Raw genomic sequence first — 56,709 nt, 5'->3', positions numbered from 1 at the left:
ACGCGGTCGCCCGCCATTCCAGTGTCTCCAAGATGACGATCTACAAGTGGTGGCCGTCCCGCGAGGCGCTCTTGATCGACGCCTTTCTTCACCACGCCGCCCAGATGCTGCCGCTGCCGCCGGCGAGCTCCGGCAGCCCCGCGGCCCGTGCGCGCCGCCATGCCGCGGCCTACGCCGAAGCGCTTCAGGGCGAGTTCGGCAAGGTCCAGCTCGCCGTCGTCTCCGAATGCATCTCCAAGACCGGCTCGGCGGGGCTGTTCTACGCGCGTTATCTGCAGTTCCGTCGCGACGCGCTCGTCGAGATGATCGCCGAGGGCCAGAAGGATGGCAGCATTCTGGCGGGGGGGCTTCCTGAGGATCTCTACGACGCGATCTACGGCGGCCTGTTCTATCGCTATATCTTCGGCATTGCGCCGGTTACCGCGGCTTACGCGCGCAACCTCGTCGATCTCGTGTTGCGGCCTAAGGATTAGCTGCGCGCGGGCCGGACCGGCGCCGAGATCTTGTCCGTACGGTCGCGCTCGGTCATGTCGACGACCGTCTCCATCGGCGCGGTCAATTCGTAGACGTAGGAGACGTCGGTGAAGAAGCGCTTGGCGGTGCCCCCCAGCGCCTCGGGCGCGACGCGGTCGAGCAGGATCAGGCCGAAATCGGAATCCGGCCGGCGCGTCGCCTCGCTGGTGTTGAACTCCTCCCAGCGGAAATGGAAGACCTCCTTGCCCTCCTCTCCGGTCACCGTCCAGTTGGCGGTGATGTGCGGATGCTTCCCGACCAGCGACAGGCCCTCGTCGGAATGCGAGGCAAGCTCGAAGAACAGCAGCGAGAGGCTCTGCGCCGCGCGTGCGCTGACCGCGATATCGGGACCGTTGACGGCAATCCGGTCGGCATGCGGGATGGCGCGTGCCTCGAACAGGCCCTTCAGCTTGACGCCCTGCCACTGGCTCTCGCTGAGCAAAGAGACCACGTTGGACATGGCGTGGATGCGCCCGATCAGCAGCTCGCGCGCGATGTCGATGTCCGAGCCGTGACGCAAAGTGCGCGTCACGATCGACTGGATCACCGCCAGGATGTTCTTGACGCGGTGGTTGAGCTCGTCGATGACCGCGGTCAGCCGGCGCTCGAAGCCGATTCTGACCTGGATCTCCCGGCTGAGTCGCAGATTGTTGTATGCCACATAGCCAAAGAGGCCGCACACCATTGCCGTGATGGCAAAGCCGATGGCCGCCACGATGATCGCGGTCTGCTCGGCGCGGCGCACCGAATTCACGTTCGCATAATAGGAGAGCTGCCAGTCACGGCCGCCGAAGCTGACGGTGCGCGTCGCCGACGGCGCGCGCCCGTCCGCTGCCGCCATGCGTGTGGAGACCACGCCCTGATCATTGGCGACGAGCTCGCCACCTTCCTTGCGCGGATCCCTGAGCGCGACCGAGAACAACGACATGTCGTCATTGGTCAGCATCAGCGTGGCAAGCTCGTAGGAGAACGTGACGAATCCTGCCGGCTCGGTTGCTCCCTCGGGAACGACAGGCGCCGCCACGATGATTCCGATCGGCCCGTTGCCACGAAGCAGCGGAATGGGGTCTGAGGCGATCGACCGCTTCTCGACCCGGGCACGCGTCAGCATGGCGCCTCGAACCGGATCCTGATCGTAGCTGCGGCCCGGCAGCGCCTTGGTCTCGTCGCTGCGCGGCTCGAGATCCAACAACACGTCGATCGGCCGGGTGACGTCGGCAGGATTGATCGGCTTGTCGTCATATCCGCGAATCTCGGGATTCGGGAAACCGGCGCCGGCAATGGCGGCTTGCGCCGCCGTCAATTCGTCCGGCTTCAGCCGGGCGATCCACCCCGCCACCACGAAATCAGTCTTGAAGGCGTAGATGGCCGAGCGCAGCGGCTCCAGCATGTTCGACTTGATCACGGATGGCGCGCGGAACAGGCCTGAGGCGACACGCGCGAGCAGCTCCCGCTCGGTCAGCCGGTCCTGGACGAGGCTCGCGTGAACGTCGATCGCACGCGCGAGCGCGATCCGATCCAGCGCCAGCTCCTGGTCGTGGACGCGATAGGCCGCAAGCCCGGAGAGCAAGACCCCGAGCAGAGCGATGAAGCCGATGATGAAACCCAGCCTGACCACGCGACTACTCAGGCGAAAGCAGGAGGTCGGCAGTAAACACGGAGCATATGAACGCCGCTCGAACGGCCATGTGCCGAAACGGGGTAAACCCAAGCGGCGGAGATAATGGAGGAGGAGGCATCAGTACGCAACTTGGGTCGCCTGAAAAGCTTAATCCGCCCGGCCGATGGGTCTCGCCGGGATGAACTTGCCCAGGAGCCGGAGGTAGTTAATTGCCATGTCCGAACTTTGTTCCGCGGGTGGCGGCGCGGCCCAGGCGTCGACGGCGAGAAACGCCTGCGCCAAGTGGTCGCGTCCGGTCAGCCCGGCCGCTGCAGGCCGCCTTTGGCCTCGATGAAGGCGACGATGCGGTCGAGCCCCACGCTCTTCTTCAGGTTGGTCATGACGAAGGGACGCTCGCCGCGCATGCGCCTGGCGTCCGTCTCCATCTTCTCCAGAGAGGCGCCAACATGGGGCGCGAGGTCGGTCTTATTGATGACCAGCAGGTCGGACCGGGTGATGCCGGGGCCGCCCTTGGACGGGATCTTGTCGCCGGCGGCGACGTCGATGACGTAAATGGTGATATCGGCCAGTTCGGGGGAAAAAGTAGCAGCGAGATTGTCGCCGCCGGATTCGATCAGCACGAGATCAAGTCCGGGAAACTTGGCGCGCATGTCGGCAACCGCGGCGAGGTTCATCGAGGCATCCTCGCGGATCGCGGTGTGTGGACAGCCGCCGGTCTCGACGCCGGCGATGCGATCCGGCGTCAGAGAGCCCGAACGCACCAGGAACTCCGCGTCCCATTTGGTGTAGATGTCATTGGTGATCGCCGCAATGTCGTAGCGCTCGCGCATGGTCTTGCAGAGCAGGTCCATCAGCGCGGTCTTGCCCGATCCGACCGGGCCACCGACGCCGACACGCAGCGGGCCGTGAGATTTCGACATGTCGCTCGTTCTCTCTCGATTGGTTAGGGCTGCATCGATCACGACCGAAACAGCCGCGTATATTGCGTCTCGTGCCGCAGGCTGGCGAGATCGGCGCGGAAAGTCGCGCTGCCGATATCGTCCAATGCCGCGTTCAGCGCACGATTGGCCGTCGCGGCGACGGCGGCTTCCAGCTTGACCAGCACGCGCTGGCTGTCGGTCTGGCCGAGCGGAATGAGCCGGCTGGCCGCAGAAATCCAATTCGAGACCAGCGCATGGAGGAAAGCGTGCAGCGTCGACCCCAGCGGCACGCCGTGCATTGCGGCGACCACACCGACCGCGACGGGGTAGACCAGTGGCGTGCTGCATGCTGCAATCATGGCGTCCAGTCCGTCGGCATCCCATGCGGCGCGGGCGATGTCGATGAAGGCACGGCCCTGCGAGGTCGTCTCCAGCTGCCGCTCGCGCGACGGCACGAAGGCGGCGGCGAGCTCGGCGATCTCGTTCAAAGCGGTCGTGTTGCCTGCTTCCGCGGCCCGATAAGCCCGGACCAGAAACGTCGCGTCGCAGAAGCCCGAGCCGTCGCCAAGCATCACGTCTAGCCAATCCGCCAGTGCCGCTGTGTCGGTGATATCGCCCGCCTCGACCGCCCATTCGAGGCCGCTGGAATAGGAGAAACCACCGACCGGAAACGCCGGCGATAGCCATGTCATCAGCCGGTAGAGCGCCGCCGCCTCCTCCTCAGCGAGGCCGCCGGCGCCAACCGGCTCATTTGTGGTCATGAGCATGCGTGTGGCCGTGGTGATGGTCGGGATGGTCGCAATGCTCATCGTGGTGATGGTGGTGCTCGTGGCCATGGCCATGCGCGGCATGATCATGGTGACGGTGGCCATGGCCGTGATGATCGTGACCATGGTCATGATGGTCGTGACCGTGATGCGCATGGTCGTCGTGCCCGTGCGCGTGGCCAGCATCCGCATACGCCCCGCCTTCTGGATCGAACGGCGCCTCGATCTCGATCACGCGCGCGCCGAGCCCCTTCACCATCTCCTCGATCACGTGATCGCGGCGGATGCGCAGGGCCTTCGCCATGATCTGGGTCGGCAGATGGCGGTTGCCGAGATGCCAGCCGACGCGAATGAGGTGGTGCGGATCGCGGCCGCGGATCTCGAGCAGCGGCTCGGGCGCCGCGACCACCTCGACCAGGCGGCCGTCCTCCAGCACCAGCGCATCCCCGCCGCGTAGCGCGACGGCATGCTCCAGATCGAGCAGGAATTCGAGCCCTCGCGTGCCCGTCATCGCCATGCGGCGGCGATGCCGGTCGTCGAAATCGAGCACCACCGTATCCACGGGAGCTTCCGTGAAGCGGTGCTGCCCCTTGACCTGCGTGGCCCGGATCATGCGGGTTACCTCTTTACCTTGTCTCGACCTTCTCGGGCGTGATCACCTCGATTTTCGGCGGCGCCGTGAAGCATTTCACCGCGACGCGGCCGAACGTCTTCATGTGCTCCATGGCCCGATGCGGCACCAGCGCTTCGGCGTTCTCCCACTGCTCCACGAAGACCATCTTGCTGGGGTCTGTGACGCTCTCATGCATGTCATAGGCGATATTGCCGGGCTCCTTCCGGGTCTCCTTGATGCAGGCAGTGGCGGCTGCGATGAATTCGGCGCGCGTCTCGGGCTTGATGGTCAAGGTGGCAACGACGTAGATCACGAGAAATCCTCCCGGCTTTTCTTCTAGGGTTACGATACCGGTTCGGACATTAGACCAGGCGGGACCGAACGCAAAACCGCAAAAGCCGTCCCCGGGTACATCCCGCGGACATGCGTTGAGGCGCTATTTCAGTACATGAAATATCGCTGCGACATCGGCAGCACCTCGGCGGGGGCGCAGGTGAGCAGTTCGCCATCGGCGCGGACCTCATAGGTCTCGGGATCGACCTCGATATTGGGCGTGGCATCGTTGTGGATCATGCTCTTTTTCGAGATCCTGCCGCGGACATTCTGGACGGCGTAGAGCTTCTTCTCGATGCCGAGCTTGCGCGCAAGGCCGCCGGTGACCGCAGCCTTGGAAGTGAACACCACGGACGACGCCGTACGCGCCCTGCCGAAGGCCCCGAACATCGGCTGATAGTGCACCGGCTGCGGCGTCGGGATCGAGGCGTTGGGATCGCCCATGGGCGCTGCAACGATGCTGCCGCCCTTGACGATGCAGTCCGGCTTGACGCCGAAGAAGGCCGGCGACCATAGCACGAGGTCGGCGAGCTTGCCCTTCTCCACCGACCCGATCAGCTTCGACACGCCGTGCGCGATCGCGGGGTTGATCGTGTATTTGGCGATGTAGCGCTTGACGCGGAAATTGTCGTTGTCCTTGCCCTTGTCCTGCGGCAAGGATCCCCGCTGCTTCTTCATCTTGTCCGCGGTCTGCCACGTCCGGATAATGACCTCGCCGAGGCGGCCCATGGCCTGCGAGTCCGAGGACATCATCGAGAGCGCGCCGAGATCGTGCAGAATGTCCTCGGCCGCGATGGTCTCCTTACGGATACGGCTTTCGGCAAATGCCAGGTCTTCCGCGATCGAGGGATCGAGATGGTGGCACACCATCAGCATGTCCAGATGCTCGTCGATGGTGTTGCGGGTAAACGGGCGCGTGGGATTGGTCGAGGACGGCAGCACGTTCTTCAGGCCCGCGACCTTGATGATGTCAGGGGCATGGCCGCCGCCGGCACCTTCCGTGTGGAAGGCATGAATGGTGCGGCCCTTGAAGGCCTTGATCGTATCCTCGACGAAGCCGGACTCGTTCAGCGTGTCGGTGTGGATCATCACCTGGATGTCGTGATCGTCCGCGACCGAGAGGCAATTGTCGATGGCCGCCGGCGTCGTGCCCCAGTCCTCGTGCAGCTTCAGCGCGCAGGCACCGGCCTTGATCATCTCGACCAGCGCGGCGGGCCGCGAGGCGTTGCCCTTGCCGGAAATGCCGAGGTTGACCGGAAAGGCGTCGAACGACTGGATCATCCGCGCGATGTGCCACGGGCCCGGCGTGCAGGTGGTGGCGAAGGTGCCGTGCGAGGGGCCGGTGCCGCCGCCCAGCATCGAAGTGACGCCTGACATCAGCGCGTGCTCGATCTGCTGCGGGCAGATGAAATGGATGTGGCTGTCGAAGCCACCGGCGGTGAGGATTTTTCCCTCGCCGGCGATCACGTCGGTGCCGGGACCGATGATGATGGTGACGCCGGGCTGGATGTCCGGATTGCCAGCCTTGCCGATCGCAGAGATCATGCCGTCCTTGATGGCGACATCGGCCTTCACGATGCCCCAGTGATCGACGATCAGCGCATTGGTGATGACGGTGTCGGCCGCACCCTGCCTGTTGGTGACCTGCGACTGCCCCATGCCGTCACGGATCACCTTGCCGCCGCCGAACTTCACCTCCTCACCGTAAGTCGTGAAATCCTTCTCGACCTCGATGATGAGATCGGTGTCGGCCAACCGCACCTTGTCCCCTGTGGTGGGGCCGAACATGTCGGCATAGACGGAACGTTTTATTCTGACGGACATCACAAGCCCCGTTTGCGATTGAATGTTTGAACGCTCAAAGCACGGCCTTCGCTGCTTTCACGGCATCATCGAATTTCTCGTCGAGCCATGCATTGGAGCCGCGGCAGCCTGCAACGACCTGCGTCGCCCAGTCGATGTAATCGGCGAGATCGTCGCGCTCCTCGGAAGTCGGGTCGGTTTGAATGCGCGCCCCTGTATTGCTGATCTTGTCGGCGATCTTGATCAGCTTGGCGCCCGGCGATTTGTGGGGCGCGTCCTCAATCTGCTTCTGCCTTCGCATCGCCTTCGGCAGACTCATGTCATCGGTGCATTCGGCGACGAGTGAGGCGACACGCTCGGAAAATCTTCGCGCAAGCTCTTCGCGCGTGGTGTCGGTGTCCTCGATGGTGTCATGCAGCCAGCCGGCAGCGACCAGCTCGGCGTCGGCGCCATCGGTCGCGGTCGCGAGCAGGTTCGCGACCTCGGCGAGATGATTGATGTAGGGCTCATTACCGCGCCCCTTGCGCGCCATGCCGTTATGGCGGCGCGCAGCGAGTTCAGCGGCTTCGGAGATGAGGCGGATTGGCGAGAGCATGGAAAACACCTCCGTTTCCGCCTCAACCGTGCCGCGCCGCGCTCGTTCCTGTGGAGCTCACAGCTTCCCCATCACATCGCCGCGGAAGCCGTAGATCGTCTTCTTCCCCGCCACCGCGACGAGCTGCACGTCGCGGGTCTGGCCGGGCTCGAAGCGGACGGCGGTGCCGGCGGCGATGTCGAGGCGCATGCCGCGGGCCTTCTTGCGATCGAACTTCAGCGCCGGGTTGGTCTCGAAGAAATGGTAGTGCGAGCCGACCTGAATGGGGCGGTCACCTGTGTTGGCGACCGTCAGCGTCACGGTCTTGCGGCCGGCATTGAGCTCGATCTCGCCGTCCTGGATGAAGAGTTCGCCGGGAATCATTCTATCCTCCTCGTCATTCCGGGGCTCGCGAAGCGAGAACCCGGAATCTCGAAAACAAAACCTCTGGATTCCGGGTTCGCCCTGCGGGCGCCCCGGAATGACGAATTCGATACTACCTGATCGGCTCGTGCACGGTGACGAGCTTGGTGCCATCAGGAAAGGTCGCCTCGACCTGGATGTCGTGGATCATCTCGGGAATGCCCGGCATGACCTGATCGCGGGTCAAAACCTGCGCGCCGGACTGCATCAGCTCAGCGACGGTGCGGCCGTCGCGCGCGCCTTCCAGGATGAAGTCGGAGATGATGGCAATCGCCTCGGGATGGTTGAGCTTGACGCCGCGATCCAGCCGGCGGCGCGCCACGATCGCGACCATCGAGATCAGAAGCTTGTCCTTTTCGCGGGGAGACAGGTTCATGCGAAATCTCTTCCGTTCAACACATCAGTTCAACCGGTCAGTTCAACCACAGCCGCGGCAGGACCGCGCCGGTTCGCGCCAGCACCGCCATCATGTCGGCGCGTAAGCGCGCCGCATCTTGGGCACAGAACCGCGCCATTGCAAAGCCATTCCAGGCCGAGATCCCGACTTCCCCGCCGAACGATTCCGAGGCCTCGCGAATGCGCTCGACCAGGGTCTCGTCACCGGGCACGATCAGAGCGGTGCCGATCGCCGTGCCGCTATTGGCGACCGCGGACCGCGCGAGCTTGGCGCCGATGTCGCCGTCAAGCCTGACCGTCTCGGCGAACACCAGCCTGCCGCCGCGGCGCAGCCGCCAGCGGTCGACGAACTCGCCCTGCTGCATCCGCTCGCCCATGGCGGTGCGGCCGAACACGACGATCTCGCAGAGCAGGAGCGAGGCCGCCTCGTCGAGCGCAATGTCGAAGCGGCGATGCACCCGCGCGCGGTCGAACAGGATCGTCTCCTGCGGCAACCAGGCCAGATGCGCGCCCGCGGCGGCTCGCAAGGCGATATTGAGCTGCGCCGCCTCCCCGGGGGCTCGATAGATCTTTTCGGCAGCTGCGGTCGTCAGAGTGAGCCGCGTACCTCCGCCCGCCGCGATGTCGATATCGAAACAGTCCCCACCGGCAACCCCGCCGGCCGTGTTGACGAACACGCCCGACAGCCCCTCGTCTTCCGGCGAGGGAAAGCGCACGCGTAAAGAGCCGGATTCGTGCAAGGTGCCGCGCCGGGTCACGCGGTCACGTGCGTGCACGTCGAGCCGAACCGCGCCACGGGCGCGGTTCGCCTCGAAAAGTCCTGGCATAACCGAAACGTCGCTCCGCATTCGCCTCCCCAGCCGATCGCGGCAGAATGAGCCTACAGCGCCATCTGGCGGCTGATCTCGCTCGCGTCGAGGTTGGCGCGGTCGCAGGTGAACTTCACAGCGCCGCGATCCATCACCGCAAAGCTGTCGCCGAGCTCGCAGGCAAAGTCGAGATATTGTTCGACCAGCACGATGGCGATGTTGCCGAGATTGCGCAAGTAGGAGATGGCGCGGCCGATGTCCTTGATGATCGAGGGCTGAATGCCCTCGGTCGGTTCGTCGAGCAACAGCAGCTTCGGCCGCATCACCAGCGCGCGGCCGATCGCGAGCTGCTGCTGCTGGCCGCCGGAGAGATCGCCGCCGCGCCGGCCGAGCATGGATTGCAGCACCGGAAACAGCGAGAACACGTCGTCCGGGATGTGCTTGTCCTCGCGCTTGAGCGGACCGAAGCCGGTCTTGAGGTTCTCCTCGACCGTCAGCAGCGGAAATATCTCGCGGCCCTGCGGCACGAATCCGATGCCCCTGCGCGCACGTTCATAGGGCTTCAGGCCGGTGATGTCGCTGCCATCGAGCACGATCGCGCCCGAGGAGATCGGATATTGCCCGACCATGGCGCGCAGAAGCGAGGTCTTGCCGACGCCGTTGCGGCCGAGGACGCAGGTCACCTTGCCGGGCTCCGCCGAGATCGACACGCCGCGCAGCGCCTGGGCAGCACCGTAGAACAGATTGATGTCTTTCACTTCAAGCATCGGAAACACCTTTGCGGGCGAATAGCGAATGGGAGAAGCGGCCGATCCATTCGCTACCTTCCCAGATAGACTTCGATGACCCGCTCGTTGGACGATACCTGGTCGATGGTGCCTTCCGCCAGCACGGTGCCTTCGTGCAGGCAGGTGACCTTGACGCCGAGCTCGCGCACGAAGGTCATGTCGTGCTCGACCACCATCACGGTGTGGGTCTTGTTGATCTCCTTCAGCAGCTCGGCGGTGAGATGCGTCTCGATGTCGGTCATCCCTGCAACGGGCTCGTCGACCAGCAGCAGCTTCGGATCCTGTGCCAGCAGCATGCCGATCTCGAGCCATTGCTTCTGGCCATGGCTGAGGCTGCCAGCGAGGCGGTTGCGCGCTTCGGTGAGACGGATCGTCTCCAGCACCTTGTCGATGCGCTCGGTCTCGGCCTTGCTGCCGCGCCAGAACAGCGTGCCGCGGACGGAGTGATCGACATTGAGCGCGAGCAGGAGGTTGTCGTGCACGGTCTGGCTCTCGAACACCGTCGGCTTCTGGAATTTGCGGCCGATGCCGAGCTCGGCGATGCGCGTCTCGTCGAGCCGCGTGAGATCCGTGACGCCGTCGAACAGCACGGTGCCTTCGTCGGGCTTGGTCTTGCCGGTGATGATGTCCATCATCGTGGTCTTGCCGGCGCCGTTCGGCCCGATGATGGCCCGCATCTCGCCCGGCTCGAGCGTCAGCGACAGGTTGTTGATGGCGTGGAAGCCGTCGAACGAGACGTGCACGCCATCCAGATAGAGCATTGCGGACGTCGTGCGGGTATCCATGACGTTCATGACCGCTTACTCCGCCATCTTCGGTTGGACCATGCCGTCTTCAGCCGCGGCGCTCGCGGCAGCTGCTGCGGTGCGCTTTTCCCGCGCCGAGTCCCGCCACGCATTGAAGGTGCCGACGATGCCCCTGGGCAGCAGCAGCGTCACCAGGATGAACAGCGCGCCCAGCATGAACAGCCAGTACGGCGCCAGTACGCCAGAGGTGAAGAACGTCTTGGCATAGTTGACGACCACGGCACCGAGCGCCGCACCGACCAGCGTGCCGCGACCGCCGACGGCCACCCAGATCACCGCCTCGATCGAATTGCCCGGCGCGAACTCGGATGGATTGATGATGCCGACCTGCGGCACGTAGAGCGCGCCGGCAACGCCCGCCATGCAGGCCGACACCGTGAACACGAACAGCTTGTAGGATTCGACGCGGTAGCCAAGGAAGCGCGTGCGCGATTCCGCATCACGCACCGCGATCAGCACCTTGCCCAGCTTGGATGAGACGATGGCGCGGCAGATCAGGAAGCCTATGATCAGCGCCAGGCAGCTCAGCGCGAACAGCGCGGCACGGGTGCCCTCCGCCTGCACGTTGAAGCCGAGGATATCCTTGAAGTCGGTCAGGCCGTTGTTGCCGCCGAAGCCGAAGTCGTTGCGGAAGAAAGCGAGCAGCAGCGCATAGGTCATCGCCTGCGTGATGATCGACAGATACACGCCGGTAACCCGGGAACGGAACGCGAGCCAGCCGAAGCAGAAGGCAAGCAGGCCCGGCACGACCAGCACCATCAGCGCGGCGAACCAGAACATGTCGAAGCCGTACCAGTACCAGGGCAGCTCCTGCCAATTCAGGAACACCATGAAGTCGGGCAGGATCGGATTGCCATAGACCCCGCGGGTGCCGATCTGCCGCATCAGGTACATGCCCATGGCGTAACCGCCCAGCGCGAAGAAAGCGCCGTGGCCGAGCGAGAGGATTCCGCAATAGCCCCAGATCAGGTCGATCGAGAGCGCCAGGATCGCGTAGCAGACATACTTGCCCCAGAGCGCGACGAGATAGGTCGGCACCTGCAGGAACGAGCCCGCGGGCAGCAGCAGGTTGGAGAGCGGGATGAGGATGCCGCAGGCTGCGACGATCGCAAGGAAGATCGTCGCGCCGCGGTCCAGCGATCGCGTCAGCATGTGAGGGGTCATGCTTCCACCGCACGGCCCTTGAGCGCGAAGAGTCCGCGCGGGCGCTTTTGAATGAACAGGATGATGAGAACCAGGATCGCGATCTTGCCGAGCACCGCACCGGCGACCGGCTCCAGGAACTTGTTGGCGATGCCGAGCGTGAAGGCGCCGACCAGAGTCCCCCAGAGATTGCCGACCCCGCCGAACACCACGACCATGAAGCTGTCGATGATGTAGCTCTGGCCGAGATTGGGGCTGACATTGTCGATCTGCGACAGCGCCACCCCGGCGATACCGGCAATGCCCGAGCCGAGCCCGAAGGTCAAGGCGTCGACGCGCGATGTGGCGATGCCCATCGAGGCGGCCATGCGCCGGTTCTGCGTCACCGCGCGCATTTCGAGGCCGAGAGCCGTGTAGCGCAGCATCGCGAGCAGGATCGCGAACACCGCGAGCGTGAAGAGAAGGATCCAGAGCCGGTTATAGGTGATGGTAATCTGTCCGAGCTCGAAAGCGCCGCTCATCCAGGAGGGATTCCCCACCTCGCGGTTGGTCGGGCCGAACATCGTGCGCACGGCCTGCTGCAGCACCAGCGACAGGCCCCAGGTCGCGAGCAGTGTCTCCAGCGGACGGCCATAGAGGAAGCGGATGATGCTGCGCTCGATCAGGACGCCGATGGCGCCGGCGACGAGGAACGCGAGCGGCACGGCGATCAGAAGCGAATAGTCGAACAGGCCGGGATAGCTACTGCGGATCACCTCCTGCACTACGAAGGTGGTATAGGCCCCGATCATCACCATTTCGCCATGCGCCATGTTGATGACGCCCATCACGCCGAAGGTGATGGCGAGGCCGATCGCGGCGAGCAGCAGCACCGAACCGAGCGAAAGGCCGTACCAGGCGTTCTGCACCATGGACCAGACTGCGAGCGAGTTCTGGATCGAGGCGATCGCGCTTGCGGCGGCCTTGGTCACCAAGGCTGGCTGGTCGCCCATGCCGGTGAGAAGCGCCAGCGCGTCCTGGTCGCCGCGCGCCTTAAGGGTCGCGACCGCCTCGAGCTTCTCGACCTCGGACGCGTCGGGCTTGAACAGCAGGATCGCGGCGCGCGCCTCGCCGAGGGCGGCCTTGACGGATCTGTTGGTTTCCTTGGCAAGCGCGGCATCGACCGCCTCGAGCGCGGTCTCTTCATGCGACTTGAAGACGGACTGCGCGGCCTGCAGGCGCGTCCCCAGGTCCGGTGACTGAAGCGTCAGGCTGCCGATCGCGGCGTCGACGCTGCGGCGCAGCCGGTTGTTGAGGCGAACCGCGCTCGCACTGTCGGGAACGCTGGCAACGGCCTCGCCGCTCGCGGCGTCGATCGACTTGCCGTCGGCGCCGGTGACGTAGACCTTCTTGCTGTCGGGATCGGCCATGAGGCGGCCGTCCTGGAGCGCGCTGATGATGGGGAACGCGAGCTTGTTGCCACTGCCCGCGATCACACCGATCGCCTCTTCCGTGTCGGAAAAATCGTCATTGGCGAACTTGGCGACCGCATCCTCGAACGGGCCGGCGAGGGCCGGCAGCGCGAACGCGATCAGGAATAGCGTGAGCGCGAGCGAATAGAGACGCGCGGACAAATGGGCTGGCACTGTGAATGACCCCGGCAGAAATGAGTGGAGAAGGCGGCGGGATCGCCGCCCTCTCCGGTCGCGCAATGGAGCGTCAGATCGGGATCAGGAACCCGAACCGAGGCACTTGTTGGTCTTGGTGTTGAAGTTGCCGCACTTCTTGCCGACCCAGTCGCCGATCAGATCCTTGGAGCCGTCGAGCTCCTTCGACCAGGCATCGCCCGGAACGAGGCCCGGGGTCTTCCAGACCACGTCGAACTGGCCGTTGCCTTTGATCTCGCCGATGAACACGGGCTTGGTAATGTGGTGGTTCGGCAGCATCTTCGACACGCCGCCGGTGAGGTTCGGCGCCTCGGTGCCGGGAAGCGCGTCGATCACCTTGTCCGGATCGGTCGACTTCACCTTCTCGACCGCCTTCACCCACATGTTGAAGCCGATCACGTGGGCTTCCATGGGATCGTTGGTCACGCGCTTCGGGTTCTTGGTGTAGGCCTGCCAGTCCTTGATGAACTTCTCGTTCGATCCGTCCTTGGTCTTGATCGACTGGAAGTAGTTCCAGGCAGCGAGGTGGCCGACCAGGGGCTTGGTGTCGATGCCGGCGAGTTCTTCCTCACCCACCGAGAACGCGACGACCGGGATGTCCTTTGCCTTGATGCCCTGGTTGCCGAGCTCCTTGTAGAAGGGAACGTTGGCGTCGCCGTTGATGGTCGAGACCACCGCGGTCTTCTTGCCGGCCGACCCGAACTTCTTGATGTCGGCCACGATCGTCTGCCAGTCGGAGTGACCGAACGGCGTGTAGTTGATCATGATGTCTTCCTGGGCGACACCCTTGGACTTCAGATAGGCTTCCAGGATCTTGTTGGTGGTGCGCGGATAGACGTAGTCGGTGCCCGCGAGCACCCAGCGCTTCACCTTCTCTTCCTTCATCAGATAGTCGACGGCGGGGATCGCCTGCTGGTTGGGGGCCGCCCCCGTGTAGAATACGTTGCGCTCGCTCTCCTCGCCCTCGTACTGCACGGGATAGAACAGGATGCTGTTCAGCTCCTTGAAGACCGGGAGCACCGACTTGCGTGACACCGAGGTCCAGCAGCCGAACACGACCGAAACCTTGTCCTTGGTGATCAGCTCGCGCGCCTTCTCGGCGAACAGCGGCCAGTTCGAAGCGGGGTCGACGACGACGGCTTCCAGCTTCTTGCCGAGCACGCCGCCCTTCTTGTTCTGCTCGTCGATCAGGAAGAGGATGGTGTCCTTCAGCGTGGTTTCGCTGATTGCCATTGTGCCGGACAGGGAGTGGAGCACGCCCACCTTGATGGTGTCGTCCGCGGCTTTCGCGCCAGTCAATGAAGCCAGACCAAGCACCAGTCCGGCGGTCGCGGCGAGCACGCCGCGGCGGCTAAATGAGGCCGCTATATCGTGAGTGGATTTGTTAAACATGAGTGTCTCATCTCCCTGACGCAGACGTGAAAAACGCTGCGAAACGGCCCCACGGCCGCCTGCGATTAACGGAATCGCAAGAACCGTGCCATGGACTCGGCACCCTTTAAGCAATTGATTTCACATCAATAATCGCCAGAAATCGCACTTTGGCCGCGCTTAGGTCGCCCAAAGGTTAGGCAATCAAAATGTATGCGAAAGGGGCATTCGGTCTATTTTGTAAGCAGACATGCAGTGCTGGCTAAATTTCCGGCAGCACAAATTTTGCGCCGCAATGGTCATTTCCGGCCAACTTGCCTTGAAAGCGCCCTCTCGATGTTCCATATGAGCGGACGAGACCTCTTGCGAATCAAGGGGTCGTAGCGAGCCGCGTGTTCTTAAGCCCTCTACGGGCCTCTGGCTTGCCCCATCCTCCCGAGCCATCCGACACCCCAAACACGCAGGTGTCTTCTCGACACCCCTTTGCGCGCGCCGCGCCGAATGCGCCGGGCGCCCGCTTTTGACATGGAAAGAACCCCTCTTTTGACTTCGTTTCAGGACTTCGGCCTCGCCGAACCCATCGCGCGCGCTCTTCGTGAAGAGAATTACGTCACCCCCACCCCGATTCAGGCCCAGACCATCCCGCTGGCGCTGACCGGCCGCGACGTCGTTGGCATCGCCCAGACCGGCACCGGCAAGACCGCGTCTTTCGCACTGCCGATTCTGCATCGCCTGCTCGAGAACCGCATCAAGCCGCAGCCCAAGACCGCCCGCGTACTGGTGCTGTCGCCGACTCGCGAGCTGTCCGGCCAGATCCTCGACAGCTTCAACGCCTATGGCCGCCACATCCGGCTGTCCTCGACGCTTGCCATCGGCGGCGTACCGATGGGCCGCCAAGTCCGCGCGCTGATGCAGGGCGTCGACGTCCTGGTTGCCACGCCGGGGCGCCTGCTCGACCTCGTGCAGAGCAATGGGCTAAAGCTTGGAAGCGTCGAGTTCCTCGTGCTCGACGAAGCCGACCGCATGCTCGACATGGGCTTCATCAACGACATCCGCAAAATCGTCGCTAAGCTGCCGATCAAGCGCCAGACGCTGTTCTTCTCGGCCACCATGCCGAAAGACATCGCCGAGCTCGCCGATGCCATGCTTCGTGATCCCGCCCGTGTCGCAGTGACCCCGGTGTCCTCGACCGCCGAGCGGATCAACCAGCGCATCCTCCAGGTCGATTTCACGGCCAAGCCGTCCTTCCTCGCCAAGCTGCTGAAGGACGAGCCCGTCAACCGGGCGCTGGTCTTCACCCGCACCAAGCACGGCGCCGACAAGGTCGTAAAGACGCTCGAGAAAGCGGGGATCCCCGCCAACGCCATTCACGGAAACAAGTCGCAGAACCATCGCGAGCGCACGCTCGCCCAGTTCCGCACGGGCGAGATCCGCACCCTGGTCGCCACCGACATTGCCGCCCGCGGCATCGACGTCGACGGCATCAGCCATGTCATCAATTTCGACCTGCCCAACGTGCCGGAAACCTACGTCCACCGCATCGGGCGCACCGCGCGCGCCGGGGCCGAAGGCACCGCGATCTCGCTGGTCGCAGGCGGCGAGGAGCTCAGCTATCTCCGCGACATCGAGCGGCTGATCCGCGTGGCGCTGCCGCGGGAGGACCACCGCACCGACGCCGGCCGCCGCGATGCCGGCCCCGCCCCGTCACAGCAACGGCAAGGACGGCCGGGCGGCCGCCCGGGCCAGCGTCCGCAGGGCGCACGCCACGGTGACGGGCGGCGTTCCGACGAAAGGCATGCCGATGGCCGCCACCATGGTGCCGGCAAGCAGGGCGACGGAAGGCCCGGCGAGGGACGGCACGGCGAGGCAAGGCACGTTGACGGACGGCCCGGCACCGGCCCGAATGCTTCGAAGGGGTCTCGCCGCCGCCGCTCCGGTGGTAAGATGCATTCATCGCCTGTCGACCGTCCGGAACAACGTTCCGCGCATAGCGCCGGGACGCCTGATGGGATACAAGGCGTTGCCTTTTTGCGCCGCGAGAGTCGGCCAAGCAGCCAACCGAACCGCAAACCCTATTCGCACTAGCCGTCCACGACCTGGAGAAATTCATGGCTAAGGAAGAGCTGATCCAGTTCGAAGGACTGGTCACCGAAATCCTCCCCGATGCCCGCTACCGCGTGCAGCTCGACGCCGGACACGAGATCGTTGCCTATACCGCCGGCAAGATGAAGAAGAACCGCATCAAGACGCTGGCAGGAGACCGCGTGACGGTGGAGATGTCGCCCTATGACCTCGAGAAGGGTCGGCTGATTTTCCGTCACAAGGACGAGCGTCCCAGCACGGCGGGCGGGCCACCCCGTCCCGGGCAGCGCGGCGGCCAGTTCCGCCGTCGCTAATCCGCTGCGGCGCAGAAGGGCGACAGAATTCCGGACTGCAACTTGATCCGCCGTCGACATGGCGGCGGTCAAAAAATCGTGCACGTCCGGATTGTTTCGGCCCCTCGTTTCCGATAAAATGAATTAATCGATTTTCGGCCGGACGACATTGGCATCCACCGGTACAGCCGGTTCAGACACGCTGACGACCCTTCCAGAAATTCGATCTAACCTGCCCGCGCGAGCGGGCTCCGACATTGTACTATCTGAGAAGGGACTACCCCCATGAGCATGGGAACCGTGAAGTGGTTTAACGCAACCAAGGGCTTCGGATTCATCCAGCCCGACGACGGCGGCCAGGACGTGTTCGTTCACATCAGCGCCGTGGAGCGCGCCGGCCTTGGCTCGCTGCGCGAAGGCCAGAAGATCTCCTATGAGATCGTGGCTGACCGCCGCTCCGGCAAATCGGCGGCGGACAACCTGCGCGCCGCCGGCTGAGCCCTGCGGGCCCCGTGGGCCCGATCGCTCGAACGAGCGAGGCTAAGCAACCAAACAGAAAGGCCGTGCGGAACGCACGGCCTTTTCCATTTCGGGGGAACTCGCAAATCTCAACACGTCGACGGTATGTCGTTGTAGGGCACGCAGCTGACCTGGCGCGGCCGCGTGTAGGAAAGATCGCTGAGGGTGATACTCGACTTCAACACGTATCCGACGGTCGGGGTGTAGGTGTAGCTCGCCTCGCTGAGGATGAGATAGCTCGACGGAATCAATAGCGTCGGGGGGATCATCGAGGTGACCTTGTCGCCGGCATTCCGAGCCGAGGTCGCCAGCGTAGCTTGCGTCGCGCCGCTCGCGATGGTGCCGGCCCTGCTCCACTGGACCGTCGCGATACTATTGGCATCGATGTAGATCTGCGAGATCGTGCCCTTCACGAGCGAAGCGTCGTAAGGCATGACGACCGAGATGCTCGCGGTGAAAGTGTTCTGCATGTCGGCGTCGTAGAGCTTCGTCGACTGAGACGTCAGGTCCGACAGAGTCCGTGCAATCAACGTGACCTTGCGGTCGATCGCTACGGCGGACGAAAATTCGACGGTGCCGAAGAACATGACCAGCATCAGCGGTACGATGACTGCGAATTCGGTCGCCGCGAGTGCGCGCTTGTCGGCAACGAACTCGCCCATGGAGCAACGTGCATTCCTCCAGATATTCGCAATCGTCTGCATCGGTCCGCTCAGATCCATCTGCCTCAGAAGGGTTCGTTCTTGAACGCAGCGGTCGCCACCAGCAGCCGCTTGTTGCTGCACCCGATGTTGTAGCCGAGGCCGGTGACGACGAGCGGCCACTGATAGAACAGGCGCACCACGACCACCTGGCCGGAGCCTCCGGCATTGTACTGCATGCCGGTCGGGTTGAAATTGCAGGAATTGCCGTAGCTGGTCAGGTTGAGCGTCCCGAAGGAACTTGTGCTCACCACGTCGACGTAGAGCTTGCTGCAATCGAACAACGCCGGGATCTTGCTGCAGACAAAGGCCTTGAACGTGGTCTGATCGCATGCCGTAACCGCGTTGGGCGCGGTCTGACACGCCGCCACCGAGCCGCCCTGTGCCTGCGCCTGGCCGGTCAGAATCGCCCGCGCGGAGTCCTGCGCGATCGTCTCGAGCACCTGGCCCGAGAAGAACACGAGCGCCGTCTCGATAATGGCGAACAACAGCCCGAAGAACATCGGCGCCACCAACGCAAACTCTACGGCCGCGGAGCCGCGGCGGTTGCCGCGAAACCGGGCCAGCGCTTTCCGGAGCGTGAACCTGGTAGGTGCATGCGATGGCATCGGGTCAAATTCCCCAGCAACGGTCGATCATCTGCCCTGTTCAATAGCGGAAACTGATTGTCTAAGTGTTTCGGACAGCCCGCGTGCGGCGGACCGCAACGTTAAGGCTGCGTTAACCAAGTGCGACCCGAAGCACACCAAGCGCGGCGCGGAGAGACGCCTCGGATCGCGCGGCGGACGCCACCGCGTCCCCGAGCCTGACGGGATCCCCCGGGCGGGCCCCCGCCGTTCGGCTAGTTGGGTTTGGCGGCCGCGCCGGCACCGCCAGCGCTGGCACTGCTGCTCAGCGAACCGGCCTGGCTCATGGTGTTGTTGAAGTAGGTGTCGCTGTCGCCGAGGGTCACGCGACGCTGGCAAAGCGGTGCGCAGCTGTAGGATTCGCGCTCGACCCCGCGATAGACGGTGACGAGCCGGTCGCTCGGACCTTCGACCTGGATCTGGCGGTCGACCAGAATCTCACCGCCCCGATCAAGTGCGATGAAATTGGTGGCCCCATAACCCTTTCCGGTCACGACGATCATGCCGCCCGGCTGGAGCGTGACGTCGGCGATCAGGGGATTGCCGACCACGATGGTCGCCACCTTGCCGGGCAGCCGTACCAGCTTGGCCTGATCGACATTGACGGCGATGGTGTCGACGGTGGGCTCGGCAAGGCCGGCGGCCGGCCAAGCCAGCGCCGCAGCGGCAACCAGAAGACAGACGCGCGCATGACGGCGCAGCATTTCCTTACGCATACTCTTACCCCCGGGACGCACAAACCGGCAGAAACGACTCGACGCAGCGGAGCCGGTGCCCGACCCGCTCAACCTGCCCTTAATTCATGAACGTTCCGCAAACTCGCCGCCTATTGTTTGAACGGACCGGCATTTACCGGCCTCGCTGTCCCCCTAATGGCGGAACGGATAGGCGAGCTGGCCGCCGATCTCCTTCGGCATGGTCGCTTCGTCCTTGCCGTAATCCTGCGGCAGCTTCCCCTCCGGCATGCGGAACGTGCCGAACAGCACGTCCCAGATCGGGAAAGTCCCGGCGAAGTTGGTGTCGCCGCCCTCTTCAAGCGAAGTATGGTGCCAGCGGTGGAACACCGGCGTCGCCAGCACATACTTGAGCGGTCCGAAGGTCCAGTTCAGGTTGGCGTGCACGAAAGCCGAATGGAACGTGGTGAACGGGCCGACCCAGATCATGACGTTCGGGGAGATACCGGCCATCAGCAGCACGACGTCGACACTGATCGTCCCGAGCAAGAGATTGACCGGATGGAAGCGGGCCGCGGAGATCCACCCGATTTCCTCCGAGGAATGATGAATGGCGTGATACTTCCAAAAGCCGCCGTCGTGAAAGACCCGATGCAGCCAGTACAGCATGAAGTCGGACAGGACCAGGAACAGCAGGCCCTGCACCCATAGAGGCAACTGTGCCAGCGGGCCATGGCCATTGTCGTAGAAGGCGATGAGTTCGTCGGGGTCATGGATGTTGAAGATGACGCCGGCGCCGACGATCAGAAGCCCGATCCGCATGGTGCGGGCGAACACCGGAACGAAGAACCAGTAGCAGATGTCGGTGATGATCTCCCGTTTGCGCCACCATGGCGCGCCGGGATTGCACGCCCAGAAATGCTCCAGCACGGTGAAGACCGCCGCGAGCACCATGGTGACGGGGATTACCTTCACGATGGTCTCGCCGAGCATCAGGGCGACTTGCATGGGCAGGCTCGACATCGTCGCCTCTCTTGGGAATTCCAGTCCTGCTACGCCTACTCCCCGAAATTTAAGGGACGGTGAAGCGAATATCGCGCTGCCGGTGCATTCGGAAGCCGAACGTCTTGCAGCTGCCGCCTTAAGGCGAAATTTACTCTGGGCAAAAGCATCGCGCCGGACCGGGGTTTACCCGATCGAATTAACTGTACCGAAAGAGCTCGGCTTTCATGGTCGTCGCGTCAAAGACAGCGCCGAACGAGGCGATCTCACCCAGACGGAGTTTTGTTCATGAAGAACTTGATTGCGCGTTTCGCGAAGGATGAATCCGGCGCCACCGCCATCGAATACGGCCTGATCGCCGCCGGCATCGCGCTGGCCATCATCACCGTCGTCAACAGTCTCGGCACCACGCTGAACAGCAAGTTCACCTCGATCAGCACGTCGCTGAAGTAAGCAACCGGCAAGCGACGGCAAATGCCCCGGACCTCCGGGGCCTTTGTTTTTCTGTGACGGCGAGTTCCAGTGGCGTTGCACAAGTTCAGAACCGATGCCGCGGTCGCGGCGAACGAGCCGAGGGCGGCGCAGGCCGGCTCGCCGGCTTATTGGATCTGCCTCGCGCTGCTGCTTGCGACGGTCGCGCTCGCCGCGCGCATTGCCATCTTCTGGTAGAGGCGTGTAGTCGCCCTGCGCGCCACAGCCTCCGTTGTCGGTTTGTTTAGCACTGCGTGCTAACATCCGGCGACGCCAGCTCCGACGGCAAACCCAGGCCTCAAGACGCAGCCCATGATCCTCGACCTTGCGCGCCTTCTGCTCTTCCCGGCCCTTATGGCGTTCGCCGCCGCGAGCGATCTCTTCACGATGACGATCTCGAACCGGGTGTCGCTATTGCTGGTGGCAGGCTTCTTCGTGCTCGCCTTCGCCGGTGGCATGGCACCTTACGAAATGCTCAGTCATGTCGGCGCGGGCGCGGTTCTCCTGGTCGTAGCCTTCACCTGCTTCGCGATGGGCTGGGTCGGCGGCGGCGATGCCAAGGTCGCGGCCTCCGTCGCGCTCTGGTTCGGCTTTGCACATCTGACGAACTTCCTGCTCTACGCGTCGCTGTTCGGCGGAGCGCTGACGCTGCTCCTGCTCCAGTTCAGGCAATGGCCGCTGCCCTACGGGCTGGCGGGTCAGGCCTGGCTCGCGCGGCTGCACGCCAAGGAAAGCGGCATTCCCTACGGCATCGCGCTCGCGCTGAGCGCGTTGATGGTCTATCCCGAGACCGAATGGGTGAAGGCGATCGACCTCGCTCACCTCGCACTGCGCTGAACGCAGCGGGTAAACCCGGCGTTAAGGCGATTTAGATACGCCTCATTAACCATGCTTTGACGAATAGCTGGTCAACTGCCGGTTACGGCGGCGGCTACGCCGCAGCGTATTGTTGGAAAGTCGAAGCGTATGAATAGGGCACGCATAGTCGTCCTGACCGTCGCCATCAGCGCCGGCGGTGTCGCCGCGTACCTGGCGAGCGGCACCGACAATTCTGCGCCGCCTCCGCTTCCGGCCGCACAGCTGCCGACAGTGGACGTCCTCGTGGCCAAGAACGACATCGGCCTCGGTCAGACCGTGAAGCCGGAAGACGTGCAATGGCAGACCTGGCCCGCCGCGACTGCCAGCGCCACGTTCATCCGCCGCAACGAGCGTCCCGAGGGGGTCACCCAAGTGGCCGGCTCGATCGCGCGCGCGCCGTTCATCCAGGGTGAACCGATCCGCGACCAGAAGCTGGTCAAGGCCGAGAACTCCGGCTTCATGGCCGCCATCCTGCCCTCCGGCATGCGGGCGATCTCGACCGAGATCTCGCCGGAGACGGGCGCAGGCGGCTTCATCCTGCCCAACGATCGCGTCGACGTCATTCTCACGCGACGGTTGAAGAACCCGGACCAGAGCAGCGGCGCGCCCGACGTCGTGACCTCCGAGATCATCCTGGCCAACATCCGCGTCCTGGCAATCGACCAGGCGCCCAAGGAAAAGGATGGCCAGAACGCGGTGATCGGCAAGACCGTCACCCTCGAGCTCACTCCGTCGCAGACCGCAACGCTCTCCGCGGCGCGGCAGAGCGGCACGCTGTCGCTGGCGCTGCGCAGCATCGTCGACGTCAAGATGAGCGAGATCACGCTCGATGACTCCGCGCAGAAGCAAGAGGGCGTCTCGATCATTCGCTACGGCATTCCAAGTCAGGCGGCTAAGGCACGATGAAGACAGTCGATATGAAATGCAGGGCAGATTCGGCGACGATGCGAACCTCACTGGTCCGCGCCCTGTCGTTTTCAGCCGCCCTCGCGCTGGCGCTCAACCCGATGATGACCCCGGCGGCCGCTGCCGATTACCGCCCCGTAGTGCAGGCCGCGGCGGACGGCCAGATCAACGCGCGCTTCCTCTCGCTCGGCGTCGGCAAGTCGATCGTGATCGACCTGCCGCGCGACATCAAGGACGTACTGGTCGCCGATCCCAAGATCGCCAATGCGGTGGTGCGCTCGGCGCAACGCGCCTATATCATCGGCGCCGCGGTCGGCCAGACCAACATCGTATTCTTCGATTCCGCCGGTCAGCAGATTGCGGCCTATGACATCGCGGTCAAGCGCGATCTCAACGGCGCACGGGCCGCGCTGAAGCAGATCCTGCCCAATTCAGACATTCAGATCGATGGTCTCGGCGACGGCATCATCCTGAGCGGCACGGCTGCCAACCCGATGGAAGCGCAGCAGGCGAACGAGCTCGCCGCCCGCCTGGCCGGCGGCGTCGACAAGGTGGTGAACTCCATCGTGGTGCGCGGCCGCGACCAGATCATGCTCAAGGTGACGGTCGCCGAGGTCCAGCGCAACATCGTCAAGCAGCTCGGCATCGACCTCTCCGCCAACCTCAACTACGGCACCTCCGTGGTGAGCTTCACCAATTCGAACCCGTTCACGGCCTATGGCCGCAACCTGGTGGACGGCAACAATCTGACGACGAAGTTCGGCGCGACGCCGTCGGTGCAGGCCACCCTGCGAGCCATGGAGACCGCGGGCGTGATCCGCACGCTGGCCGAACCGAACCTGACCGCGATATCAGGCGAATCGGCGACCTTCATTGCCGGCGGTGAATTTCCGGTCCCCGCAGGCTATTCGTGCGATCCCGTCACCCACGTCTGTACGACCCAGATCAGCTTCAAGAAGTTCGGCATCTCGCTGAACTTCACGCCCGTGGTGCTGAGCGAGGGCAAAATCAGCATGCGGGTGATGACCGAGGTCTCGGAACTGTCGAACGAAAATGCAATCACGCTGTCCCAGGCCGTGACCTCGACGTCGGTGAACTCGCTGACGGTGCCCTCGATCAGGACGCGCCGCGCGGAGACCTCGCTGGAAATTCCCTCCGGGGGCGCCATGGCGATGGCCGGCCTGATCCAGCAGCAGACCAAGCAGGCCGTCAGCGGATTGCCCGGGCTGATGCAGCTCCCGATCCTCGGCACGCTGTTTCGCAGCCGCGACTTCGTCAACAACGCGACCGAGCTGGTCGTGATCGTGACGCCTTACGTCGTGCGCGCGGTGGCGCCGAAGGACCTGTCGCGGCCCGATGACGGCTTCGCCCCGCCTGCGGATCCGCAGGCCCAGCTGATCGGCAACATCAACCGGCTCTATGGCGTGCCCGGACGGACCGAGCCGGCCAAGAACTACCGCGGCACCTACGGCTTCATCACCGACTGAGGCGGAACGGGGACTTCACGATGAACACAAGACGACCCCAGCTTCGCAAGCGCGCCATCCGCCTCAGTGGCGCGCTCGTCGGCATGGCTCTCGTGCTCGGCGGCTGCCGGCACGACGAGGTCGTTACGGCCTCCATTCCTGACGATTACAAGCAACGTCATCCGATCGCGATCGAGGAGCAGAACCGCTCGATCGTGGTCTTCGTGGGCCATGCCCGCGGCGGTTTGACCGCCGCCCAGCGCGCCGACGTGATGGGCGTGGCCTCGACGTGGTTGCGCGAGGGCACCGGCGCCATTCATATCGACGTGCCGTCCCATACGCCCAATGCGCGTCCGGTCGCGGACACGATGCGCGAGATCCAGGCGATCCTGGCGGCGGCGGGCGTTCCACCGCGCGGCGTCAGCGTTCGCCCCTATCAGCCGGAAGACAAGCGCTTCCTGCCGCCGATCCGGCTCACCTATTCCAAGATCGCCGCGGTCGCCGGCCCTTGCGGCCTGTGGCCGGAGGACATCGGCCCCTCGATGAAGAACAAGCGCTGGTTCGAGAACAAGGACTACTACAATTACGGCTGCGCCTATCAGCGCAACCTCGCGGCCATGGTCGACAATCCGTCGGACCTCGAGCAGCCGCGGCCCGAAACTCCATCGTACACGCCGCGGCGCATCACCGGTTTCGAGAAGTATCGCAGGGGAACGACGACGGCGACCACCTATCCTGAGGCCGACAGGGCCAAACTCAGCGACACCGGCAGATGATCAGCTACGCGCGTCAGACACACGAAGAGCAGCCTGCAGCAGCTCCGCCGCCGGTCGAGGAGCATATCGCGCCTGCGCCGCGCGTATCGGTCCAGGCCTTCTGCGAGACCGTGGAGACTGCGGCCGCGGTACAGTCGGCCGGCGAGGATCGCCGCCTCGGCAAGGCTCACCTGAAGATCCAGATGGGCGGCATGGCGGCCGCGATCGAAGCTTATCGCTCGGCCCCCACGCCGAACGTGATCGTTCTCGAGAGCGACGGCCGCAGCGATCTCCTGAGCGGGCTCGACCAGCTCGCCACCGTGTGCGACGCCGGCACCCGGGTGGTCGTGATTGGCCGCATCAACGACGTCATGCTGTACCGCGAGCTGGTTCGCCGTGGTGTCAGCGACTACGTGCTCGCGCCGGTCGGCGCGATCGACGTCGTGCGCTCGATCTGCAACCTGTTCTCCGCGCCTGAGGCCAAGGCGGTCGGTCGCATCATCGCGGTGGTCGGCGCCAAGGGCGGCGTCGGGGCTTCCACCATCTCTCACAACGTGGCCTGGGCGATCGCGCGCGACCTCGCCATGGATGCCGTCGTCGCCGATCTCGACCTCGCCTTCGGCACCGCCGGGCTGGACTACAACCAGGATCCGCCGCAGGGCATTGCCGACGCGGTGTTCTCTCCCGACCGCGTCGATACCGCTTTCATCGACCGCCTGCTGTCGAAATGCACCGATCACCTCAGCCTGCTGGCGGCCCCTGCGACGCTCGACCGGGTCTACGATTTCGGCACCGATGCTTTCGACGCCGTGTTCGACACACTGCGCTCCACCATGCCCTGCATCGTGCTCGACGTTCCTCATCAATGGTCGGGCTGGACCAAGCGCGCCCTGATCGGAGCGGACGACATTCTGATCGTGGCCGCACCTGACCTCGCCAATCTGCGCAACACCAAGAACCTGTTCGACTTGTTGAAGGCCGCACGTCCCAACGACCGCCCGCCGCTGTACTGCCTGAACCAGGTCGGCGTGCCGAAGCGGCCGGAAATCGCGGCTGCGGAGTTCGCCAAGGCGATCGAAAGTCAGCCGATCGTCTCGATCCCGTTCGAGCCGCAGATCTTCGGCTCGGCGGCCAACAACGGCCAGATGATCGCGGAGATCTCCGCCAATCATAAGTCGATCGAGATGTTCCTGCAGATCGCCCAGCGCCTCACCGGCCGCAGCGAGACCAAGAAGCAGAAGTCGTCCCTGCTTTCACCTCTGATTGACAAGTTGCGGGGAAAATAAGCCGCCGCATGGAGTTGTTAAGTGTTCGGTAAGCGTAGCGGAACAGACATCGATTTTCGGGCGCCCAAGCCCGGCGCCGTGTCGCCCGAGCCCTCCCAGGCTCCGGCGCCGACGGTGCCGCGCGCCCCGCCGCCGCCGGCCGTCGCCTCGCCACCGCTTGCTCCTGCCAAGGCCCCGCCGCCTCCGGCCATGGAGAGCCGGCGTTCGGACAATTACTACGAGGTCAAGGCGACCATCTTCGGCGCACTGATCGAAGCCATCGATCTCGCCCAGCTCGCGAAGCTCGATTCGGAATCCGCGCGCGAGGAAATCCGCGACATCGTCAATGAGATCATCGCGATCAAGAACATCGTGATGTCGATCGCTGAGCAGGAGGAGCTGCTCGACGACATCTGCAATGACGTCCTCGGCTACGGCCCGCTCGAACCGCTGTTGTCACGCGATGATATCGCCGACATCATGGTCAACGGCGCCAACACCGTCTACATCGAGGTCGGCGGCAAGATCCAGCGCACCGGCATCCGCTTCCGCGACAACCAGCAGCTTCTCAACATCTGCCAGCGGATCGTCAGCCAGGTCGGCCGGCGCGTCGACGAATCCTCGCCGATCTGCGACGCACGTCTCGCCGACGGCTCCCGCGTCAATGCCATCGTGCCGCCGCTGTCGATCGACGGCCCCACACTCACCATCCGCAAGTTCAAGAAGGACAAGCTGACGCTGGATCAGCTCGTCAAGTTCGGCGCGATCACGCCCGAGGGCGCCGAGATCCTCCAGATCATCGGCCGCGTCCGGTGCAACGTGCTGATCTCCGGCGGTACCGGCTCCGGCAAGACCACGCTGCTCAACTGCCTCACGAATTACATCGAGCACGACGAGCGCGTCATCACCTGCGAGGACGCTGCCGAGCTCCAGCTGCAGCAGCCCCACGTCGTGCGGCTGGAAACCCGCCCACCCAATATCGAGGGCGAGGGCCAGGTCACCATGCGCGAATTGGTGCGCAACTGCCTGCGTATGCGCCCTGAACGGATCATCGTCGGCGAGGTCCGCGGCCCCGAGGCCTTCGACCTGCTCCAGGCCATGAACACCGGCCATGACGGCTCGATGGGCACGCTGCACGCCAACAACCCGCGCGAAGCGCTGTCCCGCTGCGAATCCATGATCACGATGGGCGGCTTCTCTCTGCCCTCGCGAACGATTCGCGAGATGATCTGCGCCTCGATCGACGTCATCATCCAGGCCGCACGCCTGCGCGACGGTTCCCGCCGCATCACCCACATCACCGAGGTGATGGGCATGGAAGGCGACACCATCATCACCCAGGACATCTTCCTCTACGACATGGTCGGCGAGGACGCCAACGGCAAGATCATCGGCCGGCACCGCTCGACCGGCATCGGCCGCCCCAAGTTCTGGGAACGCGCCCGGTACTACGGCGAAGAGAAGCGCCTTGCCGCCGCGCTCGATGCGGCGGAAGTCGCTCCGAAGACTTAAAGCAGGTCAGCGCCGCCATGAACATGCAGGTACTCGCTCTCGCCTTCCTTGCCACCGCGGCGGTCGGCGGCATCGCCTGGGTCTTCCTCTATCCGCTGCTGTCGGGAGAACGGAAGGCGGAGAGCCGGCGCGCCTCGGTCGCGCGCGCCGAGGCGCCCGCGGCCCGTCAGGCCGAGAAGACCCAGCGTTCGCGCCGCGAGCAGGTCGAGACGACGCTCAAGGACCTGGAGGCGAGACGCGCGCAAGAGAAGAGCGTGCCGCTCAGCGTGCGCCTGTCGCAGGCCGGACTCGACTGGACGCCGCAGAAGTTCTGGATCGTGTCCGCCGTCGTGGCCGGGGTGTTCTTTGCAGGCGCTCTGTTCGCCGGCGGCGGCCTGATCGGCGCCGCCGGCCTCGCTTTTGCCGGCGGTTTCGGCCTGCCGCGCTGGGCACTCGGCTTCCTGAAAAACCGTCGCGAAGCCAAGTTCCTGGCTGCGCTGCCGGACGCGGTCGACGTGATCGTCCGCGGCATCAAGGCGGGCCTGCCCCTGTTCGAATCGATCAAGGTCGTGGCCGCCGACGCGCCCGAGCCGCTGCGCAGCGAGTTCCTGACGATCATCGAGACGCAGGCGATCGGCATGCCGCTGGGCGAGGCCTGCGCACGGCTCTACGAACGCATGCCGCTGCCGGAGGCCAATTTCTTCGGCATCGTGGTGTCGATCCAGCAGAAGTCGGGCGGCAACCTCTCCGAAGCGCTCGGCAACCTCTCCAAGGTGCTGCGCGACCGCAAGAAGATGAAGGAGAAGATCCAGGCGATGTCGATGGAGGCCAAGGCTTCCGCCGGCATCATCGGCTCGCTGCCTCCGATCGTGATGTTCCTCGTCTACCTCACGACACCGCAATACATCTCGCTTCTTTGGACCCATCCCACCGGACAGCTGATGCTGGTCGGCTGCGTCATCTGGATGTCGATCGGCATCATGGTGATGAAGAAGATGATCAACTTCGATTTCTGACGGTGCCGTATGGTCGAATTCCTCGTCTCAAAACTGCACGACGTCCGCTTCATGACGATGCTGCTCGCGGCCATCGCCGCCAGCGCCACCGTGTACACGCTGGTGATGCCGTTGTTCGCCGGCGAGGGCCTCTCCAAGCGCATGAAAGCGGTCGCGAGCGAGCGTGAGCGCATCCGGCAGCGCGAGCGTGAGCGTCTCCACAAGAGCGAAAAGGTCTCGCTGCGGCAGACGCCGAAGCAACTCGTCTCCAAGGTGGTGGAAGACTTCAACCTGACCAAGTGGCTGGCGCAGGAAGCTGCTCGGGACAAGCTCATCATGGCCGGCTACCGCGGCCAGGCACCCTATATCACCTTCCTGTTCGCCCGCATGGTCGCCCCGATCGTGCTCCTGATCGGCTCGGTCCTCTACGTCTTCTTGATCGCGCGCTTGGAACAGCCGATGCCGATCAAGATCGGCATCTGCGTCGGCGCGGCCTATCTCGGCCTCCAGGCCCCGATGCTGTTCCTCAAGAATGCGATTTCCAAACGCCAGCTCTCGATCAAGCGGGCTTTTCCCGACGCGCTCGACCTGCTCCTGATCTGCATCGAATCCGGCATGTCCGTCGAGATGGCGTTCCGGAAGGTTGCGACCGAGATCGTGGGCCAGTCGATCGCACTGTCGGAGGAGTTCACTCTGACCACGGCCGAGCTCTCCTATTTGCAGGATCGCAAGGTCGCCTATGAGAACCTGGCACGGCGCACCGGGCTCGAAGGCGTCAAATCGGTGTGTCTCGCGCTTCAGCAGGCGGAACGTTACGGCACCCCGCTCGGTCAATCCTTGCGCGTCATGGCACAGGAGAACCGCGACATGCGCATGAACGAGGCGGAGAAAAAGGCCGCCGCCTTGCCGCCAAAGCTGACAGTGCCGATGATCCTGTTCTTCCTGCCGGTGCTATTCGTGGTCATTCTCGGACCGACCGGCATCAAGATCTCGGAGATGCAATGAGAATCGGCGGCGAGCCTCGCGTTCGCCGCTCAGGCCAGAGCGAGACGATCGGACCTGATCAATCGGGTTGGCTCAGCGAAGCGATCGGCGTCCGCTTCGGTGCACCGCGCGGGGAGTCGCCGCGCCTGAGCATGTCCTTGAGATAGGCGACATTGGCCGCCGCCTCGTCCGGTGGCAGGTCCGCCTTCACGATGCTCTCCGCTTCCGCGAAGCGGCCCTGGAGGCCGATCACCAAGGCGAGGTTCTGCCGCACCCGGGCACTCGCACGCGGCGAGGCGTAGGCCTGCCGGAGCGACTCTTCGGCCTTCGGCAGCTCTCTCGATAACATGTAGGACAGGCCGAGATTGGAGAGCACGCCGGGATCACCCGGTGCGATCTTCAGCGCGCTCGCGTAATAGGATCGCGCCTCCTCATGACGGCCCATCTGATCCAGCGCGGTGCCCTGTACCGAAAGCAGGCGCCAGTCCGGATTGTCAGGCGAATGCGCTTTCGACAGGACGTCGAAGGCCTGCTTGAAATTGCCGTTGTCGGCGAGCGCGCGCCCGTACTGGGCCAGCAGCGCCTTGTTGCCGGGATTGGCGATGGTCGCCTGCTCGAGCACAGCGGCGGCCTGTGCACGCTGACCGTTGGCGCGCAGGGCCTGTCCATAGGCGAGCGCGGCGTCGGCATCCTTGGGATTGGCCCGGTAGCGCTCGCCATAGGCTTCGACGGCGCGCGCTGGATCGGCCGGCGCACGATCGGCGGAAGCCGCCTCGGCCCGGGGGCCGACGGAGCCTGTCGCTTCGGAGAGCTTCGACATGGCCGTGCAGCCGCCGAGTCCCACGGCCACTGCCGCGACGAGCGACGTGGAAGCAAGAAGCCGGGCTAGTCTGATCCGTGGACGCATGACGCTTTGACTCTCGAGCAGCTTGATCGAGCCGAACGCGCCAGCAATAGACTGTTAACCCTAACGGCCGGTTAACGCGCCCGCCCCCTCGTCTTACGGTGGCGAACTTGGCGGCACCTCACCGCCGAGGTCCAGATCGAGGCCGAGCGCCCTCACCTGTTGGTCGAGATCCCGAAGCAATCGCTGCCTCTGCCGCGCCCGCCGCCGAACGTCGGTGCCCTCACAAGACAGCCTCGGCAGCTCGCGGAGAAAGTCATCGCGGTTGATCAAGCCCCTCCCATGGAGTTCATCGAGCTGAGCGCGATCGATACCGAGCACGTCGGCGGACTGCTCGATCAATCGGCTGAGAAGCGTTCTCACCGCGGCGAGCGTGTCAATGACGGATTTCGACCTGGATCTCGCGACCTTGCCTTCGAGGCCCGCCCAGGCTTGAGACGAGACGACATAGGTATAGAGCGCAGCCGGCCAGTCCGGCTCGGCTTCATCATAGAAGCTTCGACGCATGAACAACCGGCGGGTGATCGCCGCGATCTGATCCCGCTTCAACGAAACGGATGAGGCAACGTCGATCGTCGACTGGACGGCGGGATCACGGGTAAAGTCCCGCCCAGCCGGCAACCCGATGACGCCGTCCGGCAGGTTCGAGTCGAGTGGCCTGAAGGCGGCATCGTTGCGTAACCTTGAATAGCGGGTGATCGAGAAGCGGTGCTCCGTGCCCCCGGCACGGACCGCGGGGCCGAAATGGATGAGGTTGAAGCCGGCATCGTCGCCGGCTTGACCGGTCGAGGATGGACAGCAAAGCACGTAGATCGTGCGCCAGAACGCCTCATCGCTCTCGCTCCCCGTCGCGCGCGGATCGGGTATGGAATAGCGGGTCAATCCCTCGACATGGCGATGACCGTGCAGGACCAGATCCACATTGAGCGATGTGGCGGCCTCGAGGAACGTGGCGGGTGCGGCGAGGTACATCAGCGGCTCGTCAGGCGCGCCGAGAAAGCGCTTTCCTTCGCCGGTCGCCTGCGGCAGGGGATGATGGTGCAGGGCCAGCACACGCACAAGGTTTTCCGCCGGCTCGGCATAATCGGCATGCCCTGCAGAACCGACGCTGCCCGCAAGCTCGGCGCTCAGCCGGGCGGAGTCTGCGACCGTTGTCCTGTATGTGCCTTCGTCGACCTTGCCGCTCGCGAGCGTCATCAGACTCGCGCGATTGGAATCGAGCAACACCAGGTCGAGGCCGGCCTGCCGGTAGTAGACGTTCTTCGCGACCCGCGGCAAATGCAGGTAATCGTAGGCGTCGTGACGGCCTGCGCGTTGGCTCGGGCGCTTGACATCGTGATCGCCGGCAACGGCCTGGATGTCGGTGAACAGCCCGGTCTGCCTGAAGGACGCAATGACGGCCAGCGCCTCGTCGAGCGCACGCGGCGTCGGCTCGTCCACCAGATCCCCCGTGATCAGCAGGATACGGTCGGGGACATCGGCGACACCCGCCATCTTCTCGCGAATCGCGGCCGTGAGTGTCTCGATGCTCGCAAGCTGCCGGCCCGACCCGTCCAGATGCAGGTCGGAGATATGCGCAATAACGAACGATCTATCCATTTTGCGCCGCTCATTTGCAAATGCTGCGCCGCCCTAAAGGGCGAGAGAAATGCTTCGACAAACAGGTTCGGGCCGGAGGGCCAAAGAATGGGCCCGGGCAGGTAGCCACCACGTGCCGCCGTGCATCTGCGTTCGGTGCATACAGCAAGGACACAATCTAAAATGTTCGCGGATAATGCCACAACCGATACGCTAGTAAAGGCCTGAGGCCGTGCTCTTCCAGCGCCAGCTCGCGCGAGATTCGTGCGATCTGCAGCGGTTGTGCCTCGCGCGACCGACTTTTCCGGGGCAGGCCGGTTGTGGATTTCGTCAAGGCGCTTGTCTGGCGTATCAGACCGCGCATGAACGGAGCGGTCATGGAAGTGGAGGACCAGCGGCCGGCAAGGAGCGCAAGGATTCGATAGTGGTGCGGCCGCGCCCCGGAACCTGGCAGCTTGACGGCAAAGCTGATTGCAGCGGCAGCGAAACTCTGCGAAGTCTCGTCCGTTTGCATAACCCGCTCGATCTGACGACTCCGGACCCGCCAATGCCTTCTGTCTTCGAGACATCGTCCACCGCCACCCCGATCACCTTCGTCACCAGATCGAGCTGGGATCGCGTCGCCGAAACGCTGCCGCCGGTGCAACGGCAGTTCGCGACCGTCAGCAGCTTTGCCGGAAAGCCAGGCAGTTCTCTGGCGCTGCCTGCGCCCGACGGGACGATTGCGCAGGTGCTGTTCGGCCTCGAGGATGAGGGTGCAAGATCGCGCGACCTGTTCCGGCCCGGCGCGCTGCCCGGCCTTCTGCCGCCGGGCACCTATCGCTTCGCCAATGCGCCGCATGACACGCGGCTGGCGGCGCTCGCTTTCACATTGGGATGCTATCGCTTCGCCCGCTACCGCAAGGCTGATCGCCCCGAGGTCCGGCTGGTGCCGCCCGACGACGTCGACCCGGCCGAGATCGAGCGCATTGCTGATGCCACAATGCTCGCGCGCGACCTGATCAACACGCCCTCCAACGACATGGGCCCGGAGGAGCTTGCCGCCGCCGCGCAGGCGCTCGCTACCGAGTTCGGCGCAAGCTTCACCTGCACCATGGGCGAGGAATTGAGGACCGGCTTCCCGCTGATCCATGCTGTCGGCATGGCCTCCAGCCGCGCGCCGCGGCTGATCGACATCGGCTGGGGCGATCCTGAACATCCCAAGGTGACGCTGGTCGGCAAGGGCGTCTGCTTCGACACCGGCGGGCTCGACCTGAAGCCGTCGAGCGGCATGCTGATCATGAAGAAGGACATGGGCGGGGCCGCCAACGTGCTCGCGCTCGCGCGCATGGTGATGGATGCGAAGCTGAAGGTGCGGCTGCGCGTGCTGATTCCGGCGGTGGAGAACGCGGTCGGCGGCAATGCCTTCCGCCCCCTCGACATCTTCACCTCGCGCAAGGGCATTACCGTCGAGATCGGCAATACCGACGCCGAAGGCCGGCTCGTGCTTGCCGACGCGCTGGCGCTCGCCGACGAGGAGAAACCCGACCTGCTGATCGACCTGGGCACCCTGACCGGCGCGGCGCGCGTCGCGCTGGGGCCGGATTTACCACCCTATTACACCAATGATGAGACGCTGGCCGCCGACGTCGCGCGCTGCGCGGTGAAGGAGAACGACCCGCTCTGGCGCATGCCGCTGTGGCCGGCTTACGATTCCTGGCTGGACTCCAAGACGGCGACCATCACCAACGCCCCGTCGGGCGGCTTCGCCGGCTCGATCACCTGCGCGCTGTTCCTGCAGCGCTTCGTCGAGCACGCCAAAAGTTGGCTGCATGTCGACATCTACGGCTGGACGCCATCGGCGAAGCCGGCGCGGCCCGAGGGCGGCGAGTGCCAGGCCGCGCGGGCCATCTACGCACTCTTGAGCGAGCGCTATGCGTGATCCAGGACGCGATCCAAGGCTGACGCCGGCGCGGGGCGACATCGCCGCGAAATACCTTGAAGGCAAGGTGCAGGCTGATCGCTTCGTCACCGGCGAGGAATTCGAGGTGGTCGACGCGATCGCATCGCTGCGCGAGCAGCCGTCCTCAAGCGCGATGCTGATGACGGAGGCTCTGCGCGGTGAGCGCGTCACGGTCTACGACCGCAACGGCGAGGGCTGGGCCTGGGGTCAGCTCGGTGGCGATGGCTATGTCGGCTGGCTGCCGGATGCAGCATTGATGAAGCCGGCGGCTGCACCGACTCACAAGGTAAGTGCACTTCGCACGTTTGCCTTCCCCGGCCCCTCGATCAAGCTGCCGCCTGCGGACACGCTCGTGCTCGGCTCAAGGCTCACGATCGTGCGCGAGGAAGGGGTCTTCTCGGTGACGCGCGAAGGAACGTTCCTGCCGAGGACGCATCTCGCGCCGCTCGACCGGCGCGAGTCTGATTTCGTCGCCGTCGCCGAGCGCTTCGTCGGCACGCCGTACTTGTGGGGCGGCAAGAGCAGCCTCGGGATCGACTGCTCGGGCCTCGTGCAGGTGTCGCTGTCATCGGCAGGCATCGGGTGCCCGCGCGACAGCGACATGCAGCTGGCCGGCCTCGGGCGCGGGCTGGAGCCGGATGAGCGCGGCAGCCTGGTGCGCGGCGACCTGATCTTCTGGAAGGGCCATGTCGCCATCGTCCGCGACGGCAGCACCATGGTTCATGCCAATGCCTATCATATGGCGACGGTCATCGAGCCGATCGAGCCCGCGATCGCGCGGATCAGGCAGGCCGGCAGCGAGGTCGTCGCGATCAAACGGCTCTGACGGGGCGCTACGTCGCCGCCGCCCAGTTCCCGGCCGTCTCCAGCCGGAACGCGGCGGCGAACAGCGCACGCGTATAATCCGTCTTCGGATTCTTGAACAGCTCGGCAGCCTGGCCTTCCTCGACCACCTTGCCGCCGCGCATCACGATGAGATGGCTGGCGAGCGAGGCGACGACGCGCAAATCGTGCGAGATGAACATGTAGGTGAGCTCGCGCTTGCGCTGGAGCTCGCGCAACAGGTCGACCATTTGCGCCTGGAACAGCATGTCGAGCGCGCTGGTCGGCTCGTCCAGCACGACGAAATCAGGCTCGAGCACGATCGCGCGCGCGATGCTGATGCGCTGACGCTGGCCGCCGGAGAATTCGTGCGGATAGCGATAGCGGGTGTCCGGCTGCAGCCCGACGTCCTCGAGCGCTTTGACCACGCGCACCTCGCGCTCCTCGCGCGACAGCTGCGGCTGATGCACGGAGAGACCTTCGGCGATGATGTCGGCGACCGACATGCGCGGGCTGAGCGAGCCGAACGGATCCTGGAACACGATCTGCATGTCGCGTCGGAACGGCCGCATTTCCTTGAAGCGCAGGCCCTGGATGTCCTTGCCCAGAAAGACGATGCGGCCGTCCGAGGAGATCAGCCGCAAGAGCGCGAGGCCCAGCGTCGTCTTGCCCGAGCCGGATTCGCCGACCACGCCGAGCGTCTCACCCTTGCGCACGGCGACGCTGACGCCGTCGACCGCCTTGATGTGGCCGACGGTCTTTCGCATCAGGCCGCGCTTGATCGGAAACCAGACTTTCAGATCATTGGCCGACATCACCACCGGCGCGTTCGGTTGCGGCGGCGCCGGATCGGGTTTCGGCTCCGCCGCGAGCAGGTCGCGGGTGTAGGGATGTTTGGGAGCCTTGAAGACCTGCTCGAGCGGTCCCTGCTCGACGATCACGCCCCCCTTCATGACGCAGACGGTATCGGCGATGCGGCGCACGATGCCGAGATCATGGGTAATGAAGAGCAGGCTCATGCCGAGACGCGAGCGGATCTCGGCGAGCAGCGCCAGGATCTGCGCTTGCACGGTGACGTCCAGCGCCGTGGTCGGTTCGTCCGCAATCAGCAGATCCGGCTCGTTGGCGAGCGCCATCGCGATCATGACGCGCTGGCGCTGGCCGCCGGAGAGCTGGTGCGGATAGCTCTTCAGCCGCGTCTCGGGCTCGGGGATACCGACCTGCGTTAGCAATTCCAGCGTCCGCTTGCGCGCCTGTGCATTGCTGGTGGGGTTGTGCAGCTGGATGATCTCGCCGATCTGCGCCTCGATCGTGTGCAGCGGATTGAGCGAGGTCATCGGCTCCTGGAAGATGATGGAGATGTCGCTGCCTCTGATCTCACGCATCTGCTGCTCGGAGCGGTCGATCAGCTCCTGCCCCTTGAAGCGGATGCTGCCTGAGGGATGCGAGGCATTCGGATAAGGCAAGAGCTTCAGGATCGAAAGCGCGCTGACCGATTTGCCGGAACCGGATTCACCCACCAGCGCGACGCATTCGCCGCGCTTGATCTGGAACGAGACCTTGTCGACCGCGAGCGTGGTGGCGCCGCCCTGGTGGAAGGCCACGGAAAGGTCGCGCACGCTGAGCAGGGGCTGGTTGATCGCGTCCATCGGACTACCTGAACGTCTTGCGCGGATCAAAGGCGTCGCGCACGGCCTCGCCGATGAAGATCAACAGCGACAGCATGATCGCAACCGAGAAGAAGCCGGAGAAGCCAAGCCAGGGTGCCTGCACATTGGACTTGGCCTGCGACAGCAATTCGCCGAGCGAAGGCGATCCCGGCGGCAGGCCGAAGCCCAGGAAATCGAGCGCCGTCAGCGTCATCACCGAGCTGGACACGATGAAGGGCAGGAACGTCATGGTCGCGACCATCGCGTTCGGCAGCAGGTGGCGGAACATGATGACCGGGTTCGAGACGCCGAGCGCCCGCGCGGCCTGAATATACTCGAAATTGCGCCCGCGCAGGAACTCGGCCCGCACCAGACCGACCAGCGAGACCCAGGAGAACAGCAGGAGGATGCCGAGCAGCACGAAGAAGCCGGGCACGAGCACCGAGGACAGGATCAAGAGAAGATAGAGCGAAGGGATCGCGGTCCAGATCTCGATGAAGCGCTGGAAGATCAGGTCAACCCGGCCGCCGAAATACCCCTGCACCGCCCCCGCCGCGATGCCGATGACGGACGAGACGATGGTGAGACAAAGTCCGAACAGCACCGAGATGCGGAAGCCATAGATCAATCGCGCGACCACGTCGCGGCCCTGATCGTCGGTGCCGAGCCAGTTGTATTCGAGGTCGCGGCAGCTCTTCAGCCCCTTCTTCTCCACCACCGGCCGACACTGCTTCTCCGTCAACATCCAGGTCGGCGGCGACGGTGCCGGCGTCGGCAAGTCGAGATTGTGAGTATCGTAGGAATAGCGGATCAGGGGCCAGACGATTGTGCCGTTCTTGTCCTTGATGAGCTTCTGCAAATAGGGATCGCGATAGTCGGCCGCGGTTTCGAAGTCACCGCCGAAGGCCGTCTCCGAATAGGTCACGAAGGCGGGCCAATAGAGCCGGCCATCGAACTTGATCAGGAAGGGCCGATCATTGGCGATCAGCTCGGCGAACAGCGAGATCACGAACAGGCTGATGAAAATCCAGAACGACCAGTAGCCGCGCCGGTTGGCCTTGAAGTTCTGCCACCGTCGCCTGTTGAGCGGCGAAGGCGCGAACGGCTTGCGCGTGATCGGCACCGAACCGCCCAGAGGCGATTTCGCCGTGGTTTCGATCGGCGTCCTTGGGGCGGCCAGCGTCATCAGACCTCCCGCGCCTCGAAATCGATCCGGGGGTCGATCCACATATAGGTCAGGTCGGAGATCAGGTTGATCACGAGACCGACCAGCGAAAAGATGTAAAGCGTACCGAACACCACGGGATAGTCGCGGTTGAGCACGCTCTCGAAGCTGAGCAGCCCCAGCCCGTCCAGCGAGAAGATGGTCTCGATCAGGAGCGAGCCGGAAAAGAAGGCGTGGATGAAGGTCCCGGGGAAGCCGGCGATCACGATCAACATCGCATTGCGGAAGACATGGCCGTACAGCACCCGGTTCTCGCTGCACCCCTTGGCGCGCGCGGTCATGACGTATTGCTTGCGGATCTCGTCCAGGAACGAGTTCTTGGTCAGGAACGTCATGGTGGTGAAGGCGCCGAGACCCATGGCGATCAGCGGCAGCGTCAGATGCCAGAAGTAATCGACGATCTTCCAGTACCAGGGAAAGTCCGACCACCCGTCTGACGTCAGCCCGCGCAGCGGAAACCAGTTGAAGAACGAGCCGCCGGCGAACAGGATGATGAGAAGGATCGCAAACAGAAAGCCCGGAATGGCATAGCCCAGCACGAGAACGGTCGAGGTCCAGGTGTCAAGGCGGGTGCCGTCCTTCATCGCCTTGCGGATGCCGAGCGGGATCGAGATCAGATAGGTGATCAGCGTCAGCCAGATCCCGAGCGAGATCGAGACCGGCAGCTTCTCCTTGATGAGCTGGATCACGCTGACATCGCGAAAATAGCTCTTGCCGAAATCGAAACGGGCGAAATTCCAGACCATCAGCGCGAAGCGTTCCGGTGCCGGCTTGTCGAAGCCGAACTGCGCTTCCAGCTTCTTGATGAAATCAGGATCAAGGCCCTGCGCACCGCGATATTTCGAGTTGATGGCATCGCCTCCGGCGCCGACCTGCCCCGGCGCGCGCTGCGCGAAATCGCTGCCGCCGGAAATGCGCGAGGTGCCCCCGGTGTCGGCCCCCGAGAGCTGGGCGATGACGCGCTCGACCGGGCCTCCGGGCGCGAACTGCACAACGACGAAAGACACAAAGAGGATTCCCAGCAGCGTCGGGATCATCAGGAGGATGCGGCGGGCGATATAGGCGCTCATGGCTATTTCGCCTGCTCGAGCTTGGCCGCCTTGGCAGGCTCATGCCACCAGATATCGGGCGCACCGACGCCGTTGGCATAGCGCGGCAGCTTCGGCGGATGACCAAACTGATCCCAATAAGCCAGCCGGTGCGTCTTGTTATACCATTGCGGCACCCAATAGCGGCCGGCGCGGAACAGGCGATCGAAAGCGCGGCAGGCGACGGTCAGTTCCTCGCGGCTGTCAGCCGCCATGATCTTCTCGATCATGGCGTCGATCGCCGGATTGGCGATGCCCGCCAAATTGTAAGAGCCCTTGGTATTCGCAACCTGAGACGAGAAGAACGAGCGCATGGCGTCTCCCGGCGTCGCCGACATGCTGAAGCGCTGGATCGTCATGTCGAAATCGAAATCATCCTGACGCGCCCGGTATTGTACCGCGTCGACGAGGCGCACATTGGCTTCGATGCCGAGCGTCGCGAGATTCTTGATGTAGGGTGCATGGTGCGGCTGGAAGGAGGGCTCGTCCAACAGGAACTCGATCCTGAACACCTCGCCGTTCGGCAGTATCCGTTTGCCGTCCTTGATCGCCACACCGGCCTCGGTCAGCAATTGCTGCGCCTTGCGCAGCAGGCTCCGGTCCTGCCCGGATCCGTCCGTGACCGGCGGCGTGAACGGTGCCGTGAAGACGTCGTCCGGAACCTTGCCGCGAAACGGCTCGAGCAGCTTCAGCTCTTCCGGCGAAGGCGGCGCATCGCCCGCCATGAGGTCCGAGTTCTGGAAAGGCGACACCGTGCGGGCATAGGCGCCGTACATGATCGTCTTGTTGGTCCACTCGAAATCGAAAGCGTTGATCAAGGCCTCGCGCACGCGCGGGTCCTTGAATTTCTCGCGCCTTGTATTGATGAACCAACCTTGCGCACCGGACGGCGTATCGTCGGGCACGACCTCCATCTTGACGCGGCCATCCTTCACGGCCGGGAAATCATAGCGTGTCGCCCAGAGGCGCGAGGTGAACTCCTCGCGATAGAGATAGCTCTTGCCGGTGAAGCCTTCAAAGGCGACATCGCGGTCGCGATAGAACTCGTAGCGCACGACGTCGAAATTGTAGCTTCCGCGGCAAGGCGGCAGATCGGCGGCCCACCAGTCCTTCACGCGCTCGAACTCGATGTAGCGATTGACCTCGAACCTGCCGACCTTGTACGGACCGGAGCCGAGCGGAATATCCAGCGTCGATTCATCGAACGGCCGGGACGCATAGTACGCTTTCGAAAAGATCGGCAGCCCGGCAACATAGAGTGGAACGTCGCGGGCGCGTCCCTTGGCAAAGGTGACGACGAGCGTCGCATCATCGATGGCTTCCGCGCTCACGAAGTCACGCATCTGCACGATGATCAGAGGGTGGCCCTTGGCCTTCAAAGTCGTCAGCGAAAACGCCGCATCATGCGCAGTGAGCTTCGTGCCATCGTGGAATTTCGCCTCCGGCCGCATCGTATAGCGATAGACCAGCTTATCCGGCGATATCTGCACGGACTTGGCGGCAAGACCGTACATCGCGTCCGGCTCGTCGCTTGCGCGCAGCATCAGCGGCGAAAACGTCATGTCCATGCCTTGCGCGCCGTCGCCCTTCAGAATGAAGGCGTTCAGCGAATTGAAAGTCTGGTAGGACTGGTTGTAGGCGCGCACGGAGGGGATCAGCGAGAACGTCCCGCCTTTAGGCGCCGCCGGATTGACGTAGTCGAAATGGCGGAAATCGGCGGGATATTTGAGATCCCCGAACGCCGAGATGCCGTGCGTCTCGGTCGCGGTTTCCGATGCACGCGCGCTGCGCAACGGCGCACCAATGGACGCCCCGAGGGTGCCGCCAACGCCCAGGGCCAGCACATGGCGGCGTGACATCTGCGTCATGCGGGAAACATCCTTCACGACTTCTTTACGATCCGTGCCGCCTTGTCTGCGTCGTACCACCAGATGAACGGGAAGCCGGACTGACCGTATCGTGGCAATTCCGCCGGACGGCCGAAGCGATCCCAGCGCGCGGTGCGCACCTTGTTATAGGTCCATTGCGGTACGACGTAGTGATTCCACAGCAGCACGCGATCGAGCGCCTTGGTCGCGGCGACGAGATCATCGCGATCGGTGGCATAGATCACCCGCTCGATCAGCTTGTCGATCGCCGGATTCTTGATACCGGCAATGTTGCGCGAGCCGGGGATGTCGGCCGTCTTGGACGACCAGAACTCGCGCTGCTCATTGCCCGGCGACTGCGACTCGCCCCATGAATTGGTGACGATGTCGAAATCCCACTCGCGCGTCCTGTTCTCGTATTGGGTCGGATCGATCGTCCGCACGCTCACGGCAATGCCGAGTCGCTCCAGCGAAGGCTTGTAGAACAGCGTGATCCGCTCGAAGCTCGGATCCGAATTCAGCAGTTCCAGCGAAAACTGGGTGCCGGTCTTGACGTCGACCAGCTTGCGCTCCCGCACCTCGTAGCCAGCCTCTTTGAACAGGCGCAGCGCCTCGCGAAGATTCTCGCGCACCGCTTCCGGACTGCCGCCGACGGGATTGGTATACGCCGTGGTGAAGACTTCGGGCGGGACCTGAGCGCGGACCGTCTCGAGGATCTCGAGCTCCTTCCCTTGCGGCAGCCCGGTTGCCATCAGGTCTTCGATGCCATCGAAATAGCTGCTGATGCGCTTGTACTGGCCGTAGAAGATCTGCTTGTTCATCTCCTCGAAGTCGAACGCGTAGTTGAGCGCACGGCGCACGCGCGGGTCGCTGAACTTGGCGCGGCGCAGGTTCGGCACGAAGGCCTGCATCACGCCCGAGCTGCGATTGACGAATTCCTCGAGGATCACCCGCTTATCCGTCACGGCCGGGAAGTCGTAGGCGGTTGCCCAGTTCTTCGCGCTGTTCTCGGTGCGCCAATCGACCTGGTCGGCCTTGAACGCCTCGATCGCGACGGTGGCGTCTCGGAAATATTCGTAGCGCAGCTCGTCGAAATTGTTGCGGCCAACATTCGCAGGAAGGTCGCGGCCCCAATAATCCTTGACGCGCTCCAGTGCGATCGATCGTCCCGCGACGAACTCCTTGACCCTGTAGGGACCTGAACCGAGCGGCACTTCCAGCGTGGTGGCGGAGACGTCGCGTTTGCGTCCCTGTGCGTCCGTCCCTTCCCACCAATGCTTCGGCAAGACGGTGAGCTGCCCGACGATCTGCGGCAGTTCGCGGTTGCCAGGGGCATCGAAGATGAACTTGACGTCCCGTTCACCGACCTTCTCGGCCTTCACCACATGGCTGTAATAGGCCGAGTACATCGGATGATGCTTCTTGAAGGATTCGAGCGAGAAGATCACGTCCTCTGCAGTAACTGGTTTGCCGTCGTGCCACTTGGCCTGCGGCCGCAAGCGATAGATGACGAAGGAGAAGTCGTCCGGATGGCTGACGGCTTCGGCCAATGCGCCGTATTCGGTCGAGACCTCGTCAAGCGAGGGTGTCATGAGGGATTCATAGATGAAGGCAACGGCACCGGCGACCTGCCCCTTCACACCCGAGACCACGATGTTGAAATTATCGAACGTGCCAACCGCGATCTGGCGCGCGATGCCGCCCTTGGGGGCGTCCGGATTGACGTAGTCGAAGCGCTTGAAGTCGGCGGGGTACTTGACCTTGCCAAATAGCGACAGCGCGTGGCGCCAGGGAAGCTCACTGGGAGATTGGGCGTGCGCTGGGCCGATGGCGGGAACGCCCGCGACGGAACCAAGGACGGGAAGCGCTGCGGCAGCAGTGCCGGTGAGCAGGAGATCGCGTCGGGTAATGGCCAAATCAACATCCCTGTCTTGAAGGAGGCTACTCCTTTAAGTGCCGAATATAGGCGAGGTTTCGACCGAATACGCGTTGCTTTTTCCTCATCTTGGAGGGCCGGATGGCCGATCCGATGCGGCCAAACGCCCCGATCACGTCCCGCGAGGTGTGGATAAGGAAACGGCCAAGCTTTTCAGCCTGGCCGCCATCCAGATGGGTTTTTCGCGCCCTACTTCGACGCCGTAGGCAACGGCTGAGGATGCTCCGACATCGAGTTCAGATAGGCAATGATATCGGCGCGCTCGGAATCCTTGGCAATGCCGGCAAAGCCCATCGCGGTACCGGGAATGAAGCCCTTGGGATTGGCGAGGAACTTGTTGAGGTCGTCGAAGGTCCAGTTGCCGCCCTTGGCCTTCATGGCAGCCGAGAAGTTGAAGCCACCATGGCCCTGGCCCTTGGGCTCGCCGACAACGCCGAAGAGGTTCGGACCAACCCGATTCGGGCCGCCCTTCTCGAAGGTGTGGCAGGCGCCGCACTTCTTGGCGGCGGCCGCGCCCTTCTCGACGGAGGCGGTCTGGAGCAGCTTCTCGATCGGCTCGGACGGCGCGGCCGCTGCGCCGCCTTCCTTGCCGGGACCGGCCTCCTGCTTCACTGCGATCTCGAAACCCGGTTTTTCCGGCATCTTCGGCGAGAACAGCGCCTGGGCGGTGAAGCTCGTCACCAGCAGAACGAGGCAGGTGCCGAACACGGCACCGAGAATCTTGTTGAGTTCGAAAGAGTCCATTTCCGGCCAGGCCCCACCGCAAGAAGGAAATAGCGGCTCAAGCGGCCGCCAGGACGAGCCTCGGGAGAATCAAGCGTTCCTGATTGTTTCCCCGAGTTTTGCCATTGAGATATCGGTTTGCCCGGGGTCTGGCAACCCGTATAAGCGACCCGGCTTTCAGACCGTTCCCGCGCCATTTCCCTGCGTGGAAAACGCCCCGTTTCCAGGCTCTTAACCCGATGATCGATCCCCGCATCCTGGTGTTGATCCCGGCCCGCATGGCCGCTACCCGCCTGCCCGGCAAGCCGCTCGCCGATATCGCGGGATTACCGATGATCGTGCATGTGCTGCGCCGCGCAGAGGCCGCTGCAATCGGCCGGGTCGCGGTCGCAACGGACACCGCGGAGATCGCCTCCGTGGTCACCGCGCATGGCGGCGAGGCGGTGATGACCCGCACCGACCACCCCTCAGGCTCCGATCGCATCCACGAGGCGATGCAGAAGCTCGATCCCGAAGGCAAAGCGGAGATCGTGGTCAATCTCCAGGGGGATTTCCCAACCATCACGGTCGACAATATCCGCGAGGTGTTGCCCCCCCTGCAAGACTCGGCCGTGGACATCGCGACCCTGGCCTCGCAGATCCACACCGAGGAGGAGGACCTTGCTCCGAGTGTGGTGAAGGCCATCGGAACCTCGGTCGGCGGCAGGCGGATGCGCGCACTCTATTTTACCCGCGCGACCGCACCGACGGGGGACGGACCGCGTTACCACCATATCGGCCTCTATGCCTATCGCCGTGCTGCGCTTGAGCGCTACGTCTCACTTCCGCCGTCTCCCCTGGAGTTGCAGGAGAAGCTCGAGCAGCTCCGCGCGCTGGAGGCCGGAATGCGCATCGATTTCACCATCGTCGATACCGTCCCCCGCGGGGTCGATACGCCGGCGGACCTGGAAACCGCCCGCAGCATCCTTTCCAATTCCTGAGCCGCTGTTACAAGGCCGATCATGAGCAAGATGAAGATCGCATTCCAGGGCGAATCCGGAGCCAATTCCCACATCGCCATCGTGGAGGCCTATCCCGAGGCCGAGCCGATGCCCTGCGCCACCTTCGAGGACGCGCTGTCGGCGATCTCGTCGGGCGAGGCCGATCTCGGCATGATCCCGATCGAGAATTCGGTCGCAGGCCGCGTTGCGGACATCCACCACCTCCTGCCGGCCTCCGGCCTCTACATCATCGGCGAATGGTTTTTGCCGGTCCGGCATCAGCTGATGGCGGTAAAGGGCACCAAGCTCGAAGACATCAGGAGCGTCGAGAGCCATGTGCATGCGCTCGGCCAGTGCCGGCGCATCATCCGCAAGCTCGGTATCAAGCCGATCGTGCACGCCGACACCGCCGGCAGCGCTCGTGACATCTCCGAGCGCAAGGACAAGACGGTGGCCGCCATCGCCTCGCGCCTCGCCGCCAAGATCTACGGTCTCGACATCCTCGCCGAGGACATCGAGGACGAAGCCCACAACACCACGCGCTTCGTGGTGCTGGCGCGCGAGCCGAAATGGGCCACCCAAGGCTCCAGCCCGCTGGTCACGACGTTCGTCTTCCGGGTGCGCAATCTGCCGGCCGCGCTCTACAAGGCGCTCGGCGGTTTCGCCACCAACGGCGTCAACATGACCAAGCTCGAAAGCTACATGGTCGACGGCAATTTCTTCGCCACGCAGTTCTACGCCGACGTCGAGGGTCATCCCGAGGACAAGGGCCTCGCTTTTGCGATCGAGGAGCTGAAATTCTTCTCGCGCGAATTCCGCATCGTCGGCGTGTATCCGGGCCATCCGTTCCGCGCGACGTTCAGCGAGACGCAGGACTGATTGCGTGTCCCGGACGCGCGAAGCGCGAGCCGGGATCGAGAAGCCGCAAGCCCCGGAGAGCGATGGACCTCGACTCGGCAGCGCGCCGGCGAAGGGGAGCTGCGTCGCGTCCGGAGCGGGAGGAGCCCCTCTAAGCCGCGCTCTTGGCGGCCCCAAAGGCCTCCGCGAGCAGCGAGTAGGACTTCTTCCGCGCCTCATGGTCATACACGGCCGTGATCACCATGAGCTCGTCCGGCTTGCTTGCGAAAATCAGCGGCTGTAGCTTCTTCTGCACCGTCGCAGGGCTGCCGACGAAGAGGCGCGAGCGGTTGCGCAGGATCGAGGCGCGCTCGGAATCCGTATATGGATAGGCCATCGCCTCCTCCACGCTGGGCAGGGGAAGATACTGCCCGCGGTCACGACGAAGGCGGTTGAGGTCGAAGGAAGAGGCGAGTCTTTCTGCCTCCTCGTCGGTATCCGCCGCAATGACGGCGACCGCAAGAATGGCATGCGGAGTCGCACGCCAGGCTGAGGGCTGAAAACGATTGCGGTAATGCACCATCGCATCGATCGCGTCGTGGGACGCGAAATGATGGGCGAAGGCGAAGCCCATGCCGACCTGGGCGGCCAGCTCGGAGGAATAGTCGCTGGAGCCGAGCAGCCAGATCGGCGGCAGTTTTGTATCGTCGGGCATCGCGACGACGGTGTTGTAGGGATGGCCCGCCGGGAATTCGCGGGTCTCCCACAAGATCAACTCGTGCAGCCGCTCCAGGAAATCGTCACCCTCGCGGCGATCAAGCCGGCTGCGCAGCGCGTAAGCCGTGGCGCCATCGGTGCCCGGGGCGCGACCGAGACCGAGATCGATCCGGCCGGGAAACAGCGCCTCCAGCATCTTGAAGCGCTCGGCAACCACAAGCGGGGCGTGGTTGGGCAGCATGACCCCGCCGGAGCCGACGCGCAGGTGCTTCGTCACCGCCGCGATCTGCCCGATCATGACATCGGGCGCGGGGCTCGCGACCGAGGCGAGGTTGTGATGCTCGGCCAGCCAGTAGCGGACATAGCCGAGCCCATCGACATGGCGCGCCAGATCGATGCTGTTGCGCAGCGCCGCAGCGGGCTTGGTGCCGGTGGTGACGACCGAGAGGTCGAGGACTGAGAGCGGAATCATGGCGCGTTAACGTAATGAAGGCCCGCGCGGCGGCAATGGGCAGCCTGCGCAGGCCTGACGTGTATGAACCTGCGAGCAATGCTGAAGACCTCAGTTGGGACAATCGATTCAGAAAAGCAATCTGATTATTCTGCCCACTTCGAAACCAGAAGCCAAGGATCTCGAAATCTCGGGCATTTAAGTTACTCTGCTATCGAACACCCTTCCCACTCCCGCTTCATCAACCAACTCAGACCGTTTAAATAACGCCATAGTGGGCAATTTCCCATCTTCGATGGGCTGTCGGCGATTCTTCCTTTGCCGTATCTTAGGCTCTCCAAGGTAGACCCCGGCCGCCGCCTGAATGGAGTGAGTGGTGCCATGACTGACGTGACGACGCCTGTGACAGCCAACGGGCACCTGAAGCGGCCTGCGATCTCCTTCGAATTCTTTCCGCCCAAGACCGAGGAGATGGAGCGCAATCTCTGGGAGACCATCAACCGGCTGGCTCCGCTCGAGCCGAAATTCGTCTCCGTGACCTACGGCGCCGGCGGCTCCACCCGCGAGCGCACCCATTCCACCATCGCCCGCATCCTCAAGGAGACCGCGCTGCTGCCGGCCGCGCATCTGACCTGCGTCGGCGCCGCACGCGGAGAGATCGACGAGATCGTCGACCGCTATCACGAGGTCGGCGTCCGCCACATCGTGGCCTTGCGCGGTGATCCCGTCGGCGGCATTGGCACGCCCTATTCAAGCCATCCCGACGGCTACCAGAGCTCGGCCGAGCTCGTCGCCGGAATCAAGAAGCGGCATGGCGACATCGAAATCTCCGTTTCCGCATATCCCGAGAAGCATCCCGAGGCGCGCGACTTCGACGCCGACATCGACACGCTGAAGGCCAAGGTCGATGCCGGCGCGACCCGTGCCATCACGCAGGTGTTCTTCGATAACGACCTCTACTTCCGCTATCTCGACCGCGTCCGCGCCCGCGGCATCGACATCCCCATCGTGCCGGGCATCATGCCCATGCACAACTTCAAGCAGGCACGCAATTTCGTCACCCGCGCCGGCACCACCGTGCCGGACTGGTTCGCCGCGAAGTTCGAGGGCCTCGACGACGACGCCGAGACGCGCAAGCTGGTGGCCGCGACCGTGGCGGCCGGCCAGGTGCAGAAGCTCGCCAAGCACGGCGTCGACACCTTCCATTTCTACACCATGAACCGCGCCGATCTCGTGTTCGCGATCAGCCATTTGCTCGGCATTCGCGCCAAGAGCGCCCAGAAGGCTGCGTAACAGAAAAATGACCGTAACCACTTCGCCCAAGCGAACCGCCCTCCTCGCTGCCGCCCGCGAGCGCATTCTCGTGCTCGACGGCGCCATGGGCACGATGATCCAGAACCTCCAGCTTGACGAAGCTGCCTTCCGCGGCGAGCGCTTCAAGAACTTCCACCGCGATCTCCGCGGCAACAACGACCTGTTGATCCTGACCCAGCCGCAGGCGATCGAGGACATCCACGCCGCCTATCTGCGTGCCGGCGCCGACATCGTCGCGACCAACACCTTCTCCACGACCTCGATCGCGCAGGCCGATTACGATCTCACCGACATCGTCTACGAGATGGCGCGCGAAGGCGCCCGCCTCGCCGGCAATGCCGCGCGGCGCGTCGAGGCGGAAGACGGCAAGCCGCGCTTCGTCGCCGGTGCCATCGGGCCCACCAACCGCACCGCATCGATCTCGCCCGACGTTTCCAATCCCGGCTATCGCGCCGTCACCTTCGACGACCTACGCAAATCCTATGGCGAGCAGATCCGCGGCCTGATCGACGGCGGCGTCGATCTGCTGCTGGTCGAGACCATCTTCGATACGCTCAACGCCAAGGCGGCGCTCTATGCGATCGCCGAGATCACCGAGGAGCTCGGCATCGACATGCCTGTGATGGTCTCCGGCACCATCACCGACAAGTCCGGCCGCCTGCTCTCGGGCCAGATGCCGGAGGCGTTCTGGAATTCGGTGCGGCACGCCAAGCCCATCACCATCGGCTTCAACTGCGCGCTCGGCGCCGAGGACCTGCGTGCCCATATTGCCGACATCGGCCGTGTCGCCGACACGCTGGTGTGCGCCTATCCGAACGCCGGCCTGCCCAACGAGTTCGGCCAGTATGACGAGACGCCCGAATATATGGCGCGCCTGATCGCCGAGTTCGCCTGCGACGGCCTCGTCAATATCGTCGGCGGCTGCTGCGGCACCACCCCGGACCATATCGCGGCGATCGCGGCTGCGGTCGCCCCGCACAAGCCGCGCATGGTGCCGGAAATCGAGCCACGCCTGCGGCTCTCCGGCCTCGAGCCCTTCGTGCTGACGGATGCGATCCCTTTCGTCAATGTCGGCGAGCGCACCAACGTCACCGGCTCGGCCCGCTTCCGCAAGCTGATCACATCAGGCGATTACACCGCCGCGCTGCAGGTCGCGCGCGAACAAGTCGAGAACGGCGCGCAGATCATCGACGTCAACATGGACGAGGGGCTGCTCGACTCGGAAGCGGCGATGGTGACCTTCCTCAACCTCGTGGCCGCCGAGCCCGACATCGCCCGCGTCCCCGTCATGGTCGATTCCTCCAAATTCTCCGTGATCGAGGCCGGCCTGAAATGCGTGCAGGGCAAACCGGTCGTCAACTCGATCTCGATGAAGGAAGGCGAGGAGAAGTTCATCCTTGAGGCCAAGATCGCCCGGCGCCACGGCGCCGCGGTCGTGGTGATGGCGTTCGACGAGGTCGGCCAGGCCGACACGTTCGCGCGCAAGACCGAGATCTGCAAGCGCGCCTACGACATCCTGGTGAACAAGGTCGGCTTCCCGCCCGAGGACATCATCTTCGATCCCAACATCTTCGCGATCGCGACCGGCATCGAGGAGCACAACAATTACGGCGTCGACTTCATCGAGGCCACACGCTGGATCCGGCAGAACCTGCCGGGCGCGCATGTCTCCGGCGGCGTCTCGAACCTGTCGTTCTCGTTCCGCGGCAACGAGCCGGTGCGCGAGGCCATGCACTCGGTGTTCCTGTATCACGCCATCAAGGCCGGCATGGACATGGGCATCGTCAATGCCGGGCAGATGATCGTCTATGACGACATCGACCCCGAGCTGCGGCAGACCTGCGAGGACGTCGTCCTCAACCGCGATCCCGGCGCATCCGAGCGCCTGCTCGCGCTCGCGGAGAAATTCCGCGGCAAGAAGACGGAAAGCAAGGAAGCAGATCTCGCCTGGCGCGAATGGCCGGTGGAGAAGCGGCTGTCGCATTCGCTGGTGCACGGCATCACCGAGTTCATCGAGCAGGACACCGAGGAAGCCCGCAAGAAGTCCTCGCGCCCGCTCGACGTGATCGAGGGACCGCTGATGGCCGGCATGAACGTCGTCGGCGATCTCTTCGGCGACGGCAAGATGTTCCTGCCGCAGGTGGTGAAGTCCGCCCGTGTCATGAAGCAGGCGGTCGCTTACCTCATGCCGTTCATGGAGGAGGAGAAGGCGCGCAACCTCGCGAACGGCATCGGCACGGAGGGCTCCTCGTCCGCGGGCAAGATCGTGCTCGCGACGGTCAAGGGCGACGTCCACGACATCGGCAAGAACATCGTCGGCATCGTGCTCCAGTGCAACAATTTCGAGGTCATCGACCTCGGCGTGATGGTGCCCGCGGCAAAGATCGTCGAGACCGTGAAGGCAGAGAAGGCCGACATCGTCGGGCTGTCGGGCCTGATCACGCCCTCGCTGGACGAGATGGCGTTCTTCGCCGGCGAGCTGCAGCGCGAGGGCCTGAAGCTGCCGCTCCTGATCGGCGGCGCCACCACCAGCCGCGTGCATACCGCCGTCAAGATCGACCCGAGCTATCGCGCCGGACCGGTCGTGCACGTCAACGACGCCAGCCGCGCCGTCGGCGTTGCCTCCGCGCTGCTCTCGCCGGAGAAGCGCGAGGCCTATGCCGCCGAGGTGCGCGCCGAATACGCCAAGATCTCGGAAGCGCATCTGCGCGCGCAGGCCGACAAGAAGCGTCTGAAGCTGGCCGACGCCCGCGCCAACCGGGTGCCGGTCGACTTCGCCAAGAGCAAGCCGGTGAAGCCGACCTTCCTCGGCATCAGGAGCTTCGACGAGTACGATCTCGCCGAGCTCGTGCCGTATATCGACTGGACGCCGTTCTTCCAGACCTGGGAGCTCGCGGGACGCTTCCCCGCCATCCTCGATGACGCCAAGGTCGGCGAGGTCGCGCGCTCGCTCTATGACGATGCGCGCAAGATGCTCGACACCATCGTCAGGGAGAAATGGTTCCGGGCGCGTGCGACGATCGGCTTCTGGCCGGCCAATGCGCAAGGCGACGACATCGTGCTCTATGCCGACGAGAGCCGGACCAGGCCGATTGCGACGCTGCACACGCTGCGCCAGCAGTTGGAGAAGCGCGAGGGCCGCTTCAACGCCGCGCTCTCCGACTTCATCGCGCCCGCCGGCATTCCCGACTATATCGGCGGCTTCGTCGTCACGGCCGGGATCGGCGAGGATGCCGTGGCCGACCGCTTCAGAAGCGCCAATGACGACTATTCCTCGATCCTGTGCAAGGCGCTCGCCGACCGCCTCGCCGAGGCGTTCGCCGAACGCATGCATGCCCGCGTGCGCCGCGAGTTCTGGGCCTACGCGCCGGACGAGGCGCTCTCGAGCGAAGAGCTGATCCTGGAGAAGTACCAAGGCATCCGCCCCGCGCCCGGCTATCCCGCGCAGCCTGATCACACCGAGAAGGCAACGCTGTTCGAGCTGCTCGATGCCGAGACCACGGCCGGCGTGAAGCTGACCGAGAGCTTTGCGATGTGGCCGGGCTCGTCCGTCTCCGGGCTCTATTTCGCCAGCCCCGAGAGCTATTATTTCGGCGTCGGCAAGATCGAGCGCGACCAGGTCGAGGACTACGCCGCGCGCAAGGGCATGAGCATTGCGGAAGCCGAGCGCTGGCTGGCCCCGGTGCTGAACTACATCCCCTCGCAACAGGACAAGGCCTTCGCGGCAACGCCTGCGAATGACGAGCCGTCAAACGACCTCGCCTCGCATCCGCCGGGCTGCACCTGCGCGGTGCACCTCGTCTGGCAGAAGAAGCGCGCCGGGGTGGGATAGGCGCGCCGAAACTCAAAGCTCGAAAACAACCCCATGCACAGTAGCGATGGGGTTGAAAAGGCCGGACAATTTCGGCCTTGCCGAAAAACGCGTTGCGGCGTCGGGCAAAACAGGGGTAGTATTGCATCATCGGGCTGCCACACGCGGTGACACAAAGGCGGCGGATGTACCCTCCCACATGCACGATGCCCATCCTCCCCTGGAGGGGGAGGAACGGTTCGTGTGCAGCGAAGCGGAATGCGGACCGAGGTGGGGTGACGGTCTCTCCGCGGAGCGCTGCCCGTGTGGAGAGATCACCCCACCCGCTCGCGCTTCGCGCGATCGACCCAGGGGAGGGTAAGAGCCCTCATCCCTTCGGCGGCGCCAGCGGCTGCACGATCTCCTGGAACGGGGCCAATGCCTCGCAACGTTCGGCATGTGCCGCAAGCGCGGGATAACGTGCCGCGTCGAACAGCTGCGGATGCGCCTCGCGGGTGAAGCGGACGACGCAGGCGACCGCGACGTCGGCATGGCCGATGCGGCCGCCCAGCCAATACGGCGTCGTCACCCCCGCGCGCTCGGCTTCCAGCACCGCGAGCACATCCGCGATCTGCGCCTGACACCGCTCGACCCACAGCGCGAGCTGCTCCTTCCGCAGCACGCGCTCGTAGAGCAGGCTCACCGCCTTGTCGCCGAGGCCGGAGGCGAGCGCGCAGATGCGCAAGTGTCTGCGTCGATCGGCGCCGCCGCGCGGCAGCATCGCCTGGTCGGGACCAACGAGCTCGTCGAGATAATCGAGGATGATCGTGCTCTCGATCAGCGCCTCGCCGTCGTCGAGCACCAGCGTCGGCACGCGGCGCAGCGGGTTATAGGGCGCGATCTTGTCGGCATCGCCGAAGGTCGACCACGGCCTGTGCTCGAAGGAGATGCCGTAAAGCTTCAGCGCGATCGCGACGCGGCGGACGAAGGGGGAATCATATTGGCCGATCAGGAACATGGTTCTCGCTCTTCTCAGTCGTTGGACGAGGCAGGCCGATCAGTCTCCACGACCAGCTCGTCGCGGCGCAACAAGAATCTCGGAAATGGAGCATTGCACCGGCTGCAACGACGCGCGACGGCCTGACGCGCGACACGCTCAAAGGCCGTCCTGGATCGAGCGCTTGATGGCTGCGATGGCGGTCTCGTTGCGCTTGTACATCGTCCACTGCTTGATCCGCTTGGCGCGCACCAGCTTGGCTGATGTCAGCACCCGCATATGCTCGCTCACCGTCGGGGCGCTGACGCCCAGCTTTTCGGCAATCAGCAAGCCGCAAACGCCGTCCTCGACCAGGTCGCCATCGGCCTGCTCGCGAAAATGCTTCCGCGGATCCCGCAGCCATTCCAGGATCTGCAGGCGGCGTTCGTTGGCGAGCGCGCGCAAGGCAACGGCAAATTTCATTTAGCCATTTTGCTAATTACCTAATTGATGTCAACGTTTCCTTGCGGTATCCTGGACGGCATCATGACAGCGACAATGGACATCACGCGGGAGCGGATTGCGGCGACCGAAGCCCTCATCCGTCCGCATATCAGGCGCACGCCGCTGCTTCGGGCCGATCTCTCCGATTTCGGCCTGCCGGCCGCACCCGTCACTTTCAAGCTCGAGATGCTGCAGCATTCCGGATCGTTCAAGGCGCGCGGCGCCTTCGCCAACCTGCTGCTGCGGCAGGTGCCGCAGGCCGGTGTCGTCGCCGCATCCGGCGGCAATCACGGCGCGGCTGTCGCCTATGCGGCGCAGCGACTCGGCATTCCCGCCACGATCTTCGTGCCCGACATCACCTCGCCGGCCAAGGCCGAGCGGATCAGGACCTACGGCGCAAAGCTCGTGATCGCGGGCAGCCGCTACGCCGATGCGCTCGCCGCGAGCGAGGCGCACGTCGCGCAGACCGGTGCGCTGGCCGTCCATGCCTACGATCAGGCCGAAACCCTGCTCGGCCAGGGCAGCGTCGGGTTGGAGCTGGAGCAGGACGCGCCCCGCATCGACACGCTGCTGGTGGCGGTCGGCGGCGGCGGGCTGATCGGCGGCATTGCGGCGTGGTACGCCGGCAGGACACGCATCGTCGCGGTCGAGCCGGAGCAATCGCCAACCCTGCACGCCGCGTTCGAGGCCGGCGCGCCGGTCGATGCGCCGGCCGGCGGTCTCGCCGCCGACAGCCTTGCGCCGCGGCGCGTCGGAGGACTGATGTTTCCGCTCGCGCGCGCCCATGTCGAGCGCGTCGTTCTGGTCAGCGACGATGCGATCCGGCAGGCCCAGGCCGCGCTGTGGTCGCACTTGCGCCTCGTGGCCGAACCCGGCGGCGCAGCCGCCTTCGCCGCGGTGCTCTCCGGCCGCTATCGTCCCTCACCCACCGAGCGCGTCGCGGTTCTGGTCTGCGGCGCCAACACCAATGCGGTGCATTTCGATAGTTGATTGGGAATGGCTTAAAGGCACCACGCGGACTGATCCTGAAGTTTGGCCGCACCGCGCATCGGATCGGCGGAAGGAGGACGGCACCTCACGTGTCATTGCGAGCCAGCGGGTCCGCGCAGGTGCGGGACCGATGACAGGCTCCGCGAAGCGATCCAGAATCTTTCCGCAGAGACAGCCTGGATTGCTTCGTCGCAAGAGCTCCTCGCAATGACGGCGGAAAGAGAGACGCACATCACTCGATGATCGGCACATGCCGCGCCGCGTCCCGCGGCACGGTGCCGTCGAGGCGCGGGTCGTCGGCGATCTCGATCTGGCGGCGGAACGCGCGGAAGCCGGAGCGCTGATAGAACGCGACGGCGGAAGGATGGTCGAGCGTGCAGGTGTGGACCCAGACGCGGCGGACGTCGCGTGACCACGCAATCTCCAGCGCGCGGTTCATCAGGAAGCGGGCGGCGCCGGTGCCGATCAAGGGGGCGGTGACGCCGAAATAGGTCAGCTCGCACTGGCCGGGCTGGCGGAAGTCCAGCTCCAGCAGGCCTTCGTCGCGACCGTCGAGGACGAGGGCGTAGACCTCGATTCCAGGCGCGTGGATGATCGCAGCGAGCTCGGCGTCAGTCATGCGGGCGCGCGAGAACCACAGCCAGTCCTCGCCGACGCGGCGGAAGATGTCGCGGTACCAGGGAAGCGCGGGCCTATCGACCTTGCGCAGGGTCCAGGTGCCGGGGGGATCGTCGCGGCGCGGAGGGGGCGCGGTCATCTCCAGATGAGTGACGATTGCGGCGATCTTGCCGGCGGGGACGTCGGAATAGCCGTCGGGGAGGATCATGGTCCGTTGCTTCCTTTCGCAATGAGAAAGTGGGCGACGCCGTAAGAAACGACAGCGGCGCCACACTCCGTCATTGCGAGCGAAGCGAAGCAATCCAGAGTCTTTCCGCGGAGGTAGTCTGGATTGCTTCGTCGCAAGAGCTCCTCGCAATGACGACGGAGGCAGTTGCGCGCGCATCGCGACAGCGGTCCCGGATTGCGCTGCGCTCCATCCTGGCTACGACATTTGCCCCTACCCCTCCCCCTCGTCGCTCGCCAGCACGCCTTTCACCGCCCTCGCCCAGCCCGCGAGCTTCCGCTCCCTCGTCGCCTTGCTCATGTTCGGCTTGAAGCGGTGCTCGAGGCGCCAGTTGTCGGCGAACCTGGTCGGCTCGGGATAGACGCCGGCATTGAGGCCGGCGAGATAGGCGGCGCCCAACGCCGTGGTTTCCTGGATGACGGGGCGATCGACCGGCGCATCGAGCAGATCGGCGAGGCGCTGCATGGTCCAGTCGGAGGCGGTCATGCCGCCGTCGACGCGGAGCACGACGCTGGCGGTTTCCGAGCTCGGCCAGTCCGCGCGCATCGCGGCCCAGAGGTCGTAGGTCTGGTAGCAGACGCTTTCCAGCGCGGCATGGGCGAGCTCGGCGGGGCCGGTGTTGCGGGTGAGGCCGAACAGCGCGCCGCGCACGCGCGGATTCCAATAGGGCGCGCCCATGCCGACGAAGGCCGGGACGAGATAGACGCTCTGCATGGAATCGGACTGGTCGGCGAGAGGTCCGGTCTCGGCGGCGTGCTTGATGATGCCGAGGCCGTCGCGCAGCCATTGCACCGCCGATCCTGCCACGAAGATCGAGCCTTCCAGCGCGTAGGTGCGCTTGCCGTCGAGCTGATAGGCGACGGTGGTGAGCAGCTTGTTCTTCGACACGACCGGCGTGGTGCCGGTGTTGAGCAACGCGAAGCAGCCGGTGCCGTAGGTGGACTTCATCATGCCCGGGCGGAAGCAGGCCTGGCCGATGGTGGCGGCCTGCTGGTCGCCGGCGATGCCGGAGATGGCGATCGGGCCGCCGAACAGGTCGGGCGTGCTCTCGCCGAAGCGCGCGGAGGAATCCTTCACCTCGGGCAGCATCGAGCGCGGCACGCCGATGATCTCCAGCAGCTCGTCGTCCCACTGGCCGGTGTGGATGTTGAACAGCAGCGTGCGCGAGGCATTGGTGGCGTCGGTGGCGTGCACCTTGCCGCCGGTGAGGCGCCAGAGCAGGTAGCAATCGACGGTGCCGAACATCAATTCGCCGCGCGCGGCGCGCGCGCGGGCGCCGGGCACGTGGTCGAGGATCCATGCGACTTTCGTTCCGGAGAAATAGGGATCGATGATCAGGCCGGTCTTCTGCGAGATCACGGGCTCGCGGCCGTCGGCTTTCAGCCTGGCGCAGATGTCGGCGGTGCGGCGGTCCTGCCAGACGATGGCGCGGTGCACGGCCTGGCCGGTGGCGCGGTCCCACACCACGGTGGTCTCGCGCTGATTGGTGATGCCGATCGCGGCGATGTCCTTTGCGCCGATGCCGGCCTGCGCGATGGCCTCCCGGCAGACCATCACGGTCGAGGTCCAGATGTCCTCGGGCTCGTGCTCGACCCAGCCCGAAGCGGGGAAATGCTGCGGGAACTCGGCTTGCGCCTTCGCCGCGATGGAAATGTCGCCGCGAAACACGATGGCGCGCGAGGAGGTGGTGCCCTGGTCGATGGCGAGGACGAAAGACATGGCAGGGTCCCTTGGCGTGTTTCCGGAAAGGTCGTTATGTCGGGCAGAGAAAACGGGATTGCGTTCGACAGGTCAAGGCGGACTGCCTCTTAACCCTCCCCGGAGGGGGAGGGTCGGCTCGCATGGAGCGCTGATCTTCCCCCGATAAAGTGGACGGGTTAAGCGGCTTTTAGCTCCATCTCGATCGGGGGGATATATCCGAGTGCGGAATGGAGCCTTGTCCGGTTATAGAATCCTT

54 protein-coding genes (1 of these 54 only partly in view) are annotated in these 56,709 nt (G+C 64.4%); 22 read left to right on the top strand and 32 right to left on the bottom strand.

Going from position 1 to position 56,709, the window contains the following annotated elements; all coding sequences use genetic code 11:
• On the top strand, positions 1-473 hold the 3' portion of the coding sequence (locus ASG57_RS23070; protein ID WP_028145950.1) for a TetR/AcrR family transcriptional regulator. 136 nt of this gene lie to the left of the window's left edge; only the last 473 of its 609 coding nucleotides appear in the window; its start codon lies off the left edge, out of view; it ends in the stop codon at positions 471-473.
• Here ASG57_RS23070 and ASG57_RS23065 read toward each other — a convergent pair.
• The 15 genes from ASG57_RS23065 to urtA all read right to left on the bottom strand — a co-directional run bounded on the left by ASG57_RS23065 (position 470) and on the right by urtA (position 14,547).
• Positions 470-2,131: a CHASE domain-containing protein gene (locus tag ASG57_RS23065; RefSeq protein WP_057197579.1), complete on the bottom strand. Its 1,662-nt coding sequence runs from the start codon at positions 2,129-2,131 to the stop codon at positions 470-472. The genes ASG57_RS23070 and ASG57_RS23065 overlap by 4 nt on opposite strands.
• Before the next feature lie 299 nt (positions 2,132-2,430).
• A complete protein-coding gene (gene ureG, locus ASG57_RS23060) occupies positions 2,431-3,054 on the bottom strand; it encodes an urease accessory protein UreG (RefSeq protein WP_024340525.1) in 624 nt (207 codons plus the stop codon).
• Positions 3,055-3,092: 38 nt separating this feature from the next.
• Complete coding sequence (locus tag ASG57_RS23055) at positions 3,093-3,821, bottom strand: urease accessory protein UreF (RefSeq protein ID WP_029674209.1); 729 nt, start codon at positions 3,819-3,821, stop codon at positions 3,093-3,095.
• The gene (locus ASG57_RS23050; RefSeq protein ID WP_024340527.1) at positions 3,802-4,434 is read right to left on the bottom strand and encodes an urease accessory protein UreE; all 633 of its coding nucleotides are present in this window, start codon (positions 4,432-4,434) and stop codon (positions 3,802-3,804) included. The genes ASG57_RS23055 and ASG57_RS23050 overlap by 20 nt, the downstream gene beginning before the upstream one ends.
• A gap of 13 nt (positions 4,435-4,447) precedes the next feature.
• Complete coding sequence (locus ASG57_RS23045) at positions 4,448-4,747, bottom strand: putative quinol monooxygenase (RefSeq protein WP_024340528.1); 300 nt, start codon at positions 4,745-4,747, stop codon at positions 4,448-4,450.
• 128 nt (positions 4,748-4,875) lie between these two features.
• Entirely contained in the window at positions 4,876-6,591 is a 1,716-nt protein-coding gene (gene ureC / locus ASG57_RS23040; protein WP_024340529.1) for an urease subunit alpha, read from the bottom strand.
• Positions 6,592-6,625: 34 nt separating this feature from the next.
• On the bottom strand, positions 6,626-7,165 hold the full coding sequence (locus tag ASG57_RS23035; RefSeq protein WP_024340530.1) for an HD domain-containing protein: 540 nt from the start codon (positions 7,163-7,165) through the stop codon (positions 6,626-6,628).
• Between the two features lie 57 nt (positions 7,166-7,222).
• Positions 7,223-7,528 carry an urease subunit beta gene (locus tag ASG57_RS23030; protein ID WP_007599812.1) on the bottom strand — a complete coding sequence of 102 codons (306 nt, stop codon included), beginning with the start codon at positions 7,526-7,528 and terminating at the stop codon, positions 7,223-7,225.
• Positions 7,529-7,640: 112 nt separating this feature from the next.
• Positions 7,641-7,943 (bottom strand): urease subunit gamma, encoded by a 303-nt coding sequence (locus tag ASG57_RS23025; RefSeq protein ID WP_024340531.1) that lies wholly within the window; start codon positions 7,941-7,943, stop codon positions 7,641-7,643.
• 37 nt (positions 7,944-7,980) lie between these two features.
• Positions 7,981-8,811 carry an urease accessory protein UreD gene (locus tag ASG57_RS23020; RefSeq protein ID WP_024340532.1) on the bottom strand — a complete coding sequence of 277 codons (831 nt, stop codon included), beginning with the start codon at positions 8,809-8,811 and terminating at the stop codon, positions 7,981-7,983.
• A gap of 32 nt (positions 8,812-8,843) precedes the next feature.
• The gene (gene urtE, locus ASG57_RS23015) at positions 8,844-9,539 is read right to left on the bottom strand and encodes an urea ABC transporter ATP-binding subunit UrtE (protein WP_024340533.1); all 696 of its coding nucleotides are present in this window, start codon (positions 9,537-9,539) and stop codon (positions 8,844-8,846) included.
• Between the two features lie 53 nt (positions 9,540-9,592).
• Entirely contained in the window at positions 9,593-10,354 is a 762-nt protein-coding gene (gene urtD / locus ASG57_RS23010; protein ID WP_024340534.1) for an urea ABC transporter ATP-binding protein UrtD, read from the bottom strand.
• Between the two features lie 6 nt (positions 10,355-10,360).
• Entirely contained in the window at positions 10,361-11,530 is a 1,170-nt protein-coding gene (gene urtC, locus ASG57_RS23005) for an urea ABC transporter permease subunit UrtC (protein ID WP_024340535.1), read from the bottom strand.
• Positions 11,527-13,134: an urea ABC transporter permease subunit UrtB gene (gene urtB / locus ASG57_RS23000; protein WP_024340536.1), complete on the bottom strand. Its 1,608-nt coding sequence runs from the start codon at positions 13,132-13,134 to the stop codon at positions 11,527-11,529. Before urtB ends, urtC begins: the two co-directional genes overlap by 4 nt.
• A gap of 84 nt (positions 13,135-13,218) precedes the next feature.
• Complete coding sequence (gene urtA, locus ASG57_RS22995) at positions 13,219-14,547, bottom strand: urea ABC transporter substrate-binding protein (protein ID WP_024340537.1); 1,329 nt, start codon at positions 14,545-14,547, stop codon at positions 13,219-13,221.
• A gap of 480 nt (positions 14,548-15,027) precedes the next feature.
• Between urtA and ASG57_RS22990 the strand changes: the two genes are divergently transcribed.
• The 3 genes from ASG57_RS22990 to ASG57_RS22980 all read left to right on the top strand — a co-directional run bounded on the left by ASG57_RS22990 (position 15,028) and on the right by ASG57_RS22980 (position 17,399).
• A complete protein-coding gene (locus tag ASG57_RS22990) occupies positions 15,028-16,611 on the top strand; it encodes a DEAD/DEAH box helicase (RefSeq protein WP_024340538.1) in 1,584 nt (527 codons plus the stop codon).
• A 23-nt stretch (positions 16,612-16,634) separates the two neighbouring features.
• Complete coding sequence (gene infA / locus ASG57_RS22985; protein WP_024340539.1) at positions 16,635-16,922, top strand: translation initiation factor IF-1; 288 nt, start codon at positions 16,635-16,637, stop codon at positions 16,920-16,922.
• A gap of 264 nt (positions 16,923-17,186) precedes the next feature.
• Entirely contained in the window at positions 17,187-17,399 is a 213-nt protein-coding gene (locus tag ASG57_RS22980) for a cold-shock protein (RefSeq protein ID WP_014439634.1), read from the top strand.
• 110 nt (positions 17,400-17,509) lie between these two features.
• Here the strand turns inward: ASG57_RS22980 and ASG57_RS22975 are convergent, their stop codons facing one another.
• From ASG57_RS22975 to ASG57_RS22960, 4 genes are all read right to left on the bottom strand, one after another.
• A complete protein-coding gene (locus ASG57_RS22975; protein ID WP_080654907.1) occupies positions 17,510-18,082 on the bottom strand; it encodes a TadE/TadG family type IV pilus assembly protein in 573 nt (190 codons plus the stop codon).
• A 65-nt stretch (positions 18,083-18,147) separates the two neighbouring features.
• Complete coding sequence (locus ASG57_RS22970; RefSeq protein WP_024340541.1) at positions 18,148-18,729, bottom strand: TadE/TadG family type IV pilus assembly protein; 582 nt, start codon at positions 18,727-18,729, stop codon at positions 18,148-18,150.
• Positions 18,730-18,962: 233 nt separating this feature from the next.
• Complete coding sequence (locus ASG57_RS22965; protein WP_024340542.1) at positions 18,963-19,463, bottom strand: pilus assembly protein N-terminal domain-containing protein; 501 nt, start codon at positions 19,461-19,463, stop codon at positions 18,963-18,965.
• Positions 19,464-19,616: 153 nt separating this feature from the next.
• Positions 19,617-20,444, bottom strand: coding sequence for a sterol desaturase family protein (locus ASG57_RS22960; RefSeq protein WP_024340543.1), 828 nt, complete (start codon positions 20,442-20,444; stop codon positions 19,617-19,619).
• Here ASG57_RS22960 and ASG57_RS38035 point away from each other — a divergent pair.
• From ASG57_RS38035 to ASG57_RS22915, 11 genes are all read left to right on the top strand, one after another.
• Positions 20,428-20,715, top strand: a complete 288-nt coding sequence (locus tag ASG57_RS38035; RefSeq protein ID WP_155248545.1) for a hypothetical protein — start codon at positions 20,428-20,430, stop codon at positions 20,713-20,715. The genes ASG57_RS22960 and ASG57_RS38035 overlap by 17 nt on opposite strands.
• Complete coding sequence (locus ASG57_RS22955; protein ID WP_024340544.1) at positions 20,712-20,876, top strand: Flp family type IVb pilin; 165 nt, start codon at positions 20,712-20,714, stop codon at positions 20,874-20,876. The genes ASG57_RS38035 and ASG57_RS22955 overlap by 4 nt, the downstream gene beginning before the upstream one ends.
• Before the next feature lie 75 nt (positions 20,877-20,951).
• Complete coding sequence (locus ASG57_RS38790) at positions 20,952-21,092, top strand: hypothetical protein (RefSeq protein WP_210169296.1); 141 nt, start codon at positions 20,952-20,954, stop codon at positions 21,090-21,092.
• A gap of 114 nt (positions 21,093-21,206) precedes the next feature.
• On the top strand, positions 21,207-21,731 hold the full coding sequence (locus ASG57_RS22950) for an A24 family peptidase (protein ID WP_024340545.1): 525 nt from the start codon (positions 21,207-21,209) through the stop codon (positions 21,729-21,731).
• A 129-nt stretch (positions 21,732-21,860) separates the two neighbouring features.
• Positions 21,861-22,658, top strand: coding sequence for a Flp pilus assembly protein CpaB (gene cpaB, locus ASG57_RS22945; RefSeq protein WP_024340546.1), 798 nt, complete (start codon positions 21,861-21,863; stop codon positions 22,656-22,658).
• Between the two features lie 11 nt (positions 22,659-22,669).
• Positions 22,670-24,145, top strand: a complete 1,476-nt coding sequence (locus tag ASG57_RS22940; protein ID WP_024340547.1) for a type II and III secretion system protein family protein — start codon at positions 22,670-22,672, stop codon at positions 24,143-24,145.
• Between the two features lie 20 nt (positions 24,146-24,165).
• Positions 24,166-24,900, top strand: a complete 735-nt coding sequence (locus tag ASG57_RS22935; RefSeq protein ID WP_024340548.1) for a CpaD family pilus assembly protein — start codon at positions 24,166-24,168, stop codon at positions 24,898-24,900.
• On the top strand, positions 24,897-26,165 hold the full coding sequence (locus ASG57_RS22930; RefSeq protein ID WP_024340549.1) for a CpaE/TadZ family protein: 1,269 nt from the start codon (positions 24,897-24,899) through the stop codon (positions 26,163-26,165). The genes ASG57_RS22935 and ASG57_RS22930 overlap by 4 nt, the downstream gene beginning before the upstream one ends.
• Before the next feature lie 21 nt (positions 26,166-26,186).
• On the top strand, positions 26,187-27,656 hold the full coding sequence (locus ASG57_RS22925) for a TadA family conjugal transfer-associated ATPase (protein WP_024340550.1): 1,470 nt from the start codon (positions 26,187-26,189) through the stop codon (positions 27,654-27,656).
• Positions 27,657-27,673: 17 nt separating this feature from the next.
• Positions 27,674-28,651 carry a type II secretion system F family protein gene (locus ASG57_RS22920; protein ID WP_024340551.1) on the top strand — a complete coding sequence of 326 codons (978 nt, stop codon included), beginning with the start codon at positions 27,674-27,676 and terminating at the stop codon, positions 28,649-28,651.
• Positions 28,652-28,660: 9 nt separating this feature from the next.
• Positions 28,661-29,635: a type II secretion system F family protein gene (locus ASG57_RS22915; RefSeq protein ID WP_024340552.1), complete on the top strand. Its 975-nt coding sequence runs from the start codon at positions 28,661-28,663 to the stop codon at positions 29,633-29,635.
• Positions 29,636-29,693: 58 nt separating this feature from the next.
• Here the strand turns inward: ASG57_RS22915 and ASG57_RS22910 are convergent, their stop codons facing one another.
• Both ASG57_RS22910 and ASG57_RS22905 read right to left on the bottom strand, forming a co-directional pair.
• Positions 29,694-30,521, bottom strand: coding sequence for a tetratricopeptide repeat protein (locus tag ASG57_RS22910; RefSeq protein WP_024340553.1), 828 nt, complete (start codon positions 30,519-30,521; stop codon positions 29,694-29,696).
• Between the two features lie 93 nt (positions 30,522-30,614).
• Positions 30,615-32,117 carry a metallophosphoesterase family protein gene (locus ASG57_RS22905; protein WP_024340554.1) on the bottom strand — a complete coding sequence of 501 codons (1,503 nt, stop codon included), beginning with the start codon at positions 32,115-32,117 and terminating at the stop codon, positions 30,615-30,617.
• Positions 32,118-32,643: 526 nt separating this feature from the next.
• Here ASG57_RS22905 and ASG57_RS22895 point away from each other — a divergent pair.
• Positions 32,644-34,017, top strand: a complete 1,374-nt coding sequence (locus ASG57_RS22895) for a leucyl aminopeptidase family protein (protein WP_024340555.1) — start codon at positions 32,644-32,646, stop codon at positions 34,015-34,017.
• The gene (locus ASG57_RS22890; RefSeq protein ID WP_024340556.1) at positions 34,010-34,864 is read left to right on the top strand and encodes a C40 family peptidase; all 855 of its coding nucleotides are present in this window, start codon (positions 34,010-34,012) and stop codon (positions 34,862-34,864) included. The genes ASG57_RS22895 and ASG57_RS22890 overlap by 8 nt, the downstream gene beginning before the upstream one ends.
• 7 nt (positions 34,865-34,871) lie before the next feature.
• Here ASG57_RS22890 and ASG57_RS22885 read toward each other — a convergent pair whose 3' ends face one another.
• From ASG57_RS22885 to ASG57_RS22860, 6 genes are all read right to left on the bottom strand, one after another.
• Positions 34,872-36,509 carry an ABC transporter ATP-binding protein gene (locus tag ASG57_RS22885; RefSeq protein ID WP_024340557.1) on the bottom strand — a complete coding sequence of 546 codons (1,638 nt, stop codon included), beginning with the start codon at positions 36,507-36,509 and terminating at the stop codon, positions 34,872-34,874.
• Between the two features lie 4 nt (positions 36,510-36,513).
• Positions 36,514-37,695, bottom strand: a complete 1,182-nt coding sequence (locus tag ASG57_RS22880; RefSeq protein WP_024340558.1) for an ABC transporter permease — start codon at positions 37,693-37,695, stop codon at positions 36,514-36,516.
• Entirely contained in the window at positions 37,695-38,804 is a 1,110-nt protein-coding gene (locus tag ASG57_RS22875) for a microcin C ABC transporter permease YejB (protein WP_024340559.1), read from the bottom strand. Before ASG57_RS22875 ends, ASG57_RS22880 begins: the two co-directional genes overlap by 1 nt.
• Before the next feature lie 2 nt (positions 38,805-38,806).
• Positions 38,807-40,690, bottom strand: coding sequence for an extracellular solute-binding protein (locus tag ASG57_RS22870; protein ID WP_024340560.1), 1,884 nt, complete (start codon positions 40,688-40,690; stop codon positions 38,807-38,809).
• 14 nt (positions 40,691-40,704) lie between these two features.
• Positions 40,705-42,606: an extracellular solute-binding protein gene (locus tag ASG57_RS22865; RefSeq protein WP_024340561.1), complete on the bottom strand. Its 1,902-nt coding sequence runs from the start codon at positions 42,604-42,606 to the stop codon at positions 40,705-40,707.
• A gap of 209 nt (positions 42,607-42,815) precedes the next feature.
• Positions 42,816-43,370 carry a c-type cytochrome gene (locus tag ASG57_RS22860; protein WP_024340562.1) on the bottom strand — a complete coding sequence of 185 codons (555 nt, stop codon included), beginning with the start codon at positions 43,368-43,370 and terminating at the stop codon, positions 42,816-42,818.
• 218 nt (positions 43,371-43,588) lie between these two features.
• Between ASG57_RS22860 and ASG57_RS22855 the strand changes: the two genes are divergently transcribed.
• Both ASG57_RS22855 and ASG57_RS22850 read left to right on the top strand, forming a co-directional pair.
• Positions 43,589-44,329 (top strand): 3-deoxy-manno-octulosonate cytidylyltransferase, encoded by a 741-nt coding sequence (locus ASG57_RS22855; protein ID WP_024340563.1) that lies wholly within the window; start codon positions 43,589-43,591, stop codon positions 44,327-44,329.
• Positions 44,330-44,350: 21 nt separating this feature from the next.
• On the top strand, positions 44,351-45,208 hold the full coding sequence (locus ASG57_RS22850) for a prephenate dehydratase (RefSeq protein ID WP_024340564.1): 858 nt from the start codon (positions 44,351-44,353) through the stop codon (positions 45,206-45,208).
• Between the two features lie 130 nt (positions 45,209-45,338).
• Here the strand turns inward: ASG57_RS22850 and ASG57_RS22845 are convergent, their stop codons facing one another.
• Positions 45,339-46,355, bottom strand: coding sequence for an LLM class flavin-dependent oxidoreductase (locus ASG57_RS22845; RefSeq protein ID WP_024340565.1), 1,017 nt, complete (start codon positions 46,353-46,355; stop codon positions 45,339-45,341).
• Between the two features lie 360 nt (positions 46,356-46,715).
• On the opposite strand from ASG57_RS22845, the gene metF reads away from it, so the two are divergent.
• Positions 46,716-47,627, top strand: a complete 912-nt coding sequence (metF, locus tag ASG57_RS22840) for a methylenetetrahydrofolate reductase [NAD(P)H] (RefSeq protein WP_024340566.1) — start codon at positions 46,716-46,718, stop codon at positions 47,625-47,627.
• Between the two features lie 7 nt (positions 47,628-47,634).
• A complete protein-coding gene (gene metH, locus ASG57_RS22835; RefSeq protein ID WP_024340567.1) occupies positions 47,635-51,480 on the top strand; it encodes a methionine synthase in 3,846 nt (1,281 codons plus the stop codon).
• 346 nt (positions 51,481-51,826) lie between these two features.
• Here metH and ASG57_RS22830 read toward each other — a convergent pair whose 3' ends face one another.
• Together ASG57_RS22830 and ASG57_RS22825 are read right to left on the bottom strand one after the other, a co-directional pair.
• Complete coding sequence (locus tag ASG57_RS22830) at positions 51,827-52,456, bottom strand: glutathione S-transferase family protein (protein ID WP_024340568.1); 630 nt, start codon at positions 52,454-52,456, stop codon at positions 51,827-51,829.
• Positions 52,457-52,594: 138 nt separating this feature from the next.
• Positions 52,595-52,897 (bottom strand): ArsR/SmtB family transcription factor, encoded by a 303-nt coding sequence (locus ASG57_RS22825; protein WP_024340569.1) that lies wholly within the window; start codon positions 52,895-52,897, stop codon positions 52,595-52,597.
• A 27-nt stretch (positions 52,898-52,924) separates the two neighbouring features.
• Between ASG57_RS22825 and ASG57_RS22820 the strand changes: the two genes are divergently transcribed.
• Positions 52,925-53,908, top strand: a complete 984-nt coding sequence (locus ASG57_RS22820) for a threonine/serine dehydratase (RefSeq protein ID WP_080654895.1) — start codon at positions 52,925-52,927, stop codon at positions 53,906-53,908.
• A 232-nt stretch (positions 53,909-54,140) separates the two neighbouring features.
• Here ASG57_RS22820 and ASG57_RS22815 read toward each other — a convergent pair whose 3' ends face one another.
• Entirely contained in the window at positions 54,141-54,734 is a 594-nt protein-coding gene (locus tag ASG57_RS22815) for a GNAT family N-acetyltransferase (RefSeq protein WP_024340571.1), read from the bottom strand.
• A 231-nt stretch (positions 54,735-54,965) separates the two neighbouring features.
• Positions 54,966-56,471, bottom strand: coding sequence for a glycerol kinase GlpK (gene glpK, locus ASG57_RS22810; RefSeq protein WP_024340572.1), 1,506 nt, complete (start codon positions 56,469-56,471; stop codon positions 54,966-54,968).
• Positions 56,472-56,709 lie beyond the last annotated feature (238 nt).

The sequence above is a fragment of the Bradyrhizobium sp. Leaf396 genome (genome assembly GCF_001424605.1).
GTDB lineage: Bacteria > Pseudomonadota > Alphaproteobacteria > Rhizobiales > Xanthobacteraceae > Bradyrhizobium > Bradyrhizobium japonicum_C.
This window is presented reverse-complemented; position numbering and strand designations above follow the sequence as displayed.

Excerpts from the sequence above, each read along its gene's own strand:
- ureG (WP_024340525.1), bottom strand. The coding sequence starts at position 3,054 with ATGTCGAAATCTCACGGCCCGCTGCGTGTCGGCGTCGGTGGCCCGGTC.
- ASG57_RS23055 (WP_029674209.1), bottom strand. The coding sequence starts at position 3,821 with ATGCTCATGACCACAAATGAGCCGGTTGGCGCCGGCGGCCTCGCTGAG.
- ASG57_RS23050 (WP_024340527.1), bottom strand. The coding sequence starts at position 4,434 with ATGATCCGGGCCACGCAGGTCAAGGGGCAGCACCGCTTCACGGAAGCT.
- ureC (WP_024340529.1), bottom strand. The coding sequence starts at position 6,591 with ATGTCCGTCAGAATAAAACGTTCCGTCTATGCCGACATGTTCGGCCCC.
- ASG57_RS23035 (WP_024340530.1), bottom strand. The coding sequence starts at position 7,165 with ATGCTCTCGCCAATCCGCCTCATCTCCGAAGCCGCTGAACTCGCTGCG.
- ASG57_RS23030 (WP_007599812.1), bottom strand. The coding sequence starts at position 7,528 with ATGATTCCCGGCGAACTCTTCATCCAGGACGGCGAGATCGAGCTCAAT.
- ASG57_RS23025 (WP_024340531.1), bottom strand. The coding sequence starts at position 7,943 with ATGAACCTGTCTCCCCGCGAAAAGGACAAGCTTCTGATCTCGATGGTC.
- ASG57_RS23020 (WP_024340532.1), bottom strand. The coding sequence starts at position 8,811 with ATGCGGAGCGACGTTTCGGTTATGCCAGGACTTTTCGAGGCGAACCGC.
- urtE (WP_024340533.1), bottom strand. The coding sequence starts at position 9,539 with ATGCTTGAAGTGAAAGACATCAATCTGTTCTACGGTGCTGCCCAGGCG.
- urtD (WP_024340534.1), bottom strand. The coding sequence starts at position 10,354 with ATGAACGTCATGGATACCCGCACGACGTCCGCAATGCTCTATCTGGAT.
- urtC (WP_024340535.1), bottom strand. The coding sequence starts at position 11,530 with ATGACCCCTCACATGCTGACGCGATCGCTGGACCGCGGCGCGACGATC.
- urtA (WP_024340537.1), bottom strand. The coding sequence starts at position 14,547 with ATGTTTAACAAATCCACTCACGATATAGCGGCCTCATTTAGCCGCCGC.
- ASG57_RS22990 (WP_024340538.1), top strand. The coding sequence starts at position 15,028 with ATGCGCCGGGCGCCCGCTTTTGACATGGAAAGAACCCCTCTTTTGACT.
- infA (WP_024340539.1), top strand. The coding sequence starts at position 16,635 with ATGGCTAAGGAAGAGCTGATCCAGTTCGAAGGACTGGTCACCGAAATC.
- ASG57_RS22980 (WP_014439634.1), top strand. The coding sequence starts at position 17,187 with ATGAGCATGGGAACCGTGAAGTGGTTTAACGCAACCAAGGGCTTCGGA.
- ASG57_RS22975 (WP_080654907.1), bottom strand. The coding sequence starts at position 18,082 with ATGGGCGAGTTCGTTGCCGACAAGCGCGCACTCGCGGCGACCGAATTC.
- ASG57_RS22970 (WP_024340541.1), bottom strand. The coding sequence starts at position 18,729 with ATGCCATCGCATGCACCTACCAGGTTCACGCTCCGGAAAGCGCTGGCC.
- ASG57_RS22965 (WP_024340542.1), bottom strand. The coding sequence starts at position 19,463 with ATGCGTAAGGAAATGCTGCGCCGTCATGCGCGCGTCTGTCTTCTGGTT.
- ASG57_RS38035 (WP_155248545.1), top strand. The coding sequence starts at position 20,428 with ATGGGCAGGCTCGACATCGTCGCCTCTCTTGGGAATTCCAGTCCTGCT.
- ASG57_RS22960 (WP_024340543.1), bottom strand. The coding sequence starts at position 20,444 with ATGTCGAGCCTGCCCATGCAAGTCGCCCTGATGCTCGGCGAGACCATC.
- ASG57_RS22955 (WP_024340544.1), top strand. The coding sequence starts at position 20,712 with ATGAAGAACTTGATTGCGCGTTTCGCGAAGGATGAATCCGGCGCCACC.
- ASG57_RS22950 (WP_024340545.1), top strand. The coding sequence starts at position 21,207 with ATGATCCTCGACCTTGCGCGCCTTCTGCTCTTCCCGGCCCTTATGGCG.
- cpaB (WP_024340546.1), top strand. The coding sequence starts at position 21,861 with ATGAATAGGGCACGCATAGTCGTCCTGACCGTCGCCATCAGCGCCGGC.
- ASG57_RS22940 (WP_024340547.1), top strand. The coding sequence starts at position 22,670 with ATGAAATGCAGGGCAGATTCGGCGACGATGCGAACCTCACTGGTCCGC.
- ASG57_RS22935 (WP_024340548.1), top strand. The coding sequence starts at position 24,166 with ATGAACACAAGACGACCCCAGCTTCGCAAGCGCGCCATCCGCCTCAGT.
- ASG57_RS22930 (WP_024340549.1), top strand. The coding sequence starts at position 24,897 with ATGATCAGCTACGCGCGTCAGACACACGAAGAGCAGCCTGCAGCAGCT.
- ASG57_RS22920 (WP_024340551.1), top strand. The coding sequence starts at position 27,674 with ATGAACATGCAGGTACTCGCTCTCGCCTTCCTTGCCACCGCGGCGGTC.
- ASG57_RS22915 (WP_024340552.1), top strand. The coding sequence starts at position 28,661 with ATGGTCGAATTCCTCGTCTCAAAACTGCACGACGTCCGCTTCATGACG.
- ASG57_RS22910 (WP_024340553.1), bottom strand. The coding sequence starts at position 30,521 with ATGCGTCCACGGATCAGACTAGCCCGGCTTCTTGCTTCCACGTCGCTC.
- ASG57_RS22905 (WP_024340554.1), bottom strand. The coding sequence starts at position 32,117 with ATGGATAGATCGTTCGTTATTGCGCATATCTCCGACCTGCATCTGGAC.
- ASG57_RS22895 (WP_024340555.1), top strand. The coding sequence starts at position 32,644 with ATGCCTTCTGTCTTCGAGACATCGTCCACCGCCACCCCGATCACCTTC.
- ASG57_RS22890 (WP_024340556.1), top strand. The coding sequence starts at position 34,010 with ATGCGTGATCCAGGACGCGATCCAAGGCTGACGCCGGCGCGGGGCGAC.
- ASG57_RS22885 (WP_024340557.1), bottom strand. The coding sequence starts at position 36,509 with ATGGACGCGATCAACCAGCCCCTGCTCAGCGTGCGCGACCTTTCCGTG.
- ASG57_RS22880 (WP_024340558.1), bottom strand. The coding sequence starts at position 37,695 with ATGACGCTGGCCGCCCCAAGGACGCCGATCGAAACCACGGCGAAATCG.
- ASG57_RS22875 (WP_024340559.1), bottom strand. The coding sequence starts at position 38,804 with ATGAGCGCCTATATCGCCCGCCGCATCCTCCTGATGATCCCGACGCTG.
- ASG57_RS22870 (WP_024340560.1), bottom strand. The coding sequence starts at position 40,690 with ATGACGCAGATGTCACGCCGCCATGTGCTGGCCCTGGGCGTTGGCGGC.
- ASG57_RS22860 (WP_024340562.1), bottom strand. The coding sequence starts at position 43,370 with ATGGACTCTTTCGAACTCAACAAGATTCTCGGTGCCGTGTTCGGCACC.
- ASG57_RS22855 (WP_024340563.1), top strand. The coding sequence starts at position 43,589 with ATGATCGATCCCCGCATCCTGGTGTTGATCCCGGCCCGCATGGCCGCT.
- ASG57_RS22850 (WP_024340564.1), top strand. The coding sequence starts at position 44,351 with ATGAGCAAGATGAAGATCGCATTCCAGGGCGAATCCGGAGCCAATTCC.
- ASG57_RS22845 (WP_024340565.1), bottom strand. The coding sequence starts at position 46,355 with ATGATTCCGCTCTCAGTCCTCGACCTCTCGGTCGTCACCACCGGCACC.
- metF (WP_024340566.1), top strand. The coding sequence starts at position 46,716 with ATGACTGACGTGACGACGCCTGTGACAGCCAACGGGCACCTGAAGCGG.
- metH (WP_024340567.1), top strand. The coding sequence starts at position 47,635 with ATGACCGTAACCACTTCGCCCAAGCGAACCGCCCTCCTCGCTGCCGCC.
- ASG57_RS22830 (WP_024340568.1), bottom strand. The coding sequence starts at position 52,456 with ATGTTCCTGATCGGCCAATATGATTCCCCCTTCGTCCGCCGCGTCGCG.
- ASG57_RS22825 (WP_024340569.1), bottom strand. The coding sequence starts at position 52,897 with ATGAAATTTGCCGTTGCCTTGCGCGCGCTCGCCAACGAACGCCGCCTG.
- ASG57_RS22820 (WP_080654895.1), top strand. The coding sequence starts at position 52,925 with ATGTCAACGTTTCCTTGCGGTATCCTGGACGGCATCATGACAGCGACA.
- ASG57_RS22815 (WP_024340571.1), bottom strand. The coding sequence starts at position 54,734 with ATGATCCTCCCCGACGGCTATTCCGACGTCCCCGCCGGCAAGATCGCC.
- glpK (WP_024340572.1), bottom strand. The coding sequence starts at position 56,471 with ATGTCTTTCGTCCTCGCCATCGACCAGGGCACCACCTCCTCGCGCGCC.